This window comes from Streptomyces sp. NPDC002577, assembly GCF_053594815.1.
This window is the reverse complement of the sequence record NZ_JBSFWK010000025.1, coordinates 56381-112460: the sequence shown is the minus strand read 5'-3', so window position 1 is coordinate 112460 and position 56080 is coordinate 56381. Positions and strand designations below refer to the sequence as shown.

The 56080-nt window shown below is 70.3% G+C and carries 53 protein-coding genes and 2 tRNA genes (2 of these 55 cut by a window edge); 27 read left to right on the top strand and 28 right to left on the bottom strand.

Features of this window, described 5'->3' with window-relative positions:
- The 3 genes in view from ACWD4J_RS27270 to ACWD4J_RS27260 are tightly spaced (at most 39 nt apart) and all read right to left on the bottom strand, a layout consistent with a single transcriptional unit that may run on beyond the window.
- Positions 1-551: the 5' end (the start) of a metallophosphoesterase gene (locus ACWD4J_RS27270; protein ID WP_451398054.1), read on the bottom strand. 685 nt of this gene lie to the left of the window's left edge; only the first 551 of its 1236 coding nucleotides appear in the window; its start codon is at positions 549-551; the stop codon falls past the left edge of the window.
- On the bottom strand, positions 548-1831 hold the full coding sequence (locus ACWD4J_RS27265) for a UDP-N-acetylglucosamine 1-carboxyvinyltransferase (RefSeq protein WP_451398067.1): 1284 nt from the start codon (positions 1829-1831) through the stop codon (positions 548-550). The genes ACWD4J_RS27270 and ACWD4J_RS27265 overlap by 4 nt, the downstream gene beginning before the upstream one ends.
- 39 nt (positions 1832-1870) lie before the next feature.
- A complete protein-coding gene (locus ACWD4J_RS27260) occupies positions 1871-2302 on the bottom strand; it encodes an ATP-binding protein (RefSeq protein WP_451398053.1) in 432 nt (143 codons plus the stop codon).
- 166 nt (positions 2303-2468) lie between these two features.
- Between ACWD4J_RS27260 and ACWD4J_RS27255 the strand changes: the two genes are divergently transcribed.
- Positions 2469-3749, top strand: a complete 1281-nt coding sequence (locus ACWD4J_RS27255; protein WP_451398052.1) for a helix-turn-helix domain-containing protein — start codon at positions 2469-2471, stop codon at positions 3747-3749.
- Entirely contained in the window at positions 3746-4291 is a 546-nt protein-coding gene (locus ACWD4J_RS27250) for a flavoprotein (protein WP_451398051.1), read from the top strand. The genes ACWD4J_RS27255 and ACWD4J_RS27250 overlap by 4 nt, the downstream gene beginning before the upstream one ends.
- Here the strand turns inward: ACWD4J_RS27250 and ACWD4J_RS27245 are convergent, their stop codons facing one another.
- The 4 genes from ACWD4J_RS27245 to ACWD4J_RS27230 form a co-directional block, all read right to left on the bottom strand.
- On the bottom strand, positions 4292-5989 hold the full coding sequence (locus tag ACWD4J_RS27245; protein WP_451398050.1) for a mobilization protein: 1698 nt from the start codon (positions 5987-5989) through the stop codon (positions 4292-4294).
- Entirely contained in the window at positions 5986-6435 is a 450-nt protein-coding gene (locus ACWD4J_RS27240; protein WP_451398049.1) for a plasmid mobilization protein, read from the bottom strand. The genes ACWD4J_RS27245 and ACWD4J_RS27240 overlap by 4 nt, the downstream gene beginning before the upstream one ends.
- 355 nt (positions 6436-6790) lie before the next feature.
- Positions 6791-7957 carry a DUF3631 domain-containing protein gene (locus tag ACWD4J_RS27235; RefSeq protein WP_451398048.1) on the bottom strand — a complete coding sequence of 389 codons (1167 nt, stop codon included), beginning with the start codon at positions 7955-7957 and terminating at the stop codon, positions 6791-6793.
- Positions 7958-8660: 703 nt separating this feature from the next.
- Positions 8661-8882: a helix-turn-helix transcriptional regulator gene (locus tag ACWD4J_RS27230; protein WP_240103720.1), complete on the bottom strand. Its 222-nt coding sequence runs from the start codon at positions 8880-8882 to the stop codon at positions 8661-8663.
- A 477-nt stretch (positions 8883-9359) separates the two neighbouring features.
- On the opposite strand from ACWD4J_RS27230, the gene ACWD4J_RS27225 reads away from it, so the two are divergent.
- Together ACWD4J_RS27225 and ACWD4J_RS27220 are read left to right on the top strand one after the other, a co-directional pair.
- Positions 9360-9641: a helix-turn-helix domain-containing protein gene (locus tag ACWD4J_RS27225; protein WP_266583058.1), complete on the top strand. Its 282-nt coding sequence runs from the start codon at positions 9360-9362 to the stop codon at positions 9639-9641.
- Positions 9642-10880 carry a tyrosine-type recombinase/integrase gene (locus tag ACWD4J_RS27220; protein ID WP_266583056.1) on the top strand — a complete coding sequence of 413 codons (1239 nt, stop codon included), beginning with the start codon at positions 9642-9644 and terminating at the stop codon, positions 10878-10880. It abuts the gene before it with no gap.
- A gap of 78 nt (positions 10881-10958) precedes the next feature.
- Here the strand turns inward: ACWD4J_RS27220 and ACWD4J_RS27215 are convergent, their stop codons facing one another.
- From ACWD4J_RS27215 to ACWD4J_RS27195, 5 genes are all read right to left on the bottom strand, one after another.
- A complete protein-coding gene (locus tag ACWD4J_RS27215) occupies positions 10959-11294 on the bottom strand; it encodes a deoxyxylulose-5-phosphate synthase (RefSeq protein ID WP_266583054.1) in 336 nt (111 codons plus the stop codon).
- Between the two features lie 104 nt (positions 11295-11398).
- Positions 11399-11731 (bottom strand): hypothetical protein, encoded by a 333-nt coding sequence (locus tag ACWD4J_RS27210; protein WP_451398047.1) that lies wholly within the window; start codon positions 11729-11731, stop codon positions 11399-11401.
- A 113-nt stretch (positions 11732-11844) separates the two neighbouring features.
- A tRNA-Arg gene (locus ACWD4J_RS27205) sits at positions 11845-11917 on the bottom strand.
- Between the two features lie 157 nt (positions 11918-12074).
- Positions 12075-13085, bottom strand: coding sequence for an ABC transporter permease (locus tag ACWD4J_RS27200; RefSeq protein WP_451398046.1), 1011 nt, complete (start codon positions 13083-13085; stop codon positions 12075-12077).
- Positions 13086-13146: 61 nt separating this feature from the next.
- Complete coding sequence (locus ACWD4J_RS27195) at positions 13147-14223, bottom strand: substrate-binding domain-containing protein (RefSeq protein ID WP_451398045.1); 1077 nt, start codon at positions 14221-14223, stop codon at positions 13147-13149.
- A gap of 297 nt (positions 14224-14520) precedes the next feature.
- On the opposite strand from ACWD4J_RS27195, the gene ACWD4J_RS27190 reads away from it, so the two are divergent.
- The gene (locus ACWD4J_RS27190; protein WP_451398044.1) at positions 14521-15282 is read left to right on the top strand and encodes an ATP-binding cassette domain-containing protein; all 762 of its coding nucleotides are present in this window, start codon (positions 14521-14523) and stop codon (positions 15280-15282) included.
- A 66-nt stretch (positions 15283-15348) separates the two neighbouring features.
- On the opposite strand, the gene ACWD4J_RS27185 is transcribed toward ACWD4J_RS27190, so the two are convergent.
- Positions 15349-16632: a M6 family metalloprotease domain-containing protein gene (locus ACWD4J_RS27185; RefSeq protein WP_451398043.1), complete on the bottom strand. Its 1284-nt coding sequence runs from the start codon at positions 16630-16632 to the stop codon at positions 15349-15351.
- A gap of 352 nt (positions 16633-16984) precedes the next feature.
- Between ACWD4J_RS27185 and ACWD4J_RS27180 the strand changes: the two genes are divergently transcribed.
- A complete protein-coding gene (locus tag ACWD4J_RS27180) occupies positions 16985-17632 on the top strand; it encodes a TetR/AcrR family transcriptional regulator (RefSeq protein WP_451398066.1) in 648 nt (215 codons plus the stop codon).
- A 295-nt stretch (positions 17633-17927) separates the two neighbouring features.
- Positions 17928-19484, top strand: a complete 1557-nt coding sequence (locus tag ACWD4J_RS27175; protein ID WP_451398042.1) for an MFS transporter — start codon at positions 17928-17930, stop codon at positions 19482-19484.
- Between the two features lie 97 nt (positions 19485-19581).
- On the opposite strand, the gene ACWD4J_RS27170 is transcribed toward ACWD4J_RS27175, so the two are convergent.
- Positions 19582-20085, bottom strand: a complete 504-nt coding sequence (locus ACWD4J_RS27170; RefSeq protein ID WP_451398041.1) for a MarR family winged helix-turn-helix transcriptional regulator — start codon at positions 20083-20085, stop codon at positions 19582-19584.
- Between the two features lie 109 nt (positions 20086-20194).
- Between ACWD4J_RS27170 and ACWD4J_RS27165 the strand changes: the two genes are divergently transcribed.
- A complete protein-coding gene (locus tag ACWD4J_RS27165) occupies positions 20195-20980 on the top strand; it encodes a dioxygenase family protein (protein WP_451398040.1) in 786 nt (261 codons plus the stop codon).
- Between the two features lie 40 nt (positions 20981-21020).
- Here ACWD4J_RS27165 and ACWD4J_RS27160 read toward each other — a convergent pair whose 3' ends face one another.
- Positions 21021-21539 (bottom strand): N-acetyltransferase family protein, encoded by a 519-nt coding sequence (locus ACWD4J_RS27160; protein WP_451398039.1) that lies wholly within the window; start codon positions 21537-21539, stop codon positions 21021-21023.
- A 169-nt stretch (positions 21540-21708) separates the two neighbouring features.
- Here ACWD4J_RS27160 and ACWD4J_RS27155 point away from each other — a divergent pair, with 169 nt between their 5' ends.
- The 4 genes from ACWD4J_RS27155 (at position 21709) to ACWD4J_RS27140 (ending at position 27206) form a co-directional block, all read left to right on the top strand.
- Complete coding sequence (locus ACWD4J_RS27155; RefSeq protein ID WP_451398038.1) at positions 21709-22716, top strand: sigma-70 family RNA polymerase sigma factor; 1008 nt, start codon at positions 21709-21711, stop codon at positions 22714-22716.
- A 302-nt stretch (positions 22717-23018) separates the two neighbouring features.
- Positions 23019-23780 (top strand): DeoR/GlpR family DNA-binding transcription regulator, encoded by a 762-nt coding sequence (locus ACWD4J_RS27150; RefSeq protein WP_451398037.1) that lies wholly within the window; start codon positions 23019-23021, stop codon positions 23778-23780.
- On the top strand, positions 23777-24724 hold the full coding sequence (pfkB, locus tag ACWD4J_RS27145; RefSeq protein WP_451398036.1) for a 1-phosphofructokinase: 948 nt from the start codon (positions 23777-23779) through the stop codon (positions 24722-24724). The genes ACWD4J_RS27150 and pfkB overlap by 4 nt, the downstream gene beginning before the upstream one ends.
- A gap of 394 nt (positions 24725-25118) precedes the next feature.
- Positions 25119-27206, top strand: a complete 2088-nt coding sequence (locus tag ACWD4J_RS27140) for a PTS fructose transporter subunit IIABC (protein WP_451398035.1) — start codon at positions 25119-25121, stop codon at positions 27204-27206.
- Between the two features lie 244 nt (positions 27207-27450).
- On the opposite strand, the gene ACWD4J_RS27135 is transcribed toward ACWD4J_RS27140, so the two are convergent.
- Entirely contained in the window at positions 27451-28215 is a 765-nt protein-coding gene (locus ACWD4J_RS27135) for a DUF6227 family protein (protein WP_451398034.1), read from the bottom strand.
- A gap of 139 nt (positions 28216-28354) precedes the next feature.
- Positions 28355-29389: a P1 family peptidase gene (locus ACWD4J_RS27130; RefSeq protein WP_451398033.1), complete on the bottom strand. Its 1035-nt coding sequence runs from the start codon at positions 29387-29389 to the stop codon at positions 28355-28357.
- A gap of 226 nt (positions 29390-29615) precedes the next feature.
- Here ACWD4J_RS27130 and pflB point away from each other — a divergent pair, with 226 nt between their 5' ends.
- The 3 genes from pflB (at position 29616) to ACWD4J_RS27115 (ending at position 32988) form a co-directional block, all read left to right on the top strand.
- Positions 29616-31859, top strand: coding sequence for a formate C-acetyltransferase (gene pflB, locus ACWD4J_RS27125; protein WP_451398065.1), 2244 nt, complete (start codon positions 29616-29618; stop codon positions 31857-31859).
- Positions 31860-31943: 84 nt separating this feature from the next.
- Positions 31944-32774 carry a pyruvate formate-lyase-activating protein gene (gene pflA / locus ACWD4J_RS27120; RefSeq protein ID WP_451398032.1) on the top strand — a complete coding sequence of 277 codons (831 nt, stop codon included), beginning with the start codon at positions 31944-31946 and terminating at the stop codon, positions 32772-32774.
- Positions 32775-32805: 31 nt separating this feature from the next.
- On the top strand, positions 32806-32988 hold the full coding sequence (locus ACWD4J_RS27115; RefSeq protein WP_451398031.1) for a hypothetical protein: 183 nt from the start codon (positions 32806-32808) through the stop codon (positions 32986-32988).
- A gap of 16 nt (positions 32989-33004) precedes the next feature.
- Here ACWD4J_RS27115 and mscL read toward each other — a convergent pair whose 3' ends face one another.
- The 6 genes from mscL to ACWD4J_RS27085 all read right to left on the bottom strand — a co-directional run bounded on the left by mscL (position 33005) and on the right by ACWD4J_RS27085 (position 39074).
- Entirely contained in the window at positions 33005-33508 is a 504-nt protein-coding gene (gene mscL, locus ACWD4J_RS27110) for a large conductance mechanosensitive channel protein MscL (RefSeq protein WP_451398030.1), read from the bottom strand.
- A gap of 81 nt (positions 33509-33589) precedes the next feature.
- Positions 33590-34228 carry a hypothetical protein gene (locus tag ACWD4J_RS27105; RefSeq protein WP_451398064.1) on the bottom strand — a complete coding sequence of 213 codons (639 nt, stop codon included), beginning with the start codon at positions 34226-34228 and terminating at the stop codon, positions 33590-33592.
- Between the two features lie 261 nt (positions 34229-34489).
- Positions 34490-35380, bottom strand: a complete 891-nt coding sequence (locus tag ACWD4J_RS27100; RefSeq protein WP_451398029.1) for an S-methyl-5'-thioadenosine phosphorylase — start codon at positions 35378-35380, stop codon at positions 34490-34492.
- A gap of 85 nt (positions 35381-35465) precedes the next feature.
- Positions 35466-35804, bottom strand: coding sequence for an FmdB family zinc ribbon protein (locus ACWD4J_RS27095; RefSeq protein WP_451398028.1), 339 nt, complete (start codon positions 35802-35804; stop codon positions 35466-35468).
- 67 nt (positions 35805-35871) lie between these two features.
- Positions 35872-37299 (bottom strand): MFS transporter, encoded by a 1428-nt coding sequence (locus tag ACWD4J_RS27090; RefSeq protein ID WP_451398027.1) that lies wholly within the window; start codon positions 37297-37299, stop codon positions 35872-35874.
- 278 nt (positions 37300-37577) lie between these two features.
- Entirely contained in the window at positions 37578-39074 is a 1497-nt protein-coding gene (locus tag ACWD4J_RS27085; RefSeq protein ID WP_451398063.1) for a potassium/proton antiporter, read from the bottom strand.
- Between the two features lie 267 nt (positions 39075-39341).
- Here ACWD4J_RS27085 and ACWD4J_RS27080 point away from each other — a divergent pair, with 267 nt between their 5' ends.
- On the top strand, positions 39342-42110 hold the full coding sequence (locus tag ACWD4J_RS27080) for a penicillin acylase family protein (protein WP_451398026.1): 2769 nt from the start codon (positions 39342-39344) through the stop codon (positions 42108-42110).
- A 71-nt stretch (positions 42111-42181) separates the two neighbouring features.
- Here ACWD4J_RS27080 and ACWD4J_RS27075 read toward each other — a convergent pair whose 3' ends face one another.
- Positions 42182-42796 carry a 5-formyltetrahydrofolate cyclo-ligase gene (locus tag ACWD4J_RS27075; protein WP_451398025.1) on the bottom strand — a complete coding sequence of 205 codons (615 nt, stop codon included), beginning with the start codon at positions 42794-42796 and terminating at the stop codon, positions 42182-42184.
- A gap of 93 nt (positions 42797-42889) precedes the next feature.
- Between ACWD4J_RS27075 and galU the strand changes: the two genes are divergently transcribed.
- The 7 genes from galU (at position 42890) to ACWD4J_RS27040 (ending at position 48907) form a co-directional block, all read left to right on the top strand.
- Positions 42890-43813 carry a UTP--glucose-1-phosphate uridylyltransferase GalU gene (gene galU / locus ACWD4J_RS27070; RefSeq protein WP_451398024.1) on the top strand — a complete coding sequence of 308 codons (924 nt, stop codon included), beginning with the start codon at positions 42890-42892 and terminating at the stop codon, positions 43811-43813.
- 4 nt (positions 43814-43817) lie between these two features.
- A complete protein-coding gene (gene glp, locus ACWD4J_RS27065; RefSeq protein WP_451398023.1) occupies positions 43818-45146 on the top strand; it encodes a molybdotransferase-like divisome protein Glp in 1329 nt (442 codons plus the stop codon).
- 86 nt (positions 45147-45232) lie between these two features.
- Entirely contained in the window at positions 45233-45757 is a 525-nt protein-coding gene (gene moaC / locus ACWD4J_RS27060; RefSeq protein ID WP_451398022.1) for a cyclic pyranopterin monophosphate synthase MoaC, read from the top strand.
- Entirely contained in the window at positions 45754-46353 is a 600-nt protein-coding gene (locus ACWD4J_RS27055) for a MogA/MoaB family molybdenum cofactor biosynthesis protein (protein ID WP_451398021.1), read from the top strand. Before moaC ends, ACWD4J_RS27055 begins: the two co-directional genes overlap by 4 nt.
- Positions 46350-46985 (top strand): GNAT family N-acetyltransferase, encoded by a 636-nt coding sequence (locus ACWD4J_RS27050; RefSeq protein WP_451398062.1) that lies wholly within the window; start codon positions 46350-46352, stop codon positions 46983-46985. The genes ACWD4J_RS27055 and ACWD4J_RS27050 overlap by 4 nt, the downstream gene beginning before the upstream one ends.
- A 198-nt stretch (positions 46986-47183) precedes the next feature.
- Positions 47184-48698: a divisome protein SepX/GlpR gene (gene sepX, locus ACWD4J_RS27045; RefSeq protein ID WP_451398020.1), complete on the top strand. Its 1515-nt coding sequence runs from the start codon at positions 47184-47186 to the stop codon at positions 48696-48698.
- 135 nt (positions 48699-48833) lie between these two features.
- Positions 48834-48907: transfer RNA gene (locus ACWD4J_RS27040), tRNA-Ala, on the top strand.
- A 58-nt stretch (positions 48908-48965) separates the two neighbouring features.
- Here the strand turns inward: ACWD4J_RS27040 and ACWD4J_RS27035 are convergent.
- The 3 genes from ACWD4J_RS27035 to ACWD4J_RS27025 all read right to left on the bottom strand — a co-directional run bounded on the left by ACWD4J_RS27035 (position 48966) and on the right by ACWD4J_RS27025 (position 51037).
- Positions 48966-49583 carry a hypothetical protein gene (locus ACWD4J_RS27035; protein WP_451398019.1) on the bottom strand — a complete coding sequence of 206 codons (618 nt, stop codon included), beginning with the start codon at positions 49581-49583 and terminating at the stop codon, positions 48966-48968.
- 274 nt (positions 49584-49857) lie between these two features.
- A complete protein-coding gene (locus ACWD4J_RS27030) occupies positions 49858-50409 on the bottom strand; it encodes an NADPH-dependent F420 reductase (protein ID WP_451398018.1) in 552 nt (183 codons plus the stop codon).
- Positions 50410-50554: 145 nt separating this feature from the next.
- Positions 50555-51037 carry a GNAT family N-acetyltransferase gene (locus ACWD4J_RS27025; RefSeq protein ID WP_451398017.1) on the bottom strand — a complete coding sequence of 161 codons (483 nt, stop codon included), beginning with the start codon at positions 51035-51037 and terminating at the stop codon, positions 50555-50557.
- Between the two features lie 77 nt (positions 51038-51114).
- Between ACWD4J_RS27025 and ACWD4J_RS27020 the strand changes: the two genes are divergently transcribed.
- Positions 51115-51903 carry an exodeoxyribonuclease III gene (locus tag ACWD4J_RS27020; RefSeq protein ID WP_451398061.1) on the top strand — a complete coding sequence of 263 codons (789 nt, stop codon included), beginning with the start codon at positions 51115-51117 and terminating at the stop codon, positions 51901-51903.
- 20 nt (positions 51904-51923) lie between these two features.
- On the opposite strand, the gene ACWD4J_RS27015 is transcribed toward ACWD4J_RS27020, so the two are convergent.
- The gene (locus ACWD4J_RS27015) at positions 51924-52613 is read right to left on the bottom strand and encodes a MerR family transcriptional regulator (RefSeq protein WP_451398060.1); all 690 of its coding nucleotides are present in this window, start codon (positions 52611-52613) and stop codon (positions 51924-51926) included.
- A 164-nt stretch (positions 52614-52777) separates the two neighbouring features.
- Here ACWD4J_RS27015 and ACWD4J_RS27010 point away from each other — a divergent pair, with 164 nt between their 5' ends.
- The 3 genes in view from ACWD4J_RS27010 to ACWD4J_RS27000 are tightly spaced (each overlapping or abutting the next) and all read left to right on the top strand, a layout consistent with a single transcriptional unit that may run on beyond the window.
- On the top strand, positions 52778-54316 hold the full coding sequence (locus ACWD4J_RS27010; protein ID WP_451398016.1) for a flavin-containing monooxygenase: 1539 nt from the start codon (positions 52778-52780) through the stop codon (positions 54314-54316).
- Positions 54313-55245, top strand: a complete 933-nt coding sequence (locus ACWD4J_RS27005) for an alpha/beta fold hydrolase (RefSeq protein WP_451398015.1) — start codon at positions 54313-54315, stop codon at positions 55243-55245. Before ACWD4J_RS27010 ends, ACWD4J_RS27005 begins: the two co-directional genes overlap by 4 nt.
- Positions 55242-56080 carry the 5' portion of an SDR family oxidoreductase gene (locus ACWD4J_RS27000; protein WP_451398014.1) on the top strand. 55 nt of this gene lie beyond the right edge of the window, so only the first 839 of its 894 coding nucleotides appear in the window; the start codon lies at positions 55242-55244; its stop codon lies off the right edge, out of view. The genes ACWD4J_RS27005 and ACWD4J_RS27000 overlap by 4 nt, the downstream gene beginning before the upstream one ends.

Sequence of the window (56080 nt, the reverse complement as noted above, 5' to 3'; positions counted from 1 at the left end):
ATGACGTCCGTGAACGGGCAGGCAGCGGCCAGCTTCAGGTCCTCCTCGAAGCCCGAGTGGGACAGCACCATCCAGGCGTCGGCACGGTGATGGTGCTCCAGCATCACCTCGCGCAGGGCCTGGGCCGGGTCGGTGACGTGGTGGCCCGTGCGCTGGTTGGCAGGGGTCGCGTTGAAGGCTTGCAGGCCGATTACCGCGGTGACGGCAACTCGCCGGCCACCGATGTGCTCGATGCGCACGCGGTCGAAGAGCGGCCTGCCGCTGCCGTCGGCTGCGTTCGCGCACACGGTCATTTCGTGCAGCTGCGGTTCGAAGTAGTGCGGCCAGCCGTGGTTTCCGGGGGCGAGCAGGTCGTACAGGCTGGTGAGGACCTCGCGCTCGATCTGCCCTTGGCCGAAGCGGTAGAAGCCGGTGCCTTCGAAGAAGTCGCCGCAGTCCACGATCAGGCTCTCGGCCCTGGCGGCGTGGAGGTAGGCGAGCATTGATGTGGCCTGGGCGAAGGAGGAGTGGACGTCGGTCGTGGCGGTGATTCGCTGGAGTTGCCGGGTCATGGAGTGACCTCGCAGATGTCGGCGCCCAAGGCATGCAGTTTGGTGGGCAGGTCGGCGTGGCCGCGCCGGAGCTGTTCGAGGCCGCCGAGGGTGGTGACGCCGCTCGCTGTGAGGCCGGCGATGAGCAGGGCCGAGCCCGTGCGGATGTCGGTGGCCTCCACGCCGGCGCCGGTCAGCTGCTGCGGTCCGGTGAGGCGGCATTCGGTGGGCGAGAGCTCGTGGATCTCGGCGCCGAGGCGCGCGAGCTGGGGGAGCAGGTTGCCGTGACGGCCGGGGTTGATGGTGTCGGCGAACAGGTGAGTGCCGGGCAGTCCGAGGGCGAGGGCCATCAGCGATGGTTCGAAGTCGGCATCCAATCCGTCGGGGGAGAGGGAGGCGATGGCACGCAGCGATCGCCCGGTCGGTTCGGCGTCGTGGGCCTGGATGATGAGGGCATCGCCCTCGACGTCGGCAGGCACTCCGAGCCAGTTCAAGGCGGAGACCAGGGGAGCGACGTCGTCGCCGCGCACGCCACAGATGCGTGCCTCCCCGCCGGTCGCCGCGACCGCACAGGCCAGAGTCCCGGCTTCGACCTTGTCGCCGGGCACCGACCAGACGGTGGTCTCCGTCGGGACGGAAGTGGGTGGTGACAGCGTCAGGACCGACTCACTGACCCGGCACTCCCATCCCGCTACTTGCAACGCCTCTACGACGCTGATCACTTCAGGCGAGAGATTGGGATGGCCAAGGCGCAGGGGCCGGTCGGCTACGACCGCGCGCAGGAGGGCAGCGACGCTCGCCCCACGAGAGCGGAATGGCAGCACCACGGACACGGTTCCGGTCCCACCAGTGGCTGCTTCCACGAGGTAGCCGCGTCCATCGACCGTTGTGCGGTCACCGAAGCGCTCGTAGACGTTGAAGTGCTGCTCCATCCCGCGTTCCCCGATCCGGCAGCCTCCCGGCCAGGGCAGCCGGGCTCGCCCGGACGCGCCGAGCAGGGCCGGTACGAGGTAGTACGAGGCCCGGATGCGGGCGGCGACCTCGGGATCGGGGCCTGGCTGGGGCTTGTCGCTCGGCAGGATCACGATGGTGTGCGGATCGCTGACCGGACGGGCCGTGTGCCAGCCGGCCTGTTGGAGCAGGGTGAGCATGGTCTCGACGTCCGTGTTCGACGGGACGTTGCTCAGATGCACCGGGCGGTGCAGGGCCGCGGCGGCGGCCAGCAGGGGCAGGGCCGCGTTCTTGGAGCCGTCGACGGTGATGGAGCCGGCGAGTGGGCTGCCGGGTCGCACGGCGACCACTTCTGCGGCGACGGGGGGAATCCGTACGGCTGTCAACGGTCAACTCCTCTGCAGGGGCAGGTGTGATGCGGTGGGTAGTGGGGTGCTGACCTTGAACTCGGCCCAGCAGCGTTTGCCGGGCGGCAGCGGATCGAAGCCGTAGCGGTCCGCGAGTGCTGCGACGAGGAACAGCCCGCGTCCGCCTTCCTCGTCCACATCCGACAGGCCGACCTGTGGGACGGCGGGGTTGGCGTCGTTCACCTCGATCCGCAGTCCCTTGTCGCTCAGGCATGCGCCGGCCGTGATCGGGCCGCCGTTTGCGTGCCTGACCGCGTTCGCGATGAGCTCTGCGGCGACCAGCTCTGCCGCGTCCAGGAGTTCGGGGCCGAGGAAGGCGCCGAAAGTCCGTATCCCGTCCGCGAGCTGCTGGCGCGCGGACGCTGCGGCAGCTGGCGTGCCGGAGACGGGAATCCGGATGTGATGCGCTTCCATGAGCGGCCTCCTGGTCGGTTCGGCCACTCCACGCAACCGCTCCGGAGGTAAGCGGAACCAGTCGGTGTGCCGGGGCTGCATCACTTATGCAGGAGCTGCATCACTGCCAAATGCCGCTCGGTTACTCTCGGTTGAGCAGGCAGGATCGGCGACGGCAGAAGGGGCCGTGGCACAGGTGGCCGAGGCACAGAGTGAAGCGAGACGGATCGGCGAAGTGATCCGTCAGGCACGCGTGTTACAGCGGCGCTCGCAGAGGGACGTTGCCGCCGCGCTTGGGTATCACCAGTCGAAGGTGAGCCGCCTGGAGAGCGGCAGGGGTACCGAGGATGTGCGAGTGCTGCGCGAGATCGCGCAGGCGCTGGAGATTCCGCCGCAACGTCTCGGCCTCGCCGCCGCTTCTGATGCCAGCCCCGCCGAGCCCGGAACAGAGGACATGCACCGCCGTACCTTCCTTGCCGCGAGCGTCGCCGCGCTCGCGGCTCCGCCGTCGTCGAGCGCGGCACATCACGACCTGATCCAAGTCCTGTTGCCAGGCGCGAGCCCCGCGGCCACCGGGCAAGCCCTGGGCCTCGACAAGCTGCGGGGCCGGGCACGGGCCGTACGCCGGATGTTCTGCACGTGCGACTACGCGGAACTGGAGCAGACCTTGCCGGGTCTGATCGCCGACCTGCGGCAGGCCGCCGGAGGCTCATCCGGCTTGGCGGAGGTGTCCGGGCTGCTCGCGACCGCCTACCAGACGTCGGTGAGCCTGTTGCTCAAGCGGGCCGACCAGGGCAACGCCTGGCTCGCGGCCGGTCGGGCCATGGCCGAGGCGGAACGGTCCGGGGATCCTGTCGTCCTCGCCGCCAGTGTCCGCGTCCACGCTCACGTCCTCGTGCGGGAGAAGCACACGGCCCAGGCCGTGAACATGGTCCGCCACACTGCCGACCAGCTCACCGGCTCCTACGACCAGCGCTCGCCCCGGTACCTGGCAGCGGTTGGTCTGCTGTTGCTCCGCGGGGCGACCGCCGCCAGCAGAAACGGCGACCGCGACACCACCCGGGACTTCCTCACCGAAGCCAAGGAAGTCGCTCGCTACGTCTCCATCGACCGGCCGGACGCCTGGGCGAACTTCAGCCCCACCAACGTCGCACTCCACGAGATCAGCGCAGCCGTCTCCTTCGGTGACGCCGGCATCGCCCTGGAAACCGCACGGCCGCTCATGCGGCGGCACATTCCTGTCCCCGAGCGCCGGGCCGCGCTGTGGGTGGAGACCGCCCGCGCCTACAGTCAGCAGGGCAGGCTCGCCGACGGCTACCAGGCCCTGCGTATCGCCGAGAGCTGCGCGGCACAGGACATCCGCCGCCCGGCCGTACGCGAACTGGTCGCCGACATGGCAGCCCGCGACCGCCGCCGGGCACTGCCCGAGCTGCACCACTTCAGCCGCCAACTGGGAGTGCCCGCGTGAGTGATCAGCCCGACAAGCCGTTCCTACAGATCGTCGTCTGCGCGGCCGGGGTCGCCGCCGACGTCGGCAAGCTGATCACCGCAGCACAGGAACGGCACTGGGACGTCGGCGTCATTGCCACCCCACAAGGACTCGGCTTCCTCGACGCGGAGGCGGTCGAGACCCAGACCGGCCGCCCCATCCGCTCGGCCTGGCGATCACCGGGCGAACCGCGCCCGACCCGGCCCGCGGACGCGATCGCGGTCGCCCCGGCCAGCTTCAACACCATCAACAAGTGGGCCGCCGGAATCTCCGACAATCTCGCCCTGGGCGTCCTGTGCGAAGCACCCGCCATGGACATTCCGGTCGCCGTGCTGCCGTACCTGAACTCAGCCCAGGCCGCCCACCCCGCGTACCGCCAGAGTCTGGAACGGCTACGCGAGATGGGCGTTCTGATCGGCTCGTACGAACCACACCGGCCAAAGGCCGGCGGCGGGGCCGACCGCTACCGCTGGGAGGAAGCCCTGGAGCTGCTCGCGCCCAGGCTGTCCGCCCCGGCCTGATCAGCGCCGCTGTGTCGGTGACCCCTGCGGTAGCCGAGCAATGGTTGCCGCAGGGTGGACCGGCACGCTGGGCCGTTGCACGGCACTGTGGGCCCTGGCTGCCTGGGCCCAAGGACCGGGAACGTGGCGCTCGCCGAGGCGGCGGATACGCCAGGTCAGCGCGCGGGCGGGACTGCGGGCGTCGTCCAGGGAACGTTGGTGCAGCGCTTGGCCGAGGACGGTGGCTGCGTTGTGTCCTGCTGCCTCTGCCTCGGCGAGCACGGTGGCGAGTGCGTCCCAAGCGGGGTCGTTGAGGATGCGCTCAACGTGCTCCGGAACCACATCCTGAAGGTGGTGGGCGAAGCGGCGCTTGGTCTGCGGGCCGGGTGCCCGGCTGGCGAGGCTCACCAGGACGGGCTCGGCGGTCTGCGCGTACGCGGTCTGCAGGTGGAGGAGGGCCTGTTCGGCTGCCGCCTCCTGCTGGGCGTGGTGGCGGGTGCGGTGCCAGTGCAGCGCGAAGGCGACCGCGGTGAGTGCGGCGTCCAGGAGCATGGTGAGCCCGGTGCCGTCACTGTCCTGTGGCCTCTCGCGCCAGATGGTCTGGATGCTGCGGCGCAGGGCGCGGGTGCTGTGGAGGTCGGCGGCGATGCGGGAGCGGGTGGCGCGCTCGAAGGCAGCGGCGGCTTGTTCGAGTTCGGCCCGCGCCGCGGTCGGTGCCATGACGGGTAGCAGGTCCAGCGTCGCGCCGAGCGCGACGAGTTGGCCCTGGGCCGTCTGCTCGTCGCCCTTCGTGAGGTGGTGGGGGATGCGTTCGGTGGCGGAGGTGGCCTGGTGCCACGGGTTGCCAGGCTGGATGGTGGCCGGCTCGGGGCTGGTGGTGGCGAGGCGTTCGCGGATCTTGGGCAGGGAGAGGTCAGGGGCGAGGGTGGAGCCCGCGAACCACACCGGGTCGCCTTCCTCGGTCACGTTGCCGGGCAGGGCGAAGTTGCAGCCGAGCGCGTCGCCGGAGGGAGCGAGCTTGAGGCGTACGTCCACGCCGGTCGCCTCCAGCAGCGAGAAGAACTCGGCCTCGTCGGCCGCGGCGGCGACCGCGCGGCGCACACGCATGCGCACGACCTCGCGGGCGGTGGCGTCCTGGCCCTGGCGTTTGGCCTTGAAGTGTTCCTTGCTGGTGGGGCGTTTGGCGGCGGTGCCGTCGCCCGGCTTCAACCGCTGCAGTCCGTAGTCGACTTCGATCTGGCGGGCCTCGCGCTGGACGGCCCGGATGTCGTAGTCGCGCTTGGGGCGTCGGCCGTCCTGGCGGACGAGGGTGGCGGCGATGTGGATGTGGTCGTCGGCATGCCGTACGGCCACCCAGCGGCAGGCTTCGGCGTCTCCCGCGCGGGCGATGCCGGCGGCGGCCACGATCCGACGGGCGATCTCCGCCCACTGGGCATCCGACAGGATCGGGTCCTCCGGGGCGGCGCGGACCGGGCAGTGCCAGACCGTGGTCTGGGGAGCCTGGCGGCCGAGCATGGCCACCGGATGGTCGAGCTGGGTGTAGAGCTGCTTTTCCACCTCCTTGGGGTTGCGGTGGGGGCTGCGGCCGGGGTCGGGGGCGAAGTCGTTCCAGGACGCGACCAGGTGCGGGTCGACGTGCTCGTTGGCGTCGCCCTCGCCGAAGAGGTAGGCGATCAGACGGCGGGTGCTGCCCTTGCCGGTGATGATCTTTGGTATCACCGGCCCTGCCTTCCCTCGATGACCTGGGCGATGGCGGTGTCCACGGCGCCGATCGACGCTTCGACGCGGGCCAGCAGCCGGTGGACGACGTCGGGCTCCGGCCAGGCGCCGTCCTTGTGGAGGTGCCAGGTGAGCTGGTTGAGGTTGTTGCCGAGGCCGCCGAGCTGCCGATTGGCGGCCAACAGCGCCTTCACCATGGCGCGGTAGTCGGCGATCGCGGCCGTGGGGTCTTCAGCGCGGGCCGCGGCGAGCGACGCCTCGGCAACGTAGCCGCCGATCTGCATACGGCTGAGCGCGGCGGCGTGGGCGAGATCGGTGAACTCGCTGTCGCTGTAACGCGGATGGACGCGGCGCTCGCGCAGGCGCGGCTGACGCAGGCGGCGCTGCGGTTTCGGCGTCCGCGCGGCTTGGGGCGACGGTCTGGCGTCTCCCGTATCGGTCGGCACCCCCGGGCCGCCCGACCCCGGTGCCCCCTCGGCGCCGGGTGCCTCCGCCACCCCAGGGGCGGCGGCCGGGTAAGGACTCCTTACCCGACAACTTGCTGCGCTGTCTGGGGCTGAGGTGGTGTGCATCTGCTCCTGAGGCATGGGCAGTTCGTGGTGCTGTTCGTGCATGGTGGTGCTCCGGTACTGAGGGGGCGGGAGGCGTGTCACGTGCGTCGCATCCGTCCCATGCCTGGTCGGCACAGGTACGGACACTCGGGCAGGTACGGAGAAGTCCGTCCCGGCGAGGACATCCGTCCCCGCGCTGACCTGCGCGGGGACGGATGCGACGCAGTGATACGGACCCGGTGGAGATGGGTCAGCGGGCGCGTTTGGGGCCGGCGGGGCCGCTGGGCGGGCCGATGGGCAGCTGGCCCGCCGGGGCGGCGGGCGGTTTGCCCTGGGCCGGGGGCGCGGGTGTGGCGTCGTGCGTGGGGGCGGGCGCCGTCTCGGTGAGGTCGGGGCAGTGTCGGGCCCAGCTGTCGAGGAACCGGTTACGGGTGTACCCCTTGGCCTGCCTGCCCTTGTCGAACCGGTAGTTGGCCGGGCGGATGTCGAAGTCCCGGAGCATTCTGCCCAGGTGGTAGGCGTTGAGCCCGTTGGTGCCGTGCTCTGCCCAGGGGGCGTCGGGGTCCTGGAGCAGGGCGGTGACCAGATCCAGGGAGGACAGGGCCTCGGGGCTGCCGTGTGCCTCGAAGACGCGGTGGATGTCGCGCAGCAACCTTGTCTTCAGGTTGGTCTGCTCGTCCTGGACGGCCTCGTACCGGGTCATCGCGACACAGGCCGCACGGGCGCTGGCTGGCCACTGGCCGCCGGCTAGGTCGGCGATGATGACCAGCGGTTCCCAGGTGTCTGCTGCCCGGTCCTCCACCGGCATGGTCGGCGCCATGCGGCCTGCCGTGCCGCGCAGCGGGCCCAGCCAGGCGGCCAGCTTGTCCCGCAGCGCGTTCAGTTCCGGTGTGGCGTAGCGCGAGCGGAACGGGGTCACCTTCTCTCCCGGCTTGCGCTTTTGCATGCGGAGCACGACCGCCCGGTCTGTGATCGTGTCGGGCAGGTCGCCGATCGAGGCCAGCGCGGCCATGGCGAAGGTCGGATACGGGGTCGGCTTGTGCTCCGGACCGGAGATGCGCCAGGCGGGCCGGTTTCGCTGGTGTCCGGCGTTCAGCAGGCCGCGCAGTTCCTCGTTGTCGCCGGCCTTGCTGAAGATGGTGTCGGCCTCGTCCACCAGGATCGTGCGCGGGTTCTTGCCGATGACGCGGAAGAGCACCGCCGTGGACATGTTCACCGTCATGATCGGCTGGTGGACGGTCTCGTGGAGCACGTCCAGAACCCGGGACTTGCCGCAGCCCTTCGTCGGACCTACGACCGCCAGACGCGGCGCGTGCTGCAGAACGGTCTGGATGTGCGTGGCCGCCACCCACAGGGTGACCGCTGTCAGTGCCTCGTCACTGGGCAGCACGACGTACTTGCCGATCACCGCCCGCAACTCATCCAGCAGTTCCGTACCCTCACCAGAACCCCTTTCCCCAGGGTCTGCCGGTCCCCGAGGAGGCCGGGAGCCGGTCCCGTGATCCGGTCCCCGTGTGTCGACGGGACCGGTCCCCTCCTGCTGGGCGGCTCCCGCCACGGGGTTGTCAGACCCTGGCGACTGGCGGGGACCGTGATCACGGTCCCCATTGCGGTCCCCTGGTGCAACTGCAGCCCCTTGGGGACCGGTCCCCGATTTCCCGCCGCTGACCTGCGAGTTTGCACTGGATGTCGATACGGGGACCGGGACGTGCGGGGAACGAGTACCGGGCACGTCGTGGGGACGGTCCCCAAGCACGTCGCGGGGACGGTCCCCAACAACCGCATCGACAGACGGCCGGGGACGGTCCCCGTATGCTTCCGCCTCCGCCGGGTGTTCGACGGTCCCCGACGTGGGGGACCGTGTGTCCTCCTGATCCTGGCGGCGCCAGGGGATGCCTTCGCCGGGGACCGCGGGAGTGGGCCAGCCGGGCGGGGAGGTGTTCGTGGAGCTGGGGGACGTAGGGTCCTCCATAGGCGTTCCTCTCCGGTGAGGGGCAGGACGGGCAAGGTCCCGCCCCTCACCAGCTCGTTCGTTCAGCGATGGGCGATCAGTCGGGAAGTCTTCGGCCCTCGGCGTTGGCGCGCCGGGGGCCGCTTCGTTGTCCGCGCCAGACGCGGGGTCAGGCCGTGAGGTCGTACGACGTCTGGGCATCCAGCCACGCGTCCACCTCCCGCCAGCGGTAGCGCAGGTGACGGCCGACCTTGTGGACGCTGGGGCCGATGCCCCGGTACTTCCACTGGTAGAGGGTCTTGACCGGTACCCCGAGGTACGCGGCCACGTCGGCGGGAGTGGCGAGCTGGTCACGCTCGGCGCCGGCAAGGCGCGGGGAGTGGTTCGGCAATGAGGTCTCCATATCGGAATCAGGGTTTTTGATGGCAGGCGTGGGCGACACAGCCACACCACCTTGGAAGCGTCCAGAGTGAATTCTTAAACTCCCGGTTGCTTCCCTCGGCGTCGCCGGGGAAGACCAAAACTGTAAGGGCGGATCGCCGGTTGCCGAAATAGCTCCCGCGGAAGCCGAAATTTTCTGCGGCGAAGCAACCGGTCGAGGTGCCGGAATCCGGTACCTCGGCAGCTCAGAAGCGGTGTCCAGCAGTCAGGAGTGACGCGGCCAGCCCGCCGGACACCTCATCCGATAGATGCTCAAATCGCCCAATTCTTTGACGCGGAGGGAAGGTAGCACAACCTCCTCGCTGAAACGGCTCGTGATGTACCGGAATTCGACGAGACGAACACCACTTCGCCCCCGAGCGACTTTTGGAGAGTTTAAGAACTAACTCTTGTCATAACGGTCGGCTGCAAGTTACAGCTATCTGTCATGCCCAACCGACCTGTCGAAATAGGCCCCGCCGGCCTTCACGCCGCCCGCGCCATCGAGCACCTACGCCTCGTGCGCGGGCTGACCCAGCACCAGCTCGGCGCCCGCTGCACCGCACTGGGCCGCCCGATGGCCAACACCGCCCTCAGCCGCACCGAACGCGCCCGCCGCCGCTGCGACATCGACGACCTCGTCGCCATCGCCACCGCGCTCGGCGTTCCTCCCGCGACCTTGCTCCTGCCACTCCCGTCAGGGCCCAGTGATGACCGGAGGGGGTGCTAGTTGGCGCGGGTCTGGATTGAGGACCGCATAGGGCACGCGGCGTACGTTCGCGCTGCGGCGGAAGCCAAGCGGGCGGGCCGTACGCCACCGGGGCGCTACCGCGTGCGCTGGTACGACCCTGACGGCAAGCCGAAGATGAAGACCTTCACCCGCAAGGTCGATGCCGAGGCGGAGCGGACGAAGATGGAGTCCCGCCTCAGCGACGGCTCCTACCGTGATCCAGCCGCCGCGCGGGCGAAGTTCGCAGAGATAGCGGAGTCCTGGCTGGCTGCGCAGCTCCATCTCAAGCGTTCAACCCGAGGTCGCTACCGCGGTGTTCTCGACGTCCACGTGATCCCCAAGTGGGGCACCACGCCATTGGACCGCATCCACTTCGAGGACATCGCCGAGTGGCTCGCGGACCTGCTGTCCGGCGAGGCGACCGGCGGCAGGAAGCTGAGCCCTCGGTCGGTCCGCAAGGCGTACGTCGTTCTCAGCCGTGTTCTCGGCTACGCGGTCAAGGCCCGTCGTCTGGCGGTCAACCCGGCTGTCGGCGTGCCCTTGCCGAAGGTGATGCCCGCTGACCACGTGTACCTCGACGACATGCAGGTCGACGGGCTGGCCAACGCGGCAGGCGCCTACCGGGTGTTCATCCTGCTGCTGGCCTACACGGGTCTGCGCTGGGGTGAGGCGTCCGCGCTGAAGGTGGGACGTGTCGACCTGGACGCCTGCCGGGCGCACATCGTCGAGGCGTACGTCGAGGACAACGGCAAGCTCTACCTCGACACCCCCAAGAACCACGAGCGTCGCTCCGTACCGATCCCGCGGTTCCTGGCCGAGGAGCTGAAGCCTCACGTCCAGGGGCGGGGAGATGAGGAACTGCTCTTCACCGCCCCGCAGCGCGGGCCTCTGCGGGCCCGCAACTTCCGTCAGCGGTTCTTCGCGCCGGCGGTCGTGAAGGCCGGACTGGGGCACCTCAAGGTCACCCCGCACAAGCTGAGGCACACGGCAGCCTCGCTCGCCATCGCCAGCGGCGCGGACGTCAACGTCGTCCAGACGATGCTGGGCCACAAGTCGGCGACGCTGACCCTGGACACGTACGGGCATCTCTTCCCGGACCGCCTGGACGAGGTCTCGAAGAAGATGCACAAGCGCCGCTCCAAGCAACTGGCCAAGGCGAAGGCCAAGCTGGAGAAAGCGGAGAAGAAAGCCCGCAAGGCTGCCGAGGCCGTGGCCGTCCTGGAGGATCCCGCGGCGTGATGTGTGCCAAATCCGTGCTGTCTTTGACAGCAGGGGTCGTTTCGGCGGCGTGGCGGAACGCCCCCTGCTGTCGGGCTGCTAGGGCAGGTCGCGGCGGACCAACGCCCGAGCGAATGGTTCTCCGGTGGCCTGGGCGTAGGCCATCCGCTCGCGCACCTCGCTGAGGGTGCGCGGGCGGTAGCCGGGGCCGCCGCAGCAGCTCTTGTGGAAGCGCACACCGGCGTGCAGCAGCACTGAGAGAGTGCGCCAGGCGGCGGTGTCCCGCCTCTTGGGTGCCGCGAAGGCGGAGCCGACGTGGATCAGTGGTTCGGCGCAGCGTGGACAGACCCGGTCGTGGTCGTGGTAGCCGGGGTAGGGCTGCTTGTACGAGGCCCGGCAGGGCAGGCAAACGTACGAGGTCTTGGCATGGGCCATGCGGGAAGGGTAGAGCCACCACAGGGTCGGGCTCGACAGATTTCCGGCAGCCTGCGCAGGCCCTTCAGTAAAGGTGGGGCGGCGATGGCCGACCGTACTTGCTTCTACTCGCCCCTTCGGAGTGCTGCGTCGACGGCGGCAGCAGCATCCCTCGCGGCCAGCTCGCTGATCTCTCTGGGGACCTCACGGTCGTCGTACACGAAGAGTCTTGCGTCGACGATGTGGGTCTTCGGTTGCCAGCCGAGACGACGGCCCGCCTCGCGTGCAGCACGACGGACGTCCTTGAGTTCGCCCATCTCCTCAAGATCGCCGCCGCTCAGGATCAGCTGCCCGTGGTAGCCCCGGTAGCGAGGCTTCAGTGAAGCCCGCATCAGGCTCTCCAAGCGGTCGACCAGCTTGTCGTGCCGGCGCCGGGCCAACTCGTCCTTCGCGGGCATCTCACACAGCTCCCCACCTCTGCCCACAGCTGCATGTGTGCCATATGTGTGCTGCGAGTACGAAGGCCCTCCCGTCCGTCGGACGAAAGGGCCTCTGACCAGGTGTTTCTCTGTGCCCCCGGCAGGATTCGAACCTGCGACACCCGCTTTAGGAGAGCGGTGCTCTATCCCCTGAGCTACGAAGGCGAAGGCGAGGTCGGGCTTGCGCGTGAGTCCCGGGGGGAACCTGACGATCAGTTCGTGCCGGGGCTCGCGGCGAAGCCACGCTCGGTCCACAGCGTACCGGATGGTGGCGCCGGTGGGTGGGGAGGTTTCGCTGCCCGGGCGCGGTGCGGGGACGCGGTCATCGTGCCGGGGTTCGTTGGAGGATCTTGTCGATGGCTACGGCCACGATCACGAGGGTGCCGGTTGCCACGTCCTGGTAGAGGCTGTCGATGCCGGCCTGGGTGAGGCCGGAGCGGAGCACGGTGACGATGAGGGTTCCGATGAGGGTTCCGACGACGCCTCCGCGGCCACCGAAGAGGCTTGTTCCGCCGATGACGACGGCGGTGATGCTCTCGAGGTTCGCCGTCTGGTAGGCGTTCGGGTCGGCGTTGGGGATGCGGCCGAGGGCCTGCCAGGCCGCGAAGCCGTAGAGCAGCCCGGCGGTGACGTAGACGGAAAGGACCGTGCGCTCGACGTTGATGCCCGTGAGGCGGGCCGACTGGGGTGCGCTGCCGACGGCGTAGACGTGTCTGCCCCATGCCGTCTTGGCGAGCAGATACCAGAAGAACGCATACAGGGCCACCAGCAGCAACGTTCCCCAGGTGATGAGTGCTCCGCCGGAGCGGACACCGTTTCCCCAGAAGCGGAGCAGGTCGTTTGTCACCGGGTAGCTGCGGGACTGCGAGTACAGCCTGCTGATCGCGTAGACGACGGTGAGGATCCCGAGGGTCACGATGAACGGGGGCAGGCCGAGGCGGGTCACCAGCAGCCCGCTCACCAGTCCTATGGCCGTCGTCGCGACGAGGCCCAGCAGCACTGCTGCCGCGGGATCGCCGCCTTCGAAGACGAGCCTGGCCATCACGACGGTGCCGAGGACCGCGATGGCGCCGTTGGCGAGGTCGATGCCCGCGGTGAGGATGATCAAGGACTGGCCCAGGGCCAGGGTGCCGATCACGATGGACTGCTGCAGGACGAGGGACACGTTGGCGGGTGTCAGGAACGTCTCCGTCGTGAGGGAGAAGACCACCACGGCGATGATCAGAGCGGCGAGCGGGCCGGCGGTCGGCGTGCGCAGGGAGTACCGGAGCAGTTCCCAGCGCGAGATGGCCGGTTCGCTCTCGGGGGCGGGCGCGGTGGCAGGCGATTTCATGGGGTGCGATGGTCCCTTCGGACCGCGGCACGCCGGGATGTCATCCCCGCACGCCGGGATGTCATCCCCAGCATCGTTCGAGTCCCCAGGCCGTGTTCCGGGACGTCAGTCCGGCCACCGGCTTGTCGGTGATGAGCACCGTGCCCGTGTCCGTGAAGCCGGACGGCTTCTTGCCGTTCTTCGCGTACTCGGCGACCGCGGCGACGCCGTCGTCGGCCATCCTGACCGGGAACTGCATGACCGTGGCCGCGTACTTGCCGGCCTTGACGTCGCGTACGCCTGTGCATGCGCCGTCGATGGAACCGATGGACGCCTGCTGGGTGAGTCCGCGCTCGGCGACCGCCGCGTAGGCGCCTGCGGCCACCGGTTCGTTGATGGTGTAGATGGTGTTCACGTCGCTTGCCCGCTCCAGCAGGTTCTCGAGCGCGGCCTGCGCCGTGTTCGAGTCGGCGTAGGTGTCCGCGCGCCCGACGATTGCCGGTGAGTCGTCGGTGAGCTTGAAGCCCTTGAGGAAGCCGTCGTGGCGCTCGCGGCTGACCGAGGAGCCCTCCGTACCGTCGAGCATGATCACCTTGGGGTCCCGGTTGCCGAGCACCGCCCTGAGGTAGGCGCCCTGCAGCCGCCCGGCCTCGAAGTTGTCGGTCGCGAACGTGGCGTCCACCGCGTTCTCCGGATCGGTCGCGGTGTCGAGCGCGATCACCAGTACGCCCTGTTGGCGGGCCTCCGCGATGGCGTTGAGGATGCCCGTCGTGTTCGACGGGGTGACGAGGATGCCCTTCGCGCCGCGGGAGACGAGGCTCTCGATCGCGGCGACCTGGCCTTCGTTGTCACCGTCGAACTTGCCCGACAGGGCGATGAGCTTTGCGTCGTGCTTCGCCGCCGCGGCTGTGGCGGCCTCGCGCATCGTGACGAAGAAGGGGTTGGTCTCGGTCTTGGTCACGAGGCCGATCGTGATCTTCTCGCCCTTGTGGCCGCCTGTGCCGCCCTGGCCTCCGCCGCACGCGACGCCGCCGAGCAGCAGTGCCACGATGGCGAGGAGCGCGGAGACCGGGTACCGGCGCCGCTGCCGGATACGTTCGCGGCTCGTGCGGTACTCGCGGCTCGTGCGGTGCTCAAGGCCTGTCCGGTCGTGGCCCATGGATGACACCTCCTCCAGCCGGCGGCAGCGTCATGCGAGCTGTCATGCGTACGTCGTAGCGAGCTCTGTGGCATTCCTCGTGTGTTCGTCGCGCGTTCGTCGTGCGCTGTGTCTACATCATGTGTCCAGAATCTTCCGCTATGCCGACTTGCGCGCCCTGGCTGCTGGCAGACGGACGCGCCATGGATTGCGGGCCGCCCCAGGATTGCGGCCGTGGCCGCTGCGGCGAAGGATGGTAAAGGGCCTGATGGCGGCACCCCGTCGAGCCCGTCGGTGACCGGAGAAGGTGAGGTTCCCGTGACCGGCCCGCCCCTGCTGGCGCTGCGTGGAATCTCCAAGCGGTTCGGCGCTGTCCAGGCCCTCATGGACGTGGAGCTGGAGATCCACAGCGGCGAGGTCGTCGCGCTGCTGGGCGACAACGGCGCCGGGAAGTCCACCCTCGTCAAGGTCATCGCGGGCGTCGTCCTGGCGGACAGGGGCGTCATCGAGTGGGAGGGCCGGGTGGTGCAGGTCCGGTCACCGCAGGATGCGCAGCGCCTGGGCATCGCGACCGTGCACCAGAACCTGGCGCTGTGCGACAACCTCGACGTCGCCGAGAACCTCTTCCTCGGACGGGAGCGGCGGCGCCCCGGCCTGCTTGGCGGTCTGTGCCGGCTGGTCGACGGCAGCGGTATGCGGCGGGAGGCCCGCCGGCAGCTCGACGAGCTGGGCATCCGCATCCCTGACGTGCGTGTCCCGGTCGCGTTCCTGTCCGCAGGGCAACGCCAGAGCGTCGCGATCTCCCGCGCGCACCTCGGCGAGCCCAAGGCCGTACTCCTGGACGAGCCCACCGCCGCTCTGGGCGTCCAGCAGACCAGCCACGTCCTCGACCTCGTCGACAAGCTTCGCGAGCGCGGTGTCGGGGTGCTCCTCATCAGCCACAACATGGGGGACGTCAAGGCCGTCGCGGACCGGGCGGCGGTGCTGCGGCTCGGCCGCAACAACGGCTTCTTCGATGTGCCGACCACCGCTCACGACCAGATCATCTCCTCGATCACCGGCGCCACGAGCAGCGCCTGAGCCGCCGGTCCGATACGCCGGCGGTACGGAGTGCGGGTCCTTGGAGATCGTGTGAGTGCCGGTCCGTCACGACCGCGTGACCCGTACCCGGTAGTCGCCGTCCCGTTCCGCTTCCGTGACGGTGATCCGGATGTGTCTCTTGGCGTCCGTGAAAGTGCTGCCCGCTGCGTACGTCGCGTCGCTGAGTTCCGCCTGGACGTTGGGGCTGCGGGTGCAGCCGCCGCTGTGGGGCGTCGAGTCCATGACCGAGATCGGGCCGTGGCCCGTGTCCACGTCCGCGTCGACGCGGTAGATGAGGACGCCCGGCTTGCAGACGGCCTCGTCGTTGCCTGCCTTGGTGCGTACCTCGACGGCGTAGCCGGTCGTTGCGGTCAGGGGTACGAAGAGGAGCTTCGGGCCGCCGCGCCGGGCGAGGGGGGTCAGGAGATGTTCCGATACGCCGCGCGTGGACGCGCAGGATATCTGGCTGTTGTCGAGCCAGCCGAGCTTCCACTTGTGCCAGGCGAGCATGTCGTTGTCGGCGCCCCAGTCCTCGCTCATGATGTCCCAGTGGCCGACGTCGCTGCCGCCGTCCTGGGTGTAGAGGTCGGGCAGTCCGAAGGTGTGGCCGTTCTCGTGGGGGAGGACCCGGTAACCGGTCTCGGCGTAGCTGCCGGAGCCGTCGTCCTGCCGGCTGTAGATGAAGGACGCGTTGGAGATCGGGACGCCGTCCGCCATCGGGGCGTCGTGGTTGCCCGCGAAGGTGACGGAGAGGACCGTGTCGAGGGCGGACGGGCCGGCGTTCGGGGTTATCAGGATGTTGATCAGGTCGTACTTGCGGAAGTCCACCTTCGGGTCGGCCGCGGCGACGATGTCGTCCACGAGCCGGCGGTAGCCGGGGTCGAAGGGGGCGCCTCGCTGTATGTCGTAGTCCGTGAATTTCTTGGGCATGCGCAGCCAGTGCCGGATGGGGGCCTCGGGGCGGTAGTCGAGACGGCCGTACGAGCTGGTGCGGAACCAGTCGCGGGTCTGCGGGAAGAACTCCGCCAGGCGGTCCATCGCGCTGCCCTCGCCGGGCACGTCGGGGAAGTCGACCATCAGGTTGAGGGCCCGGACCGTGCCCGTGGAGCGGGCGTAGCCAGCCGCCGTGGGCAGGCCCTCCGACATCTGGACGCCTATCACGCCGTTGATCATGCAGGGTACGAGCGCCGCGTCGCGGGCTCGAGCCAGGCCTCCTGCGACGGTCGACGAGCCGTTCATGAGTCCGCCGGTGCTGGCCGACATCGTCATCGCCAGGGTCAGGACGGTGAGCGACGCGAGGACGGTGCTGCGGCGCGGGCCGCGTATCCGACGACGGCTGGTCGGCTGCATGCAGTGGCCTTCCGCTCCGCGGCAGCCGGGTCGTTCTGGCTGCTCCCTCTCGCTCACCCTCTGCCGAGGGGTGCGCGGGCGCCTGCTGGGTGCGCCGATCGTGGGTTCCTGGCCCGCGGAGGGGGTGAATCGGTCCCGCGGAGGGGGTGACTCGGTCCGCGGAGGGGGGTGACTCGGCCCGCGGAGAGGAGCGACTTCCGCCCCCCGCAGAGGGGTGTGAGTGGGATCCGCAGGGAGCGTGACGCGGCTCACATGGAGGGCGGGAAATAACCGGGGATGGTCTCCCCGTTTAGTCCAGTGTCCGAGCGAATCGGGGACGGAATCCCCGGATAGGAGTGCACACGTGAACGCCGTGGACACCGCCACCGCCGCGCAGCGCCGTACGTCCCGCCCGCGGGCCGACGCCCTGCGCAACCGGGAGCGGATCGTCATCGCCGCGCGCGAGATGTTCGTCGAGTTCGGTGCCGAGGTGCCGTTCGACGAGATCGCGCGTCGCGCCGGCGTCGGAAACGCCACGCTGTACCGGCACTTCCCCGACCGCGAGGCGCTCGTACGCGAGGTCGTCTGCTCGGTCATCGACCGCACGTCGGAGCTGGCCGAGGAGGCACTGGCCGAGGAGGACGACGCCTTCGCCGCCCTGCGCCGCTTCGTGCACGCCGCCGCGGACGAGCGGATCGGCGCCCTGTGCCCGATGCTCTCCGGCAGCTTCGACAAGCACCACCCGGATCTGCTGGCGGCACGCGACCGGATCGAGGCTCTCGTCGAGTCGCTCATGGAGCGGGCCCGGGCGGCCGGGCAGCTGCGCTCCGACGTCGCCGTCGGCGATCTGATGGTCGCGCTCAGCCAGCTCACCAGGCCGCTGCCCGGAACCGGATGCCAGGGCATCGACCGCTTCGCCCACCGCCATCTGCAGCTGTTCCTGGACGGTCTGCAGGCTCCCGCCCGTTCCGAACTGCCGGGAGCGGCAGCCACTTTGGAGGATCTCAGGCAGCCGGTCTGACGCACGCTTGACCGGCGCGCGCCGGGCCGGACGCCACCGTTTCGACGAACGAGCTCGGACAAGTTCCCAGCGCGGCCGATGAGTTCTGCACGCTCCGCCCGTCAACGCTGACGAGGCCTACGCCCTACGCCGCCTACGCCCTACGCCTCCTGCGCCTCCCAGATCGCCTACGTCTTCCCGCCCCGAGCGTCACAACGTTCCTGTTCCGACTGCTCGCGTTCTTCCTTTTCCGACTCCTGTCACATCCACGTTCTTCCTCTTCCGACTCCTGCCACGTCCCGAAGTGGGTACCTCCATGCCTGAAACCGCCAAGGCTGCTCCGCCGGCAGCAGCTCCCGCCCCCGACTCCAACCGCTGGAAAGCGCTCGTCTTCATCGCGCTCGCCCAGCTGATGGTCGTGCTCGACGCGACCATCGTGAACATCGCACTGCCCTCCGCCCAGCAGGACCTGGGCATATCCGACGGCAACCGGCAGTGGGTCATCACGGCCTACGCCCTCGCCTTCGGCGGCCTGCTGCTGTTCGGCGGCCGTATCTCCGACCTCTGGGGCCGTAAGCGCACCTTCGTGACCGGTCTGCTCGGTTTCGCCGCGGCCTCCGCGCTCGGCGGTGCCGCGCAGGGCGAGGCGATGATGCTCGGCGCCCGCGCCCTGCAGGGTGTGTTCGGCGCGCTGCTGGCGCCCGCCGCGCTGTCCCTGCTCGCGGTGACGTTCACCGAGGCGAAGGAGCGCGCCAAGGCGTTCGGCATCTACGGTGCGATCGCCGGTGGCGGCGGCGCCGTCGGCCTGATCCTCGGCGGCTTCCTCACCGAGTACCTGGACTGGCGCTGGACGTTCTTCGTGAACATCCCGTTCGCCGTGGTCGCGGCCGCCGGTGCGTACTTCGTCGTCCGTGAGCCCGCAGGCTCACGCAACCGTTCGGCGCTCGACATCCCGGGCGTGGTCCTGTCGACGCTCGGCCTGGTCTCCCTGGTGTACGGCTTCACGCGCGCCGAGTCCGACGGCTGGTCGGACTCCGTGACCATCGGCCTGTTCGTCGCGTCCGTCGTGCTGCTGGCCGGGTTCGTCCTGGTCGAGTCCAGGGTCAAGGCGCCGCTGCTGCCCCTGCGCGTGCCGACCGACCGCAACCGCGGCGGTGTCTACCTGTCGCTGGGCCTCGCCGTGATCGCGATGTTCGGCCTGTTCCTCTTCCTCACCTACTACCTGCAGGTCGTGAAGGGCTACTCCCCGGTCAAGACCGGCTTTGCGTTCCTGCCCATGATCGCGGGCATGATCACGGGCTCGACGCAGATCGGCGCCCGGCTGATGACCAGGGTCCCGCCCCGGCTGCTCATGGGCCCGGGCTTCCTGGTCGCCGCGATCGGCATGCTGCTGCTGACGCAGATGGAGATCGGCTCGTCGTACGCGGGTCTGCTGCTGCCGGCGCAGCTGCTGCTGGGTCTCGGCATGGGTACGGCGTTCATGCCCGCGATGTCGCTGGCGACCCTCGGTGTGGAGCCGCGGGACGCCGGTGTCGCCTCCGCGATGGTCAACACCTCGCAGCAGGTGGGCGGCGCGATCGGCACGGCGCTGCTGAACACCATCGCCGCGTCCGCGACCACCGCGTACATCAAGGACCACATCGCCACGGCCGCCTCCAGGCCGCAGCAGCAACTGGTGCAGCTGCAGGGCATGGTGCACGGCTACACGAACGCGATCTGGTTCGCCGTCGGCATCCTGGTCGTGTCCTCCGCGATCGCCCTGACCTTCATCAACACGGGTCGTCCTGGCGCGACTCCGGCCTCTGGACGGGCCGGCAGCGGGGACGCGCAGGGCGAGCAGGACGAGGTGCACGTGCCGGTCGTCGCGCACTGATACGGCGTACGTCCTGATAGGGCGTACGTCCTGATAGGGCGTACGTTCTGACGCGGCGGACGTCCGGGTGAGGCCTGAGGCCCCCGTACCCGTGTGCTCAGCGGAGCCAGGGCAGGTCCGCTGACGCGTCATTCGGCTCGAGTCCCTCGGCGAGGATCTGCATGATCTCGCCGAGGGACTCCTGCTGTTCGGGCGTGAGCCGGCCGAAGAACGCCTGGCGGACCGCCGACACATGGCCGGGTGCCGTCTGCTGCAGCACGTTTTGGCCCGCGTCGGTCAGCACGGCGAACTGGCCGCGCTTGTCCGACGGGCAGTCCTCACGGCGCACCCAGCCGTTCTTCTCCAGTCGCGCGATCGCGTGCGAGAGGCGCGAGCGCGTGATCTTGGCGCTCATCGCCAGCTCCGTCATCCGCAGCCTGCGCCGCGGGGCCCCGGAGAGTCGTGCGAGCAGCCCGTAGTAGACGTGCGGCATGCCCGCGTCGCGCTGGAGCTGTCGGTCGAGATGGTCCTCAAGCAGCATCGTGGCGTGCAGATATGCCTGCCAGACGCGCTGTTCCTCGCTGCTCAGCCAGCGCGCCTCTCGGTTGGGTGCCGTCGTCATGGCACCCACTGTACGCCCCCTCCTTGAATGTTAAACAAAACGGAGGTAGGGTGTGAAAAAGGAAAGCTTGAGGATTCAAATAATCCAGGAGCAGCAGGGAGTACCCGCCATGACCGTCACCGCGCCGGAGCGCATGCCTGCCCTCTATCTCAGCCATGGCGCCCCGCCGCTCGCCGACGACCCCATATGGCCCGGTCAGCTCGCTGCCTGGTCCGCGGACGTGCCGCGCCCCAAGGCGATCCTGATGGTCTCCGCCCACTGGGAGGAGGCCCCGCTCGCGCTCGGTGCCACCGAGGTCGTACCCCTTGTGTACGACTTCTGGGGCTTTCCTGAGCACTACTACCAGGTGCGGTACGCCGCTCCGGGGGCTCCCGAACTCGCCGAGTCCGTACGGAAGTTGCTGCGCGGCCCCGGTGTCCCGGTGCAGGACATCCCGGACCGTGGGCTCGACCACGGCGCATACGTGCCGCTCGTCGAGATGTACCCGGACGCCGACATCCCCGTCCTGCAGATCTCGATGCCGACCCTCGACCCGCAGAAGCTGATGGACATCGGCCGCAAGCTCGCTCCGCTGCGCGACGAGGGCGTGCTGATCGTCGGCAGCGGCTTCTTCACGCACAACCTGGCCGCGCTGCGGCAGAGCGACATCCCCGCCTGGTCGGTGGAGTTCGACGACTGGGGTCACCGCGCGCTGGAGTCGGGCGACGTGGACGCACTCCTGGACTTCACGCACAAGTCCCCGGCCGGGCGGCTCGCCCACCCACGCACCGAACACTTCGCGCCGCTCTTCGTGACCATGGGCGCGGCGGACGCGGCCGGCGAGCTGGGCGGGCAGCGGAGCGTGATCGACGGGTTCTGGATGGGCCTGGCGAAGAGGTCGGTGCAGTTCGGATAGCGGATCGAGCCGCATTCCTCGGAGCTGTAGCCCTTCCGGGTTACAGCTCTTTCTCGTACCAGGCCACGTCCCAGTACCGGCCGAATTTCCGGCCGACCTCGCGGTACGTGCCGACGTGGCGGAAGCCGAAGCGCTCGTGTATGCGGTTCGAGGCCTCGTTCGGCTGCGCGATGCCCGCGTAGGCGCGGTGCAGGTCCTCACCCGCCAGGGCCTCGAAGAGTGCCTTGTAGAGGAGTGTGCCGATGCCGCGCCGGCCCGCGTCCGGTGCCAGGTAGATGCTGACCTCGACGGAAGTGCTATATGCCGGTTTTTTCCGGAAAGGGCTTGATGTGGCGTATCCCAAGATGCGACCGTTGTGCTGCTCCTGGGCAACCATGAGGCGGTAAGGGCCGTCTTCCGGGTGGGAGAGCAGCCAAGCGCGGCGCTCCTCGGGGGTGAAGGCGGCCGTGTCGAAGGTGATGGCGGTCTCGCGGACGTAGTGGTTGTAGATGTCTGTGAGGGCCCTGAGATCACCCTCGGTGCCTGTTCTGACCTGCACCTCTGTGTGCTCTGACGGCATCCGTCCTCCCTTGTGGCGGCACAGGGTACTGCATGATCAGCAAAATTGATGAGCGGCTTGGGAATTCTGTCCGGATTGCAATCGTTGATTCCATCGGATGCTGGGCACCCGGCTGGGGTGCCGACCACTCCAAGGACCCGCTCGAATCCACCATCGCAAGGGAGCACGCATGGCAACCCGTGCCGTCGCCAGTCGTCAGTCCGCCGTGGGCGGGACCGACGCGGCAAGCAGTGTTCGCGCCGGAGGCGGCGAGATCGCCGATCGCGACCTGGTCGGCATGTATCTCGACGAGATCGCGCGGACACCGCTGCTCGACGCCGCAAAGGAGGTCGAGCTGTCCCAGATCATCGAGGCGGGTGTGTATGCCCGGCAGATCCTCGACGACGATGTGGAGCAGGAGAGCGAGGTTGCGAAGAAGGCGACCCGCGAGGAGCTCGAGGCGCTGGTCGAGGCTAGCGACCGGGCCAAGGACGTCTTCATCCGGTCCAACCTCCGTCTGGTCGTCGCGGTCGCCCGCCGCTATCCGCGCAGCGGTCTGCCCCTGCTGGACCTGATCCAGGAGGGCAACGCGGGCCTGGTGCGAGCGGTCGAGAAGTTCGACTACCGCAAGGGCTTCAAGTTCTCCACGTATGCGACCTGGTGGATCCGTCAGGCGATCACCCGCTCGATAGCCGACCAGTCACGCACGATCCGCCTCCCCGTCCACCTCGTGGAGGAGCTGGGCCGGATCCGTCGTGTGCAGCGCGAGTTCGCCCGTGAGCACGGTCGCGAGCCGGAGCCCGCGGAGATCGCCGCCGAGCTGGGCTCGAACGCGGAGCGCGTCGGGGACGTCCTGGACTGGGCGCGCGACCCGGTCTCGCTCAACATGTCGGTCGACGACGAGGGCGAGACGCAGTTCGGCGACCTGCTCGAGGACACCTCGGCGATCACTCCCGAGCAGTCCGTGATGACGCTGCTGCGCAGCGAGGAGCTCGACGGCCTCATCGGGCGCCTCGACCAGCGCACCGCATCGATCATCAAGATGCGGTACGGCATCGAGGACGGCCGCGAGCGCACGCTCACGGAGGTCGGCAAGGAGCACGGACTCACGCGCGAGCGCATCCGCCAGATCGAGAAGCACGCACTGCTGGAGCTGAAGAAGCTTGCGCGGGACACGGGGTTCGACGCAGCCGCGTAACCGCCTGTCCGGTGGCGTGACCTGCCCGCGCGCGGCAGGCCGCCGAACCCCCCTGAAAGCTGAGCCCCGGCGCCTACCCCCCAAGGCGCCGGGGCTCACCCATGCCGTGCCTCCTGCCGTGCCTTCCGCCGTGTCTTCGGTCGTGCCTTCTGTCGTGTCTCCGCGCTGCCTCGGTGGCTTCCTCGCCCGCGTGGGTGCCCGTTTATGTCTGTTGCGTGCCCGAACCTGTTTACTTTCCGGAAATCCAGTCGTACGCTCAAGCGAAACCACAGGTTCGGGCATTGAACGGAGATAAACGGGCCATGTACGCACCGGAGCGTCAGCAGGAGATCCTCCGCCTCGCGCGCGATGGCGGACGGGTGGACGTGCTGTCGCTGGCCGAGGAGTTCCAGGTCACGGCCGAGACGATCCGGCGGGACCTGAAGGCCCTGGACCGCGCCGGTCTCGTACGCCGCGTGCACGGTGGAGCCATCCCGGCCGGGCGGCTCGACTTCGAGCCCGACCTCGCCGAGCGCGAGAGCACGGCCGCCGACGAGAAGGACCGCATCGCGCGGGCCGCGCTCGCCGAACTGCCGAGCGAGGGCAGCGTGATCCTCGACGCCGGTACGACCGTGGCGCGGCTCGCCGCGGCGCTGCCGCTGGAGTCCACGCTGACGGTCGTGACGCACAGCCTGCCCACCGCGGCCCGGCTGGCCGACCACCCCGGCATCCAGCTGCACCTCATCGGCGGCCGGGTCCGGCACCGTACCCGCGCGGCGGTCGACGCCTGGGCACTGCGCGCGTACGGCGAGATCCGCGCCGATGTCCTCTTCCTCGCCGCCAACGGCTTCTCCGCGGAGCACGGGCTGACCACTCCCGACCTCGCCGAGGCCGCCGTGAAGCGGGCGGCCGTCGCCGCCGCGCGCCGCGTCGTCCTGCTCGCCGACTCCGGCAAGCACGGCGAGGAGCACTTCGCGCGCTTCGCGGACCTCGGCGACGTGGACCTGTTGATCACCGACAGCGGGCTGAGCCCCGACGACGCGAGCGCCATCGAGCGCGGTGGCACGGAAGTAGTACGCGCATGATCCTCACCGTCACCCCGAATCCGAGCCTCGACCGCACCTACGAGGTCCCGTCGCTCGACCGCGGCGAGGTCGTCCGGGCCACCGGCGACCGCATGGACCCGGGCGGCAAGGGCGTCAACGTGTCGCGGGCCGTCGCCGCTGCCGGGCAGCGGACCGTCGCCGTGCTGCCGCTCGGCGGGGCACCGGGCCGGTTCGTGGCACAGCTCCTCGACGATCAGGGGATCGAGGTCGCCCCGGTGCCGGTCGCCGGCCAGACGCGCTCCAACATCTCGATCGCCGAACCCGACGGCACGCTCACGAAGATCAACGCCCCCGGGCCCGAGCTCTCCCCGGAGGAGCAGGAGCTGCTCCTCGAGACCGTGCGCCGGCAGTCCGCGGGCGCCGACTGGATCGCGTGCTGCGGCAGCCTGCCGCGCGGGCTCGCGCCCTCGTGGTACGCCGAGCTGGTCGCCCGTGCGCACGCGGCCGGCGCCCGGATCGCGCTGGACACCTCGGGCCCGGCGCTGCTCGCCGCACTCCGCGAGCGGCCGGACGTCGTGAAGCCGAACGCGGAGGAACTCGCCGAGGCCGTCGGCCGCCCGCTCGCGACCGTCGGTGACGCGGTGAAGGCGGCCGAGGAGCTGCGCGAGCTCGGAGCGCGGGCGGTGCTCGCGAGCCTGGGCGCGGACGGCCAGCTGCTCGTCGACGACTCCGGCGCATACTTCGGCAGCGCCCCCGTCGACGTCGTACGCAGCAACGTCGGCGCGGGCGACTCCTCGCTCGCCGGATTCCTGATCGCGGGCGGCCGCGGACCCGAGGCCCTCGCTTCCGCCGTCGCCCACGGTGCCGCCGCGGTCCAGCTGCCCGGCAGCGTGATGCCGACCCCCGCCGACCTGGAACCGGACGCGGTGACCGTCACCCCGGTCATCCCCGAGGACCAGGCCCTGACGGAGGCGGTGTCATGACTGCGGGCCGTGCGGTCCGCCTGGACCTGGCGGTCCGACCGCTCCATGTGGTCCACTCGTCGGCGGCATGCCCGAAATATCACCTACGTCCAGTGGGTCGCCGCTGCCCCCCGGCTCGCCTGAACCCCGCGGGCAGGCCCTCCCCGGAGGCCCGCTCCCCGTCGGCGACCGGCTTCCAGTCGGCGTACCGCCCGTCCCCGATTCCGGCGGTACGCAGGCCACGGAACGCGTCGCGGTCGGCCATGGTGCCGGCCGTCCGCCCGTGGCCGTCCGCGAGGCGCGGGGGCCACCGCTCTCTCCCCATGGCCCCCGTCCCCGCTCCTCTTCCCCTCTCTTCTCCGCTCCCCGTCCCCACCCTCGCCCGCAAGGCGATACGCGCGCAAAGGAGCCCGCGATGAGCGACATGATCACCGCGGACCTGGTCGACCTCGACCTGTCCGCCGACACCAAAGAGGCGGCGGCCCGTGCCCTCGCCGAGCGGATGGCGGCCCGAGGCCGCGTGACCGACCTCGAAGGCTTCCTCGCCGACGTCGCGGCCCGCGAGGCGCAGATGCCGACCGGCCTCGACGGCGGCATCGGCATCCCGCACTGCCGAAGCGAACACGTCACCGAGCCCACGCTGGCCTTCGGACGCAGCGCCCAGGGCATCGACTTCGGCGCCCCCGACGGCCCCGCCGACCTGATCTTCCTGATCGCGGCCCCGGCCGGCGCGGACGACGCTCATCTGACGATCCTGTCGTCGCTGGCCCGCCAGCTCATGGACGCCGACTTCACGTCCGCGCTCCGGGGTGTCGGCGACGCCGCCGCTGCCGCGGCCCTGATCCGCGGGGACGAGGCTCCGGCGGCTGCCGCCGGGACACAGAGCGCCCAGGACTCCGCGCCGGTCGCCTCGGCGGCCTCCGAGGCCGGCGCGGACCGCACGGCCCCGGCACCGGGTGCCCCCGTCGAGGACGGTGCGGCCCCGGGGCCGGGCGCCACGGACGCCGACGCGCCGCGGCCTTTCCGTATCGTCGCGGTCACCTCCTGCCCGACCGGCATCGCGCACACCTACATGGCCGCCGAGTCGCTGGAGAACGCGGGACGCGACGCGGGCGTCGAGGTCGCCGTCGAGACCCAGGGATCGGCCGGATTCACCCGGCTCGACCCGGCCGTCATCGCCGCGGCCGACGGCGTGATCTTCGCGCACGACGTTCCCGTACGCGAGAAGGAACGCTTCGCCGGTAAGCCGACCGTCGACGTGGGCGTCAAGGCCGGCATCAACCGCGCCGCCGACCTCATCACCGAGGTACGCGAGAAGGCCGCCCGGGGCGAGACGACGTCCGCGGGCGCGCCCGCCAGCCCGGTCGAGAGCGCAGGCGAGGCCGGCGACGGCTACGGCACCAAGCTGCGCAAGTGGCTGATGTCGGGCGTCAGCTACATGGTTCCGTTCGTCGCCGCGGGCGGCCTGCTCATAGCCCTCGGCTTCGCGATCGGCGGCTACTCGATCAACAAGGCGCCGTCCGTCGCCGAACACTTCGTCTGGACCGACCACAGCAGCTGGGCCGCCCTGATGTTCCAGATCGGCGGCCTTGCCTTCAGCTTCCTGATCCCGGTCCTCGCCGGCTACATCGCCTACGGCATGGCCGACCGCCCGGGTCTCGTCCCCGGCTTCGTCGGCGGCTCCGTCGCGGTCACGATCAACGCGGGCTTCCTCGGCGGCCTCGCCGCCGGTCTGATCGCGGGCGCGGTCGTGATGAGCATCCAGCGGGTCAGGATCCCCGCACCGCTGCGCGGCATCATGCCGGTGGTCGTGATCCCGCTGATCTCGTCGATCGTCGTCGGCTTCCTGATGTTCCTGGTCATCGGCAAGCCCATCGCCGAGCTGCAGAGCGCGCTGACCGACTGGCTGAAGGGCCTGAGCGGCGCCAACGCCATCATCCTCGGCGTCATCCTCGGCCTGATGATGTGCTTCGACCTCGGCGGCCCGGTGAACAAGGTCGCGTACGCCTTCGCGGTCGGCGGCCTCGCCAACCCGACCGAGGGCTCGCTCAAGGTGATGGCCGCGGTCATGGCGGCCGGCATGGTCCCGCCGCTGGCGATGGCGCTCGCCACCACGGTGCGCGGGAAGCTCTTCACCAAGGCCGAACGTGAGAACGGCAAGGCGGCCTGGATCCTCGGTGCCTCCTTCATCTCGGAGGGCGCGATCCCGTTCGCCGCGGCCGACCCGCTGCGGGTCATCCCCGCCTCGATGGTGGGCGGCGCGGTCACCGGTGCCCTGTCGATGGCCTTCGGGTGCACGCTGCGCGCTCCGCACGGTGGCATCTTCGTGGTCCCGCTGATCGGGCAGCCGCTGCTGTACCTGATCGCCATCGCCGCGGGTGTGTGCGTGTCCACTGCGCTGGTCGTGGTGCTGAAGGGGGCTCGCAAGGTGTCCGGCGCCGCGGCCCCCGCGGCGGCGGCCGGGGCGGCTGCCGCCGAGGCGAAGACGCCGGTGGCGGCGTAACGCCTTGCGGCGGGCTTGATGTGTCGGTGGGGGCACCCTGGAATTCCGTCCGGGGTGCCCCCGCCGCTGTTACGTGCTGTACATGCAAAGCGCGCCGTACGTCGTGGGTTGTGCCCACCCTCCCCCACTCTCGGCTTCGCTCGAGCGGGGGACCCCCATCGCCCTGCGGAACGATTGCCCACAACGGTCAGGAACGACTGCCCACAACGGTCACGGTCAGGAACGACTGCCCACAACGGTCGGGCTAAGGTGCGCCGCCTGAGATCGCTGCCGCCCGTCGGTCCATCGCCTCTCGGGCCGATGCCTCCGTGGAGTAGACCTCGCACATGTGCCGGCCGTCCGGTGTCGCCGTGTGCTCGACCTCCCACAGGCTGATCTCGAGGCCGTCGCGCAGCAGGAACGCATGCTCGTACAGGGCGAAGCCGGCTCCCGACCCGCCGCCCGTCGGGCACGGGCGGCCGAAGGCCTGCGTGATCTGGTGGGCGCACGCCCTGTGCAGCAGGTGCGCGGTGTCGGCACCCGGCCGGTCCGGGTTCTCGGCGCGCCGGAGCAGCCGGCGGGCGTGGTCCGCGGAGTCACCCGGCTCGTACACGTGCAGGGGCAGGTGCGGCACGGGCGGCAGATGCACGGTCACGGGCAGCTCGAAGTCCGGCGCGTCCGGTGGCAGCGGCAGCCGCGCGGTCGCCTCGCGGAGCTCCTCCTCGTCCGCGTAGAGCTCGTACTGCGTGCGGCCGTCCGGACCCGTGTTGTGCACGAGTTCCCAGAGGGTGACCGCCGAGCCGTCCGCGAGCAGCCACGTGTGGCGGTACGTCTCGCGGTGCCGGCCCGCGCTGTGGTGTGCCGAGTACAGCGAAGTGTCGTACGCGAGGGCGCAGTCGAGCCTGCACAGCGTCTCGTCGGGCAGCTCGAAGGAGTTCAGGGCACGCCCGAGCAGACGCTCGAGCTGCTCCTCCGGAGACTCGGGCGGCTCGACTGGTTCGTACGCGGCTGAGTCGTACGGAACGCTCAAGGATTCTCCCGGCATCGCTGCATGTCACCCAGTGGGTGCATACCGTAGCCCCTTGGCCCGACATCATGTCCTGCAAACCGGAAAAACGCACGGCCTGTCCCCGGAGTTCCCGCCCCCCGGTGGTGTCGGCGCGGCTTCCTCAACTCCCGTACAGCTCGCGGTACGACGGGTAGCTGCCGCCCGGCCCGTCCACGGATTCGGCCGACAGGACCGCCCGCACGATGGCACGGGTCACCATGTCCGCACCGGCCGCGAGGATCTCGTTCAGCGCAAGGGGATTTCCGGCCGTGAGCGGGTGGTTGCCGGTCGCCAGGGCGAAGACGGTGTCGCCGTCGTTGAGGAGATGGACCGGGCGCACAGCGCGTGCGATGCCGTCGTGCGCCGTCCCCGCGAGCTTCTGCGCCTGCGCGCGCGTCAGCCCGGCGTCGGTGGCCACGACCGCGAGCGTGGTGTTCAGCGGTGCCGGACCGTTCTTCTGGTTCTTCGCGACGCACTCCGCCAGCCGGAGCCGCGCCGCCTCGTGGACCTCGTCCGAGGGATACGCCAGGCGCCCCTCGAAGAACTGGCCGTACAGCACGCCCGTCAGCGGATCGACTGCCGAGCCCGCGGCATTGGCCACCACCAGCGCGGCGACCGTCACCCCCGAGTCGAGCCGGATGCTCGCCGTGCCGACCCCGCCCTTGATGCCGCCGACCACCGCCCCCGTACCGGCGCCCACACCGCCCTCCTGCACCGGCGCGCCCAGCTCCGTGCGTGCCGCGGCCTCCACAGCGGCGCGGCCCGTCGACGCGTCCGGCCTGGCCCGGAAGTCACCGCCCCGGCCCAGGTCGAAGACGCACGCGGCCGGCACGACCGGCACGACGTGCGAAGGGTCCGCACCGACCCGTACGCCTCGCCGCCGCTCCTCCAGCCAGGCCATCACCCCGGACGCCGAGTCCAGTCCGTATGCGCTGCCTCCGGTGAGGACGACGGCCTCGACGCGCTGCACCAGATTGCGCGGGTCGAGCGCGTCCGTCTCCTTGGTGCCGGGGCCGCCGCCGCGCACATCCACGGCCGCGATCGCCCCGCCCTCCGGCGCGAGCACGACCGTGGTGCCGGTGAGCCAGCCGTCCCCGGCGCGGGTGGCGTGCCCCACGCGCAGTCCGGACACATCACTCAGCGCGTCAACCGTCATGTCTGCGTCTCCTGCCCGTCGTCCGGCCCCATCGGAGACCGTATGCCCATGAGCCCGGGCCATACAGCGAGGGCGAACCCCGGCACCGGCCGAAGGAAGGACCTTCGTCCCGCAGATCGAGGACCAACGCATCGCCCCTCACGGCTGCGCCAGGCGTGCAATGGACAGGACGCGACGAAGGGACTCGGACGTGAGCACGACGACGACTGGCACTCCTGCGGAACAGATGGAGCAGGCACACCGCAGCGGAGCCTGGGACGGCTTCAAGGGCGGTCTGTGGCGTGACGCCATCGACGCCCGCGACTTCGTCCAGCAGAACTACACGCCGTACGAGGGCGACGGCTCCTTCCTGGCCGGGCCCACCGAGCGGACCACGCAGGTGTGGGAGAGGCTCCTGTCGATGTTCCCGGCCGAGAGGGAGCGCGGCATCCACGACGTGGACGTGCACACCCCGTCCCGGATCGACGCCTTCGCGCCCGGCTATGTCGATCCCGACCTCGACCTCGTCGTCGGTCTCCAGACAGACGCCCCGCTCAAGCGCGCGATCATGCCGGCGGGCGGCTGGCGCATGGTCGAGACCGCCCTGAGCGCCTACGGCTATGAGCCGGACCCCGCGGTCAAGGACATCTACACCCATCTGCGCAAGACCCACAACGATGGTGTCTTCGACGCCTACACCCCGGAGATCCGGGCCTGCCGCTCCGCCGGGATCATCACCGGACTGCCGGACGCCTATGGCCGCGGCCGCATCATCGGCGACTACCGCCGGGTCGCCCTCTACGGCGTCGACCGGCTCATCGAGGCCAAGCAGGCCGACAAGGAGCAGCTGAACGCCCAGTGGCCCACCGAGCACGTCATCCGTGACCGCGAGGAGATCGCCGAACAGATCAAGGCGCTGGGCGAGCTCAAGGCGATGGCCCGGTCCTACGGCTACGACATCTCCCGTCCGGCGGCCACCGGCCGCGAGGCCGTCCAGTGGCTGTACTTCGCCTATCTGGCGGCCGTGAAGGAGCAGAACGGCGCGGCCATGTCGATCGGCCGCATCGACACGTTCCTCGACATCTATCTGCAGCGCGACATCGAGCGCGGTCTGCTCACCGAGTCCCGGGCGCAGGAGCTCATCGACGACTTCGTCATCAAGCTGCGCATCGTCCGCTTCCTGCGCACCCCCGAGTACAACGAGCTCTACTCCGGCGACCCCACCTGGGTCACCTGGACCATGGCGGGCATCGGTGAGGACGGCCGCCCGCTCGTCTCCCGCACCACCTTCCGCGCCCTGCAGACGCTCTACAACCTCGGCCCCGCCCCGGAGCCGAACCTCACGGTCCTCTGGTCCCGGCGACTGCCCGAGGCCTTCAAGGAGTTCGCCTCCCAGGTCGCCATCGACACCAGCGCCCTGCAGTTCGAGTCCGACGAGCTGATGCGCCCCAAGTACGGCGACGACACGGCCATCGCCTGCTGCGTCTCCGCCATGGCCATGGGCAAGCAGATGCAGTTCTTCGGCGCGCGCGTCAACGTCGCCAAGGCACTGCTCTACGCGATCAACGGCGGCCGCGACGAAGTGAACGGCAAGACCGTCGTCGAGGGCTTCGAGCCGGTCACCGGTGACTACCTGGACTACGAGGACGTCGCCCGCAGGTACGACGCGATGCTCGACTGGCTGGCCAAGACGTACGTCCACGCGCTCAACGTCATCCACTACATGCACGACAAGCACGCCTACGAGCGCATCGAGATGGCCCTGCACGACCAGGAGATCCTGCGCACCATGGCCTGCGGCATCGCGGGCCTGTCCGTGGCCGCCGACTCGCTCTCGGCCATCAAGCACGCACGCGTGAGGGTCATCCGCGACGAGACGGGCCTGGTCGTCGACTACGAGACCGAGGGCGGCTATCCCGCGTACGGCAACAACGACGACCGCGCCGACTCGCTGGCCCAGCAGATCGTCCACGACTTCATGGAGAAGGTGCGCAAGCACCCCACCTACCGCGACGCGGTGCACACCCAGTCGGTACTGACCATCACCTCGAACGTGGTCTACGGCAAGAAGACCGGCAACACCCCCGACGGGCGCCGCGCCGGCACCCCGTTCGCCCCGGGCGCCAACCCGATGAACGGCCGCGACGCGCACGGCTACATCGCCTCCGCCCTGTCGGTCGCCAAGCTGTCGTACGACGACGCCGAGGACGGCATCTCGCTGACCAACAGCGTCACGCCGGACGCCCTCGGCCGTACCCCTCAGGAGCGGATCGCCAATCTGTCCGGTGTACTGGACGGTTTCATGGCGAGCGGCGGCTTCCACATGAACGTCAACGTGCTCGACAAGGCGACGCTCGAGGACGCCATGGAACACCCCGAGAAGCACCCGCAGTTGACCATCCGTGTCTCCGGCTATGCCGTGAACTTCGTCCGCCTGACGCGTGAGCAGCAGCTCGACGTCATCAACCGCACCTTTCACGGCTCGCTGTAAGCCCACAGTCCCTCGCTGCAAAGCCACGGCCGGCCGTGCACCGGCCGGCCGTGGCCCCGGCTTCGGCAATTCGGGAGTACCACCATGTCTCTGCTGCTCGGTCAGAACCCGGCGCTCGGTCAGAACCCGGCACAGCCCGACACTTCGGCGGCCACCACACCGGCCGCCGCCGCAACCCGTCGGCCTGTCGAGGGTTCCGTCCACTCCTGGGACCTGTCGACGGGAGTCGACGGCCCCGGCACACGCTTCGTGACCTTCCTCTCCGGATGCCCACTGACGTGCCTGTACTGCCAGAACCCCGACACCTGGCGGATCCGCGACGGCAGGCGCACGTCCGCCGACGACATGATCGCCGAAACCGCCAAGTACACCTCGTTCATCGCGGCCGCAGGCGGCGGTGCCACCCTCAGCGGCGGCGAGCCCCTGCTGCAGCCCGTCTTCGCGGGCGAGCTGCTGCACCGCTTCAAGCACGAACTGGGTCTGCACACCGCGCTCGACACCTCCGGGTTCCTCGGCACCCGTGCCACGGACTCCCTGCTGCGCGACGTCGACCTCGTGCTGCTCGACATCAAGTCCTGGGACCGCGAGACGTACAAGAAGGTCACCGGCCGTCCGCTGGAGCCGACGCTCGACTTCGGCCGCCGCCTCGCCCGGCTCGGCAAGGACGTCTGGGTCCGCTTCGTCCTGGTCCCCGGCCTGACCGACGACCCGGCGAACATCGAGGGCGTCGCCGCGTTCGCGGCCTCGCTCGGCAATGTCTCCCGGGTCGATGTGCTGCCCTTCCACAAACTGGGCGAGAGCAAGTGGCGGGAACTCGGCAGGGCCTTCCCCCTGCATGACACCCCGTCCCCGGCCCCGGAGCAGGTGGCCGCGGCCAGGCAGATCTTCGAGGCCCACGGGCTCAGGGCCGTCTGAGGCCTTTCCCGCCCGGACGTACCCTGGATGCATGAGCATTGCCCCCGGCCCCGAACCGCGCGATCCGAAGGACGCGCTGGTCTTCGACGACCCGCTGACGCAGCAGTCCTCCGACGACACCGACCGGGGGTGGGGCGAGGGGCCGGCATCCACCGGCGACAGCGCCGCCGACCTCGCGCGCTTCCTGGACGAGAAGCCGCCCCACCACCTCTGAAGCCGCCGAGCCGCCGCTACCGCTGCCGCGCAGTGTCCTCGGAACCGCGCTGCGCCACCAGCGCGTCCCGGATCTCCCTCAGTAGTTCCAGCTCGGTCACCTCGATCTTCTCCTGGACGCCCTCCCTGGCGGCCTTCCGCTCCGCCATCTTCGCCAGGTACTTCGCCATGGGCAGCACCATCAGGAAGTAGACCACCGCGGCGGTGATCAGGAAGCTGAGCGTCGCACTGAGCACCGAGCCCCACATGATGGGGATGCCCTTCACGACCGTGCCGGTCTTCTCGTTGAACTTGCACGGCGCCTGCAGACACGAGCTGTACTTGTCGAGATCCTTCGTCCCGAACGCGCCGACCACCGGGTTGATGATGCCCTTCACCAGCGAGTTCACGATGTTGGTGAACGCGGTGCCGATGACCACCGCGACCGCCAGGTCGATCACATTGCCGCGCATCAGGAAGGTCTTGAAGCCCTCCCAGACGCTGGGCGTCTTCTTCACGCTCACCGCGAGGCCTTTCTTCATATCTGCAGCTTGTGGAGCAAACAGCTCCGCAACCTACGGCAGAAGAGGCCCGGCTTGTCCACTGAGGTTCTCCCGGTGAGGTCAGCACAATGTCACCGCCAGCCGTGACGTCGCCCCTGCCCCCGCCAGCAGCGCTGCCGTGGTCCGTGGCACGGAGAGCACGATGAGGGCCCCGCTCTCCGCCGTGCTGTCCTGTGCGGCCTCGGGGACCTTCGTCACCCGTGCACCCCGCGCCACCACGCGCGGCATCCCTCCGGCCGTCGCCGCTCCGCCCGTCGCGACGCCGTCCGCCGCGACGACGTCGACGCGGTCGCCCGGGCGCAGCAGCCGCACCGTCGCAGCGTCCGCGATGCGCACGGGCGCCGCCACCAACTCCACGGCCCGCCGCTCCTTCCGGGGCCCGGGTGCCGGGTGGGCCTGCACGGGGTCCGCCTGAGCCCTCTGCATGTCACGCGGGCCCGTCGCCACGAGCGCCGCCGCCGTCACGGCGAGACCCACCGCCACGGCACGCCGTCTGTGCCGTACGAGTCGGCCCAGACGGTGTCGCCCGCCGCGCACCCGTACCGGCGAGAAGTGCGGGACCTCGCACGTCGGCGGAGCGTCCCCGCCCGGCGGACGATGCGGCTGCGCGTGCGTCTGTGTGGCCGGAGCCGGCTGCGGCTGCGTGAAGGACTCCGACGTAGGACGCGAAAGCGTTGCGTGACGAGGAGACGGAGACATGTAGCGCGGAGACGGGGACGGGTGGTGCGGAGACGGGGACGCGGAGCGCGGAGACGAGAGCTGGGAGAGGAACTGCGACACGGTGACCACCACCTGCGGTGAGGAGTTCGGCTTGCGCATCCACGATGCAGCTCCGCACCGAGGCCCGCTGAACCCCGTGGACTACCGGCCGGTTGTGGACAACTCCCACACCCGAACGTGAAGTTCCGCCCCAGCCCGCACGAGCGGCCGCGACCCAGCCCCGCTCAAGCGGCCGCGAACCTACGGCAGCGCGATGCCCGGATCCATGCCGCCCAGCGCCCGCGTGCACAGGCAGTCCCGCTCCTCGTTCGCCGGCAGGTCGGCCACCGCGTCGAAGAGCACCGTCCGCAGCCTGTCCACATTGGCGGCGAAGACCTCGAGCACGTCCTCGTGCGAGACGCCCTCGCCCGTCTCGGCACCCGCATCGAGGTCGGTGACCAGGGTCAGCGACGTGTAGCAGAGCTCCAGCTCACGGGCCAGTGCGGCCTCGGGATGGCCCGTCATGCCCACCACCGACCAGCCCTGCGCCGCGTGCCACAGCGACTCGGCGCGGGTCGAGAAACGGGGCCCCTCGACCACCACGAGCGTGCCGCCGTCCACCGGCTCCCAGTCCTGCCCGCGCGCCGCCTTCACCGCGATCTTGCGGCCGACTGGGCAGTACGGGTCGGCCAGCGAGACGTGCACCACGTTCGGCACGGGGCCTCCGCCGGGCAGCGGAAGCCCGTCGAAGTACGTCTGCACACGCCCCTTCGTGCGGTCCACGAACTGGTCCGGGATCAGCAGAGTGCCGGGCCCGTACTCCGCCCGCAGCCCGCCCACCGCGCACGGTCCCAGCACTTGGCGCACGCCCAGGGAGCGCAGCGCCCACATGTTCGCGCGGTAGTTGATCCGGTGCGGTGGAAGGTGGTGGCTGCGGCCGTGGCGGGGGAGGAAGGCGACCCGCCGGCCGGCCAGTACGCCGACGAAGAGCGAGTCGCTCGGCGCCCCGTAAGGGGTGTCGACCTGCACCTCGGTCACGTCGTCGAGGAAGGAGTAGAAGCCGGAACCGCCGATGACGCCGATCTCCGCGGTCGGCATCGTGCCCGCCCCGCCCGTGATCTCCGCGTCTGCCTTGTTCGCCAGGGTCGCCATGGTCAGCACAGTAGCCGGGGCCCGCAAACGCCGAAGGCCCCGCCGTCGAAAAACGGCAGGGCCCTACGCGGCGGCCATGGCGGCCTTACGCAGCCGAAGAGCTGGAGGAGCCGGCGGAACCGGTGGAGCTGGAAGATCCCGCAGTGCTCGAAGCGCCGGACGAGCTGGTGGAGGACGTGGAGTCCGAGGACGAGGTCTTGGAGTCCGACGACTTCGTCGACGAGGCAGGCGAGCTGCTCGAGGACGAGCCGCGGCTGTCGTTGCGGTAGAAGCCCGACCCCTTGAAGACGATGCCGACCGCGGAGAACACCTTCTTCAGGCGGCCGTCGCAGTTGGGGCACACGGTCAGGGCGTCGTCCGTGAACTTCTGCACCGCCTCGAGGCCCTCGCCGCACTCGGTGCACTGGTACTGATAGGTCGGCACTTGCTTCCTCCTGGCACTCTCACTCGATGAGTGCTAACGACGGTCCATAGTGACGTATTCCCGGGGATCAGTCCACTGTGAGCGGCACGCGGTGACCGACGCCACGCGCCACCGTCCGCCCCTTGGACGGCGGCACGAGCCGTGCACGCAGCGCTACGACGGTCGCCAGGGCCAGCGCCGTCCCGGCCAGCGGGACCAGGAACCCGGCACGGTCCCAGAGACGGTCCTCGAGCTGCCCGGCGAGCGTGACCGCCGCCGCCTGCCCCAGCGCCACCGCGCCCGACAGCCAGGTGAAGGCCTCGGTACGCGCGGTGGGTGCCACCAGACGGTCGACGAGTGTGTAACCGGTGATCAGCGAAGGGGCTATGCACGCGCCGACGAGCAGCCCGAGACCGGCCAGCAGCAGCACGGAGTGCGCCGTCCACAGTCCGGAGGCCGCCAGCGCCAGTGCCGCGTACCCGACGACGAGCCGCCGGTGAGGGGCCGCCTTCCAGGCGATCGCTCCGCAGACGATGCCGGAGAGCATGTTGCCCGCGGCGAAGACGCCGTAGAGGACGCCGTTCAGCCCCGGCTCGCCGATCGACCGGGTGAACGCGGCCAGCGAGACCTGCATGCCGCCGAAGACGGAGCCGATGCCCAGGAAGGCCACGGCCAGCACTCGCACGCCGGGCACCCCGAGGGCGGAAACGCGCTCCACGCGCGCGTGCCCGTCACGCACGACACCGGACGGCTCCCCGTACCCGTCGTCACGCACATCGCCGGACGACCGCGGAGGCGTGCCGCGCGACGGCCGCCGCTGCGCCCCCGTCTGGCCCGCCTGTGACGTCAGTCCCGTCAGTCCCGTCCGTCCCGCCTGTGCCGCGAAAAGCAGCCCACCGCCCAGCGTCAGCACCGCCTCGGTCACCAGCCCGGCCGCCGGGTCCACGGCCGTGCACAGCGCGGTCGCGAGCAGTGGGCCGAGGACGAACGTCAGCTCGTCCGTGACGGACTCGAACGCGGCGGCCGTCGTCAGCAGCGGTGGCGTGTCCCGCAGGGCGACGCCCCAGCGGGCCCGCACCATCGGCCCGATCTGCGGTACGGAGGCGCCGGTCGGCACGGCGGCCGCGAACAGTGCCCACAGGGGTGCATGCGACAACGCCAGCACCGTCAGCGTCAGCGCGGCCGCCGAGTGCACCAGGACGCCGGGCAGCAGCACGGCGCGCTGTCCGAACCGGTCGGCACAGGTGCCGGTCAGGGGCGCGCACAGCGCCATCGAGACGCCCGTGACGGCGGCGACGGCGCCCGCGGCACCGTAGGAGCCGGTGGTGTGCTGCACCAGCAGCACGATGGAGACGGTCAGCATCGCGAACGGCTGGCGCGCGGCGAACCCGGGGAGCAGGAACGTCCAGGCGCCGCGCGTGCGCAGCAGTTGTCCGTAACCCGGGCGGGAGGACCCGGGGTGAGATGCCCCAGGGCGGGCAGGGCGGGATGACTTCGAGGTGACCGTGGATGCCACGGCCCGTGCCTTTCTGCCGCCTGGTAGCGCGACCCCTTTGACTGGGCTCGGGGGCGCCGAGAGCTGTCCTCTTGCGCTGGACTGCGGTAGATACCGGGCGGTCCCCTGCGGGGGCGCCGCGGCCGCCATACGGTCGCGCCAGCTCTGCGTCAGGCAGAGTTGGTCCGATCAGATCGCCTCATGTTACAGGGCCGGACTCCACGATCAACCTGCGAATCAGAGCGGTCGCAGTCCGTTCACCTGCGATTGCCTTGCCGGTCGGTTTCGATCGGCGCGGCTCACGCGCCCCGGCCCGTCCCCAGCCAGCCGGCCAGCTTGCCCCCCTGCCCGACAGCGCGCAGACGCGCCTCGGCGGCGTCCCGTACCGGATCGGTGGCCACCACGAGCAGTTCGTCGCCGCGCCGCAGCACTGTCGTCGGAAGCGGCACGAACGACTTCCCTTCGCGGACCACGAGCGTGACCGCGGCGCCCGCAGGCAGCCGCAGTTCGCTGACCTCGACGCCGTGCATCTTGGATCCCCTGGGGATCGCCACGGACAGCAGATGCCCGCCGAGGCGCTCCAGGGGCGCGGACTCGATGCCCAGATCGGAGGCCTCGGCGGTCTCGGCGAGGCGCATCTTCCGGGCCAGCCAGGGCAGCGTCGGCCCCTGGACGAGGGTGTAGACGACGACGAGTACGAAGACGATGTTGAAGATCCGGCGGCTGTTCTCGACGTCGTGCACCATCGGGATGGTGGCGAGGATGATGGGCACGGCGCCGCGCAGCCCGGCCCACGACATGAGGGCCTTCTCCCGCCACGGCACCCGGAACGGCAGCAGGCTGAACACCACCGACAGCGGCCGCGCCACCATGGTCAGGACCAGGCCGATGACGACGGCGGGCCAGATGTCGTCCTGCAGGTCGTGCGGCGTGACGAGCAGGCCGAGCAGGACGAACATGCCGATCTGGGCGATCCAGCCGACTCCCTCGGCGAAGCCGCGCGTGGCGGGCCAGTGCGGCAGCCGCGCGTTGCCGAGGACCATCGCGGCGAGGTACACGGCGAGGAAGCCGCTGCCGTGCGCGAGCGCTCCGGCCGCGTAGGCGCTGACGGCGATCGCCATGACCGCGATCGGGTAGAGGCCGGAGGCGGGCAGCGCCACGTGGCGCAGGCCGAAGGCGCCGAGCCAGCCCATCGCGAGCCCGATCGCCGCACCGATCGCCAGCTCCAGCGCGATCTCGCCCACGAGCATGTACCAGTGCTCCACCGGGCCGGCCGTGGAGAACGCCACGACGAGGATCACCACAGGGGCGTCGTTGAAGCCCGACTCGGCCTCGAGCGTGCCCGTCAGGCGCGCGGGCAGGGGCACTCGCCGCAGCACCGAGAACACCGCTGCCGCGTCGGTCGACGACACCACCGCGCCGATGATGAGCGACTGCCGCCATTCCAGCCCGATCAGGTAGTGCGCACCCGCCGCGGTGACGCCGACGCTCACGGCGACGCCGACGGTCGCCAGCGCCGCAGCTGCCGGAAGCGCCGGTTTGATCTCCTTCCACTTCGTGCCCAGGCCGCCTTCCGCGAGGATCACGACGAGCGCGGCGTAGCCGATCACCTGGGTGAGCTGGGCGTTGCTGAAGGAGACATGGCCGATGCCGTCCTGCCCCATGGCGATGCCTATCCCCAGGTAGATGAGCAGGCTGGGGAGTCCGCTGCGCGAGGAGATGCGGACCGCTGCCACGGCGATGAGCAGAACGAGCGAGCAGACGAGCAGGAGCTGGTTGAGGTGGTGGACAGTCAGCGGCCGTTCCTTCCCCTGATGGAGCTGTGTGCTCTTGTACCGGCAGCGGGCGCCTTGCGCGAGAAGCCGGATTACTTCGTTACCTTACCTAATCGTTGACGCTTTCTTGACGCTTCGAAGGTGCACTTCGAACGTATGTCGACAGCGGACTGCCGCCGCTTCCTGACCTTGCGTCCAGAGCGGAAGTGTCCTGCGCCTATGGTTGCTCCAGCGCTCACACATCTGCACAGCCCGTTCTGCCGCTCGCGAAGGACAGCAAGGACAGCGATGCCCTCGAATCACACCGCCTCTTCCGGTCAGGAGTCCGGCAAGTCCGGCAGGAAGAAGGGGCGCCGCGCCCGATTGATCGTGATCGTCCTGGTTCTGGCCGTCATCGCGGGCGTGAGTGGCGGCGCGTACTGGAGCGTCAGTACGGTGCGTGCCTCTCTCCCGCAGACCAAGGGATCGATCAAGCTCGACGGGCTCTCCGGACCGGTCGACGTGAAGCGCGACAGCTACGGGATCCCGCAGATCTACGCCTCGTCCGACGCGGACCTCTTCATGGCCCAGGGCTATGTGCAGGCGCAGGACCGGTTCTGGGAGATGGACGTACGCCGTCACATGACCTCCGGCCGGCTGTCGGAGATGTTCGGCAAGAGCCAGATCAAGACCGACGAATTCCTGCGCACCCTCGGCTGGCGGCGGGTGGCGCAGCAGGAGTACGACACCAAGCTCTCGGCGGCGACCAAGAAGTACCTCCAGGCGTACGCCAAGGGCGTCAACGCCTTCCTCGCGGGCAAGGACGGCAAGAGCCTCTCCGTCGAGTACGCGGCGCTCGGCTTCACCAACGACTACAAGCCGGAGAAGTGGTCGCCGGTCGACTCGGTGGCCTGGCTCAAGGCGATGGCCTGGGACCTGCGCGGCAACATGCAGGACGAGATCGACCGCTCCCTGATGACCAGCCGCCTCGGCCCGTCCCAGATCAAGGACCTGTACCCCGACTACCCGTACTCCCGCAACGAGCCGATCGTGCAGTCGGGCGCGTACGACGCCGCCACCAAGACGTACGGGCCGGCGAGCTCGACGAGCACGCAGACGCAGACCCAGTCCGCCACCGCTGCCGGCACGGGCCTCGCGGGCAACACCGCCGCGCCGTCGGGTCTGCAGAGCCAGCTGTCGGCGGTCTCCGACGTTCTGGACGAGGTGCCCTCGGTCTTCGGGCCGAACGGCAACGGCATCGGGTCCAACTCCTGGGTGGTCTCCGGCGCCCACACCATCACCGGCAAGCCGCTGCTCGCCAACGACCCCCACCTGGCGCCCCAGCTGCCGTCGGTCTGGTACCAGATGGGCCTGCACTGCCGGAGCGTCTCCGCCACCTGCCAGTACGACGTCTCCGGCTACACGTTCTCCGGCATGCCCGGCGTGGTCATCGGCCACAACCAGGACATCGCGTGGGGCATGACCAACCTGGGCGCGGACGTCACCGACCTCTACCTGGAGAAGTTCGCCGGCGACGGCTACCAGTACGACGGCAAGGTGCTGCCCTTCACGACCCGCAAGGAGACCATCAAGGTCGCGGGCGGCAAGAGCAAGACGATCACCGTCCGGGAGACCAACAACGGCCCGCTGCTGTCCGACCGTGACAACGAGCTGGTCAAGGTCGGCCAGAAGGCCACCGTCGACGCGGCGGCGCCCGACCGCGGCGACGGCTACGGCGTCTCCCTGCGCTGGACCGCGCTGGAGCCCGGCAACTCCATGGACGCCGTCTTCGAGCTGAACAAGGCGGAGAACTGGACCCAGTTCCGCAAGGCCGCCGCCGACTTCGAGGTGCCCTCGCAGAACCTGATCTACGCGGACACCGCGGGCAACATCGGCTACCAGGCGCCCGGGAAGATCCCGACGCGCGGCGGCGGATACGACGGTTCGCTGCCCGCGCCGGGCTGGGACTCCAAGTACCGCTGGACGGGTTACATCCCGCCGTCGGCCCTGCCGTACGAGTACAACCCGGAGCGCGGCTACATCGTGACCGCCAACCAGGCCGTCATAAACCCGGACAAGTACCCGTACACGCTCACGACGGACTGGGGCTACGGCACGCGCAGCCAGCGGATCACCGACCTCATCGAGTCGAAGATCAAGAACGGCGGCAAGATCTCGACCGAGGACATGCGCCAGATGCAGACGGACGACAGCAGCGAGATCGCCAGGCTGCTCGTGCCCAAGCTGCTCAAGATCGACGTCTCCGATCCGTACGTCCGCGAGGCGCAGAAGCTGCTGGAGGGCTGGGACTACACCCAGGACTCGGACTCGGCGGCGGCCGCGTACTTCAACGCGGTCTGGCGCAACATCCTCAAGCTCGCCTTCGGCAACAAGCTCCCCAAGGAGCTGCGCGTCGAGGGCCAGTGCCTGAGCGTCGAGCCGGCGGGCAACACCGGCCCGGTCGACGAGGAGCGCAAGGTGCGCGAGTGCGGTGAGCGCGACGCGGACTCGGCGCAGCCCGACGGCGGCGACCGCTGGTACGAGGTGGTCCGCAAGATCCTCGAGGACGAGGACAACGACTGGTGGACGGCGCCGAAGACGCGGACCGAGCCGGCGGCCACGAACCGCGACGAGCTGTTCGCGCGGGCCCTGCAGGACGCCCGCTGGGAGCTGACCGCCAAGCTCGGCAAGGACATCGACACCTGGAGCTGGGGCCGCCTGCACCGGCTGTTCCTGAAGAACCAGACGCTCGGCACCGACGGCCCGAGCTTCCTGCAGTACGTGCTGAACCGCGGCCCGTGGAAGCTCAGCGGCGGCGAGGCGGCGGTCGACGCGACCGGCTGGAACGCGGCGGGCGGTTACGGAGTGATCTGGGTGCCGTCGATGCGGATGGTGGTGAACCTCGCGGACCTCGACAAGTCCAAGTGGATCAACCTCACCGGCGCTTCGGGGCACGCCTACAGCGCGCACTACACCGACCAGACCGACAAGTGGGCCGACGGTGAACTCCTGACGTGGGCCTACTCCGAGAAGGCGGTCGACGCCGCCACGCAGGACACCCTGGTGCTGCGGCCTTGACGGTCCGGCTCTCACCGAAGTAGCCCCGCACGCGTGCGTGCGGGGCTACTTCGAGTGCCGAGGGGCCGGGGTCAGCGGAAGCGGCGTACCCCCGAAGGTGTCACCACTGCGCGCACCGGCCGGTCGTGCGGCTCCTCGGGGACGTGGTCGACGACCTCGCTGTCGTACAGCAGCACCACCAGCGCCGGATCCACGCCCGCCCGCTCCAGGCGCGCGAGCACCCGGTCGTACGAGCCGCCGCCGCGTCCCAGCCGCATCCCACGCGCGTCCACGGCGAGCCCCGGCAGCAGGACGGCGTCCGCTTCCAGGACGGCGTCCGGGCCGAGCCGCGCGCCCGCCGGCTCCAGCAGTTCGATCTTCCCCGGGTGTCGGACACCGACGAGCGAGCCCTCACCCTCGTACACCGCCCAGTCGAGGTCGTTGTCGGCCAGCAGCACCGGCAGCAGGACGCGCACCCCGCGTGCGTGGAGTGCGTCCAGCAACGCGCGCGTGCCCGGCTCGCTGCCCACCGAGACGTAGGCCGCGACAGTGCGGGCCCCGGCGAGCTCGGGCAACTCCAGTGCCCGGCCCGCGAGAGCCGCTGCCGCCTCGCGCAGGTCATCCGCTGTCAACCCGCTTCTCACCGTGACGAATCCCCGCCGCAACATTCGCTTGTCAGGCTCGGTGCCGCTCCTGGCGTGATTCATGGCGTTCTCACAACTCCTCACAAGTGGCTCATATGAGAGCGAATTAACCGGATCCACAGATTCCGCACAATGGCACCGGATAGGGTTGCCGGTATGACTGAGTCGTCGCATCCCAGGATCAGCAAGGCTGTCATCCCCGCAGCAGGCCTCGGCACCCGGTTCCTCCCGGCGACCAAGGCCACTCCCAAGGAGATGCTGCCGGTCGTCGACAAGCCGGCGATCCAGTACGTGGTCGAGGAGGCCGTGTCCGCCGGCCTCGACGACGTCCTCATGATCACGGGCCGCAACAAGCGCCCCCTCGAGGACCACTTCGACCGCAACTACGAGCTGGAATCCGCCCTGCAGAAGAAGGGCGACGCGGACCGGCTCGCGAAGGTCCAGGAGTCCAGCGACCTCGCGACGATGCACTACGTACGCCAGGGCGACCCCAAGGGTCTCGGTCACGCCATCCTCTGTGCCGCACCCCACGTCGGCCACGAGCCCTTCGCCGTCCTCCTCGGCGACGACCTGATCGACCCGCGCGACCCTCTGCTTGCGCGCATGATCGAGGTCCAGGAGCAGCGCGGCGGCAGCGTGATCGCGCTCATGGAGGTCGACCCGGCCCAGATCCACCTCTACGGCTGCGCGGCCGTGGAGCCCACCGAGGACAGCGATGTCGTCGAGGTCACCGGCCTGGTCGAGAAGCCCGACGAGGCGGACGCGCCCAGCAACTACGCGATCATCGGACGCTACGTTCTGGACCCGCACATCTTCGACATACTCCGCAGGACCGAGCCGGGCCGCGGCGGCGAGATCCAGATCACCGACGCGCTGCAGAAGCTCGCCGAGGAGCACCGGGACACCGACGGCGGCGGGACCGGCGGCCCCGTGCACGGCGTGGTCTTCAAGGGCCGCCGCTATGACACCGGCGATCGTGGCGACTACCTGCGTGCCATTGTCAGACTCGCGTGCGAACGTGAAGACCTGGGCCCGGAGTTCCGGTCCTGGCTTCGCCGTTACGTCACCGAGGAGATGTAGCAATTTGAGCAACGCCGCGACCCGCGTCACCGGCCAGGACCACATCTGGTCGGTGACCGAGCACCTGGAGGACATCCTCGAAACCGTCCGGCCCTTGGAGCCCATCGAGCTGAACCTGCTCGACGCCCAGGGCTGCGTCCTCGTCGAGGACGTCACGGTGCCGGTGTCCCTGCCGCCCTTCGACAACAGCTCGATGGACGGGTACGCGGTCCGGGTCGCCGATGTGTCGGGCGCGAGCGAGGAGTTCCCCGCCGTGCTGACGGTCGTCGGCGACGTCGCCGCGGGCCAGGCCGCGCAGCCCGCGGTCGGGCCCGGGCAGGCCGCCCGCATCATGACCGGCGCCCCGCTGCCGCCCGGCGCCGAGGCCGTGGTCCCCGTCGAGTGGACCGACGGCGGGCTGGGCGAGGGCCCCGTCTCCGGGATGCGCGCCCACAGTGCGGCCCCGGAGGGCGCCTACGGCCGGGTCCATGTGTACCGCCCGGCCGAGGCACGCGCGCACGTGCGCGCGAAGGGCAGCGACGTGAAGGCCGGGGAGCGCGCGCTGGAGGCCGGCACGGTCCTCGGCCCGCCGCAGATCGCCCTGCTCGCCGCCATCGGCCGCGGCACCGTCCGGGTACGCCCGCGCCCGCGCGTCGTCGTCCTGTCCACCGGCAGCGAACTCGTCCAGCCCGGCGAGCAGTTGGACGACGGCCAGATCTACGACTCCAACAGCTTCGCGCTCACCGCGGCCGCCCGCGACGCCGGAGCGATCGCCTACCGCGTCGGCGCCGTGGCGGACGACGCCGACACCCTGCGCGCCACCATCGAGGACCAGCTGATCCGCGCGGACCTGATCGTCACCACGGGCGGCGTCAGCGTCGGCGCGTACGACGTCGTCAAGGAGGCCCTGTCCTACGTCGGCGACGAGGACGAGGCCGGCAGCGGCATCGAGTTCCGCAAGCTCGCCATGCAGCCCGGAAAGCCCCAGGGCTTCGGCTCCATCGGCCCCGACCACACCCCGCTGCTCGCCCTGCCCGGCAACCCCGTCTCGTCGTACGTCTCCTTCGAGCTGTTCGTACGCCCCGCGATCCGCACTCTGATGGGCCTCACGGACGTCCACCGGCCGACCGTGCGGGCGATCCTGGAGGCCGGCAAGGCGCTCTCCTCGCCCGCCGCCCGGCGCCAGTTCCTGCGCGGGCGGTACGACGCGGGCGCGGGCACCGTCACACCCGTCGGCGGCGCCGGGTCGCATCTCATCGCCGCCCTGGCGCACGCGGACGCACTGATCGTCGTCCCGGAGGACACCACTTCGGTCGAATCGGGCGCGGAGGTCGAAGTGGTCCTGCTTGCTTGAGCATCGGCCAGTCGGGCGGGGGTAACCTGTCGCGCACACCAGGCCCGCGCGCACGGCGTCGGCCCTGATCAGGAGCGCGACAGCGAATGACCGTGTTTTCCCGGGGGGAGACCCCCGGACCGCCTGAGCCGGAACGGCTGACGCACATCGACGACGCGGGCGCCGCCCGCATGGTCGACGTGTCCGGGAAGGACGTGACGGCGCGCACCGCCCGTGCCAGCGGCCGTGTTCTGGTCGCGCCCCGCGTGGTGGAGCTGCTGCGCGGCGAGGGGGTCCCCAAGGGCGATGCCCTCGCGACCGCCCGTATCGCGGGGATCATGGGTGCCAAGCGCACCCCGGATCTGATCCCGCTGTGCCACCCCCTGGCCGTCTCGGGCGTGAAGGTCGATCTGTCGGTCGCCGACGACGCCGTCGAGATCACGGCCACGGTGAAGACGACGGACCGCACGGGCGTCGAGATGGAGGCCCTCACCGCCGTCACCGTTGCGGCGCTCACGGTGATCGACATGGTCAAGGCCGTGGACAAGGGGGCCGTCATCACGGACGTACGGGTGGAGGAGAAGACGGGCGGGAAGTCGGGGGACTGGACCCGGACGGGAGGCGCGGTATGAGTGCCGCCGGCTCGCACCAGCACCAGCACTCACCCTCGGCTGCGCACGCGCACGGCGATGCGCCGGCACCGCGTCGCGCTCTCGTGGTCACCGCGTCGAACCGCGCGGCCGCCGGGGTCTACGCCGACAGGGGCGGGCCCCTGATCGCCGAGGCGCTGACCGCGCTCGGTTTCACCGTCGACGGCCCGCAGGTGGTCCCCGACGGCGACCCCGTCGAGCAGGCGCTGCGGGCGGGGGTCGCTGCCGGGTACGACGTCATCCTCACCACCGGCGGAACCGGCATCTCGCCCACCGACCGCACGCCGGAGGCCACCCGGCGCGTCATCGACTACGAGGTGCCGGGCATTCCTGAGGCCATTCGCTCGTTCGGACAGGTGAAGGTGCCCACGGCGGTGCTCTCCCGGGGTCTTGCCGGGGTCGGCGGGCGGACGCTGATCGTCAACCTGCCCGGCTCCACCGGCGGCGTCCGGGACGGACTCGCCGTCCTCGAGCCCCTCCTGGCGCACGCCGTCGACCAGATCCGCGGCGGCGACCACCCCACACCCTCCCCCAGTGCCTCAACGGCCTGGGAGGTATCCCCAGGGGGTGCGAGCTGAACAGCCCATCCTGGCCCGTCGAGCTCCGGGACGGCGACGTCGCTCTCCGCCCCATAAAGCTGCGCGACCAACGGGCGTGGCGCGAGGTGAACCGGCGCAACCGCGACTGGCTGCGGCCCTGGGAGGCGACCATTCCGCCGCCCACGCCCAGCGGCCCCGTCACACATCGCCCGACCTACCGTCAGATGGTCCGCCACCTGCGCGCCGAGGCCAATGCGGGCCGGATGCTGCCGTTCGTCATCGAGTACCAGGGCCACCTCGTCGGACAGTTGACAGTCGCCGGCATCACGTGGGGCTCGATGTGCTCGGGCCATATCGGCTACTGGGTCGACGAGGCGGTCGCGGGCCGCGGGGTGATGCCGACGGCCGTCGCGCTGGCCGTCGACCACTGCTTCCGCACGGTCGGCCTGCACCGCATCGAAGTCTGCATTCGCCCCGAGAACGGGCCCAGCCGTAGGGTCGTGGAGAAACTCGGATTCCGCGAGGAGGGGCTTCGCCCACGGTATCTTCACATCGACGGTGCCTGGCGTGATCATCTCGTCTTCGCGCTCACCGCCGAGGAAGTGCCCGAGGGACTGCTCCGACGCTGGCACCAGGCCCGTTCCAGGAACAGCGGGCAGAACACCGCCTGAGGGTCGCTCACCGGATACGAAATAAAATAAGTGTTCGAAAATGATCGGCAGCTGATCGTCCTGGGCAATGAATTTCCCGCCGCTGTGGCTCCGCTGATCGTACGAGTCGCAAAAAAAGCTCGGAATATCAGCCAGATCGTGCGACACACCGGCGGAATTGGCAGATGGCCTCACGCAAACCCCTCTACGGTGTGAGGCGTGAGCAGCAGCGGCCTCATCTACGCAGTCATCGTCGGGGCCTGGGCCGCCTACTTGGTGCCGATGTGGCTCCGTAGGCAGGACGAGCTGAACGAAGCCCGTCCGACGGAACGCTTCAGCACCGCCATCCGGCTGCTGTCCGGACGGGCGGGGATGGAGCGCCGATACGCCAAGGACCTGGAAGCGCGCTCGGCCGGAGAGCCCGATCCGCGCGCCGACCCGGACGGCGTCACCGACTCGGTGGACGTCCGGGCATTCGCCGTGTCTCCGTCGTCTCCGTCGCGCAAGGACGTGCCTGGGGCGCGCAGGGAGATGCGCGACACGGCTGACGGTGCACGGCGTGACGAGGGCCGGGAGGCAGGACTGCGCGAAGGCCGGAGCGTGCGCAGAGACGACCGCGCAGACGCGCGGCGGGACGCCCGCGGGGACGCGGTGCGTCCCGAGGCGGGAGCCCAGTCCACAGGCCGCTCCCAGGCGCACGCCGCGGCCCGGACCCAGCCGCCGAAGGTGCACGCCCAGGCCGACCCCGCGGACCGCTCGCCCGCCCGGCAGGCATCCCGGCAGCAGCAGTCGCCCGCACGCCCCGGGGTTACGCGGGACGCCGGAGCGCGTGCCCGGCGCTCGCAGGTGCTCGCGCGCCGGCGCCGCACGACGGTGGTCCTGTTCTTCGCCTTCACGCTCGGCGCGATCGTCGCCGCGGTCGGGGGGCTCGCGTTTCTGTGGGCGCCCGCGGTGCCGGCCCTGCTGCTCAGCGGCTATATCGCGCATCTGCGTTCCCAGGAGCGGCGCCGCTTCACGTTCGTCATGGACCGGCGCCGGGCCGAGGCCGCCGCGCAGAGCCTGCGTGAGCGAGAGCGGCAGCCGCGTCGTCGCCCGTCCGCCGACGGGCCGGCCGGCGACGAAACGGAGGAGGAATCGGCGCCCGGCACCGGCACCGATCTCTCGTCACTCGCCGCCGACCGCCGCGCCATCGTCGAGCAGACCGACCACGCGGAGTGGCTCGACCAGCAGCGCGAGCGGCCGGGCGGGCCGGGTCAGAGCGACAGCTGGGAGCCGGTGCCCGTGCCGCTGCCGACGTATGTGACCGCGCCGGTCGCCCCGCGCGCCACCGGCGGTGTCGACCTGGGCGCACCCGACGTGTGGAGCTCCGCGCGGTCGAGCGCGGCGGAGCCGACGGACGGCGGCGCCACCGAGCGCGCCGACCACCCGGGCCGCGCGGACGGTGCCGACCGCTCCGGCCGGGTGCCGGCTCCCGCGTCCGGTGCGGACCGTGATCACGTCTCCGGAGACGCCCTGGACACGACGGGCGGCGCCGGCTCGGGCGCGCGGGAGCGCACCGCGGCGGGCTCGGCGGCGGAGGGGCAGGACGACGGGGCGGACCCGCAGGAGACCGCCGCGGGCGACCGGAGCGACGCCCGCCGCGCGGCGTCCGCACGGCGTTCCCGCGAGCGCGGCCGTACCCCGCTGTTCGACCAGTACGAGGACGGGGACCGGCCGAGGGCCGCCAACGAGTGAGACGCGGCCGCCCGGGACAGGACCCGCGAGCCGGCCAGGCCACCTCCGTCGCTCCCGGTCGCCGCCTCGGCTGACCAGCCAGGGAACGGATTTCCAAGCACCCGGACCGGGATGCTAGAGTTTCACTCGTTGCAAGGGCCTGTGGCGCAGTCCGGTAGCGCACCTCGTTCGCATCGAGGGGGCCAGGGGTTCAAATCCCCTCAGGTCCACGCAGCTCAGAGCCCCGGTTGGTGATTACCAACCGGGGCTCTGACGTGTCGTACGGCGTCAGTCCGAGCAGGGCGTGCCGAGCCCTGGCCGGTGGCCCTCAGCCGAACCGATGGTGACCGGCCCGAAGCGGACACCGCACACGCACGGTGTGATGGTGGCCGTGAACGACCCGCTGTTGTCGGAGTTGAAGTTGTCGTTCACCGCGAGGTAGAGCTCTCCGCTGCCCACCAGGGTCGTCGGGCCCGCCCCGATGTAGTGCCATGGTCCGTTGCCGATCCGGGCAATGAGCGACCAGGCCGGCACATCCGGCAGCGGGAAGTCCGAGCCCGCGAGCTCCGTGCTGTCGCCCCACGGACTCTCGGTCGTACCGCCGTTGCGCACCGCGATCGTTCCGGTAGCCGTGATCTTCACGGCACTGCGCACGCACACGCCCGTGTCGATCACGCCCGTGGCGCCGGGGATCCCGGTTGGGCCGGCCGTGGCCGGGACCTGGGCGGTGGTGCTCGGGGCGGGGAACTGCGTGATGGGGCATACGGCCACGCCAGCGCGGTGCTCGGCCGCCACGGCGGAGCCCGGGCCCACCGCCAGCGCGAGCGCCATCGCGGCAGGGGCACAGAGCCATCCGCGGTGGGCCGCGGCCCGCGTGACGGTCTTGAGAAGGGTTCTTGCGTTCATCCGCCAAGACTCCTGAGGGGTGAGGGGATGCATCAGCGACCCCAGTAGCGCATGGCACAGGGCCAGGGACGTGACAGGGCTCGACGCAACGGGCGGCAACCAGCCCAACGGCTGAGTCACCGGATGCCGTTCGTCCGCACCCGCTGCCGGTCACAGCCCATGAGGGCCAGGGGTTCGAATCGCCTCAGGTCTACTGCAAAAAGATCCCGGTCCGACGGTCATCGTCGGGCCGGGATCTCGGCGTTTCAGGGTCGTGGTTTCAGGGCCGTGCGGCTCACAGCCGATCCGGTTGCGCCATGCGGTAGACGAAGGGCCCCAGGCCGCCTTCCACGATGGCGAAGAACAGCGTGCTGGCGCTCTCCTGCACCGCCGCCTTGTCCAGAGCGCCCATGCTGACGGGCTCGTAACCCGCGTCGCGGCTGAGTTGTTCGACGACTTCGCGCGCCTCGGCGTCTCCGCACCAGAGGTTGGAGGGCCGTTCCCGGGTCTCGCCGAGCCGGCCGTACAGCGCGGCGAAGTTGAGGTTGAACGACTTCGCCGTCGGGCCGTTGGTCCTGGACTTCAGGTACTCGGCGTTGGAGGAGAAGCCGGCCGGCGGCTCCGCGCCGAGCAGGTTCGTCGCGTCGATCGCGGTCCTGCCCTCGATGCCGCGGACCTTGTCGAGGGCGTCGGCGACGGCGTCGCCCGGTACGGCGACCACCACGGCCTCGGCGTCGGAGACATCACCGCCGTCCCGTCCGAGGCGCGCCACCGTATGGCCCGCGCGCTCCCACAGATCCGCGAGCCCGCCGCCCACGTCGCCTCTGCCGATGACCGCGATCCTCATCCGCTGCTCCCTGCCCTGTCGGCCCCCTCGACGGTCCTGCTCCAGGAATCAGAATCGCCTTGATCGGGCAGGTCCGCGAGACGGGCCGGCCGGGCGTCGCTCGCGGTCGGCGGGGGCGTGGACCCTCATGGCGTCACGTGGACCCTCATGGCCTCAGCGGCTTGGCGAAGCAGCGGCTCAGCTCGTCGAAGCGGTAGTGTCCGAACTTGGAGCACGGCTCGTAGCCGCTCGACGTGTACAGGCCGATCGCCTCCGGCTGCTTGATGCCGGTCTCCAGGACCATGCGGACGCGGCCGGCCGCGCGGGCGTCGTCCTCCAGGGCCGCGAGGATGCGGCGCGCGAGGCCCAGGCCACGGGCCTCCGGGACGACGTACATGCGCTTGAGCTCCGCGTCGCCGTCCGAGTAGCCCTCGCCGTTCTCGTCCTGCGTGCGCCAGCCGCCGGTCGCGACAGGGGTGCCGAGTCCGTCGTACGCGATGAGGTACAGCCCGATCGGCGGCCGGAACATCGTGGCGTCGAGGGGGGTGACGTCGCCCTCGTCCTGGTAGCGCTCGGCGTACTCCAGCTGGACGCGGTCGTTCAGCTTGACGGCGTCGGGGTGGTCGAAGGAGACCGGGCGGATATCCATGCGGAATATCGTACATCTATGCAGATGCTGGGTGTCTGCTTTTACCAGTGTGCCGGTATCGTGCCGGGGTGCTCACTGTGACAAGCGTGAATGTGAACGGGCTCCGCGCGGCCGCCAAGAAGGGCTTCGTGGAGTGGCTCGCGGACACCTCCGCCGATGTGCTGTGCCTGCAGGAGGTACGGGCCGAGCCGCAGCAGCTCCCCGACGAGGTGCGTGAGCCGGACGGTTGGCATGTCGTGCACGCACCGGCCGCCGCGAAGGGGCGCGCGGGTGTGTCCCTGCTCACGCGCCGTGAGCCGGAGCGTGTGCAGGTCGGCTTCGGATCGAGTGAGTTCGACGGCAGCGGGCGGTACGTCGAGGTGGATCTGCCGGGGGTCACGGTCGCCAGCCTCTATCTGCCGTCCGGCGAGGTGGGCACGGAGCGGCAGGACGAGAAGTACCGCTTCATGGGCGAGTTCCGGGCCTATCTGAAGGAGCTGCGGGTGCGCGCCGCTGCCGACGGGCGCGAGGTCCTCGTGTGCGGCGACTGGAACATCGCGCACCGCGAGGCCGACCTCAAGAACTGGAAGGCCAACCACAAGAACTCCGGCTTCCTGCCGGAGGAACGGGAGTGGCTGGGCCAGATCTTCGGCGAGGTCGGGTACGTGGACGTCGTACGGGCGCTGCATCCGGATGTCGAGGGGCCGTACTCGTGGTGGTCGTACCGCGGCAAGGCTTTCGACAACGACAGCGGATGGCGCATCGACTACCACGTCTCGACGCCGGGGCTTGCCGGGCGGGCGGTGAAGGCCCTCGTGGAGCGCGCGGCGAGCTACGACCTGCGGTGGTCGGACCATGCGCCGGTGACCGCGGTGTACGAGATGTGAGCAGGGAGAGTGAGTGCGGCCTAGCCGGGGCCGGGCTGCTTCTCCTCGTCCGGCTCCGGTTCCGGCTTCCGGTCGGCCGCCAGCCTGCGGTCCAGCGCCAGCGACAGCTCCGCCTCCACCACGCTCTTCGCCAGTGGGCGCATCCGCTCGACGTCCTCCGGTGAGGCGTGGGTGACGATGAGTTCGGTGAAGATCTCGGCCAGTGCGTCCGCGTGTTCGCGGACGCGGCGGCCCGTCTCCAGGACGGCAGCCAGCGGGATGCCCTCGCGGACCACCGCCGACGAGACCTCCAGCAGGCGGCGGCTGACGTGCACGATCTCGCCGCCGTCCGTACCGAGATAGCCGAGGTCGAGGGCGGCGGTGAAGTTCTCGGGGGTGACCTCGCCCGCGAAGCGGTCGGCCAGTTCCTCGGGGGTGAGGCGGACCGGGGTCTCCTCCGACGGGGCGCCCAAGCCCAGGAGTTCGACGACGTCGCGGCCGTGGTCGTAGGCCTCGGTGAGTTCGGCGATGCCGTTGAGCGTGTGGCCGCGCTCCAGCAGGGCGGAGATGGTCCGCAAGCGGGCCAGGTGGTGTTCGCCGTACCAGGCGATGCGGCCCTCGCGGCGCGGTGGCGGGAGGAGCTTGCGTTCGCGGTAGAAGCGCAGGGTGCGCACCGTGATGCCGGCCTCCTCGGCCAGCTCCGTCATGCGGTACTCGCGTCCCTCTGTCACGTCGTGTCCCTCTGCCACGCCAGCAGACTATGTCGTACCGATCGGTGATACCGCCGGTAACTTTCCTGCTCCGCCCCCTACCCCTCAGTACGCCACTGCTCTAACCTCCCCACTGCGCCAGTGTTCACTGGCACAGTCGCGGGATCGATCGGGGAGGCACAGGCATGGCCGAGCACGAACATGTCCGCGTGGCGGTGATCGGGTCCGGGTTCGGCGGGCTCGGTGCCGCCGTCCGGTTGCGTCGGGAGGGCATCACCGACTTCGTCGTACTGGAGCGGGCCGGTTCGGTCGGCGGGACCTGGCGGGACAACAGTTATCCGGGATGCGCGTGCGATGTGCCGTCGCACCTGTACTCGTTCTCGTTCGCGCCCAATCCCGACTGGCCGCGCGTCTTCTCGGGGCAGGAGCACATCCGCGAGTACCTGGAGCATGTCGCGGACGTGTTCCGGCTGCGGCCGCACATCCGCCTCGACTCCGAGGTGAAGACGATGCGGTGGGACACCGGGAAGCTGCACTGGGAGGTGGAGACCAGCAGCGGCACCCTCACCGCGGACGTCGTCGTCTCCGCCACCGGACCGCTCTCCGACCCCAAGATGCCGGACATCCCGGGGCTCGACACCTTCCCCGGCAAGGTGTTCCACTCCGCCCGCTGGGACCACGACTACGACCTGCGCGGCAAGCGCGTCGCGATGGTCGGTACCGGGGCCTCCGCCATCCAGATCGTGCCGGCCGTCCAGCCCGACGTCGCGCGCCTGACGCTGTTCCAGCGGACCCCGCCCTGGGTGATGCCGCGCATGGACCGGGCCATCGGCGGCGTCGAGCGGTGGCTGCACCGGCAGTTGCCGTTCACCACGCAGGTGCGTCGCGGACTGCTGTGGGGCATGCGGGAGTTGCAGGTCCAGGCGTTCACCAAGCGGCCGAGCGAGCTGGGAATCGTCGAGCAGATCGCGAAGCGCAACATCGCCCGTGCCGTCAAGGACCCGGAGCTGCGGGCCAAGCTCACGCCCTCGTACCGCATCGGCTGCAAGCGCATCCTGCTGTCCAGCTCGTACTATCCGGCGCTCGCGCAGCCCAATGTGGACGTCGTCGCGAGCGGGCTCGCCGAGGTGCGCGGATCGACCGTCGTCGCCGCGGACGGGAGCGAGGCCGAGGTCGACGCGATCATCTTCGGTACGGGATTCCACGTCACCGACATGCCGATCGCGGAGCGGGTCGTCGGCGCCGAGAGGAAGACGCTGGCGGAGAGCTGGAGCGTGTCCGGTATGGCCGCGCTGCGCGGGGCGACCGCGCCCGGGTTCCCCAACTGGATGACGATCATCGGCCCGAACACCGGCCTCGGGAACTCCTCGATGATCCTGATGATCGAGTCCCAGCTGAACTACATGGCGGACTTCGTGCGGCAGCTCGACGTCCTGGGCGGCCGGGTCGCGCTCGCCGCGCGGCCGAGCGCCGTGGACGACTGGAACGACCGGGTCCAGGAGCGCATGAAGCGCACCGTGTGGAACACCGGTGGCTGCACCAGCTGGTACCTGGATGCGAACGGGCGCAATACGACGGTCTGGCCCGGTACGACCACCGAGTTCCGCAACGCCACGCGCCGCGTTGACCTCTCCGAGTACGAGGTGATCAGGCTGCCGAAGTCCCCGAAGCAGACTGCCTCCCAGGTCACGGCTCGCGCCGAGAAGGCGGAGGCCGGAGCGTGAGCCGACTCATGCATGTGGTCTCCGGACCCTACGCGCCGCCCGCCCCTGCCCGTGAGCTGACCGCCGTGTCCGCCGACGGAGCCCGCCTGCACGTCGAGACGCACGGACCGGACGGCGCGCCCGCCGTGGTGCTGGCGCACGGCTGGACCTGCTCGACCGCGTTCTGGGCCGCGCAGGTCCGCTCCCTCGCCGCCGATCACCGCGTGATCACCTACGACCAGCGGGGGCACGGGCGCAGTCCCGCCGCGGCCACGCCGGACGGGTACAGCACGCGTGCGCTGGCGGACGATCTGGAAGCCGTGCTGGCCGCGACCCTCGAACCCGGTGAGAAGGCCGTGCTCGCGGGGCACTCGATGGGCGGGATGACGATGATGGCGGCGGCCGGGCGGGCCGCGTTCCGTGAGCACGCGGCCGCGGTGCTGCTGTGCAGTACGGGCAGCTCCCGGCTGGTCGCCGAATCGCTGGTGCTGCCGATGCGCGCGGGGGCGCTGCGCACCCGTGCCACCCGGTCGATCCTCGGCTCACGGGCGCCGCTCGGGCCCGTCTCCGCTCCGGCCAAGCGCGTCCTGCGGTACGCGACGATGGGGCCGGGATCGTCGCCCGAGATGGTCGAGGCGTGTGCGCGGATCGTGCACGCGTGCCCGAGCGCGGTGCGGCACGGATGGTCGCACGTGCTCAACGAACTCGATCTGGACGCGGGGGTACGGCAGTTGACGATGCCCACCGCGGTCGTCGCGGGGACGGCCGACCGGCTCACCCCGGTCGTGCACGCTCGCACCATCGCGGCGGCGCTGCCCGACTGCGCCGGGCTGACCGAACTTCCCGGCCTCGGCCACATGACGCCGGTGGAGGCGCCGGAGGCGGTCACCGGCCGGATCCGTGAACTCGTCGCGACGTACGCACAGGTGAAGGGGACAACATCGTCATGAGCAGCAGGGGCAAGGCGGGGCTCGAGGGGCAGGTCGTCGTCGTCACCGGTGCCGCGCGGGGCGTCGGCGAGCTGCTGGCGCGCAAGCTGTCGGCGCGCGGTGCCAGGATCGCGCTCGTCGGACTGGAGCCGGACGCGCTGAAGCAGGTGTCCGAGCGGCTGCACTCCGACAGCGACCACTGGCACGCCGACGTCACCGACCACGAGGCGATGGCGCGGGTCGCGCAGGAGGTCAAGGAGCGGTTCGGGAAGGTCGACGTCGTCGTCGCCAACGCGGGCGTCGCGTCGGGCGGGCCGTTCGTGGACTCCGACCCGGTGGCCTGGCGGCGGGTGATCGAGGTCAATCTGATCGGATCCGCCGTCACCGCGCGGGCATTCCTGCCGGCGCTGGAGGAGAGCCGGGGCTATCTCCTGCAGATCGCGTCGCTGGCCGCCGTCACTCCGGCACCGATGATGACCGCCTACTGCGCGTCCAAGTCCGGTGTGGAGGCGTATGCGCACAGCCTGCGTGCCGAGGTCGGGTACAAGGGGGTGCGGGTCGGGGTCGGGTATCTGTCGTGGACCGACACGGACATGGTGCGGGGCGCCGATCAGGACGACGTGATGCGGGAGTTGCGGCAGCGGCTGCCGTGGCCGTCGAACAAGACGTATCCGCTCGGCCCTGCGGTCGACCGTATCGTCGCGGGGATCGAACGGCGGTCCAGTCATGTGTACGGGCAGTGGTGGCTGCGCGGGATGCAGTCGGTGCGCGGGTATCTGCCCGGAATCATCGGCACGGTGGGGCAGCGCGAGGTGCGGCGGTTCGCGGACCGGCTGGGGAGTGTGTCGAAGGGCCT

What these genes read in the sequence shown, in the direction of transcription:
- ACWD4J_RS27260 (WP_451398053.1), bottom strand. Translation starts at nt 2,302, where the DNA reads ATGGAAGCGCATCACATCCGGATTCCCGTCTCCGGCACGCCAGCTGCC.
- ACWD4J_RS27225 (WP_266583058.1), top strand. Translation starts at nt 9,360, where the DNA reads ATGCCCAACCGACCTGTCGAAATAGGCCCCGCCGGCCTTCACGCCGCC.
- ACWD4J_RS27215 (WP_266583054.1), bottom strand. Translation starts at nt 11,294, where the DNA reads ATGGCCCATGCCAAGACCTCGTACGTTTGCCTGCCCTGCCGGGCCTCG.
- ACWD4J_RS27210 (WP_451398047.1), bottom strand. Translation starts at nt 11,731, where the DNA reads ATGCCCGCGAAGGACGAGTTGGCCCGGCGCCGGCACGACAAGCTGGTC.
- ACWD4J_RS27200 (WP_451398046.1), bottom strand. Translation starts at nt 13,085, where the DNA reads ATGAAATCGCCTGCCACCGCGCCCGCCCCCGAGAGCGAACCGGCCATC.
- ACWD4J_RS27195 (WP_451398045.1), bottom strand. Translation starts at nt 14,223, where the DNA reads ATGGGCCACGACCGGACAGGCCTTGAGCACCGCACGAGCCGCGAGTAC.
- ACWD4J_RS27185 (WP_451398043.1), bottom strand. Translation starts at nt 16,632, where the DNA reads ATGCAGCCGACCAGCCGTCGTCGGATACGCGGCCCGCGCCGCAGCACC.
- ACWD4J_RS27175 (WP_451398042.1), top strand. Translation starts at nt 17,928, where the DNA reads ATGCCTGAAACCGCCAAGGCTGCTCCGCCGGCAGCAGCTCCCGCCCCC.
- ACWD4J_RS27170 (WP_451398041.1), bottom strand. Translation starts at nt 20,085, where the DNA reads ATGACGACGGCACCCAACCGAGAGGCGCGCTGGCTGAGCAGCGAGGAA.
- ACWD4J_RS27165 (WP_451398040.1), top strand. Translation starts at nt 20,195, where the DNA reads ATGACCGTCACCGCGCCGGAGCGCATGCCTGCCCTCTATCTCAGCCAT.
- ACWD4J_RS27160 (WP_451398039.1), bottom strand. Translation starts at nt 21,539, where the DNA reads ATGCCGTCAGAGCACACAGAGGTGCAGGTCAGAACAGGCACCGAGGGT.
- ACWD4J_RS27155 (WP_451398038.1), top strand. Translation starts at nt 21,709, where the DNA reads ATGGCAACCCGTGCCGTCGCCAGTCGTCAGTCCGCCGTGGGCGGGACC.
- ACWD4J_RS27150 (WP_451398037.1), top strand. Translation starts at nt 23,019, where the DNA reads ATGTACGCACCGGAGCGTCAGCAGGAGATCCTCCGCCTCGCGCGCGAT.
- pfkB (WP_451398036.1), top strand. Translation starts at nt 23,777, where the DNA reads ATGATCCTCACCGTCACCCCGAATCCGAGCCTCGACCGCACCTACGAG.
- ACWD4J_RS27140 (WP_451398035.1), top strand. Translation starts at nt 25,119, where the DNA reads ATGAGCGACATGATCACCGCGGACCTGGTCGACCTCGACCTGTCCGCC.
- ACWD4J_RS27130 (WP_451398033.1), bottom strand. Translation starts at nt 29,389, where the DNA reads ATGACGGTTGACGCGCTGAGTGATGTGTCCGGACTGCGCGTGGGGCAC.
- pflB (WP_451398065.1), top strand. Translation starts at nt 29,616, where the DNA reads ATGGAGCAGGCACACCGCAGCGGAGCCTGGGACGGCTTCAAGGGCGGT.
- pflA (WP_451398032.1), top strand. Translation starts at nt 31,944, where the DNA reads ATGTCTCTGCTGCTCGGTCAGAACCCGGCGCTCGGTCAGAACCCGGCA.
- ACWD4J_RS27115 (WP_451398031.1), top strand. Translation starts at nt 32,806, where the DNA reads ATGAGCATTGCCCCCGGCCCCGAACCGCGCGATCCGAAGGACGCGCTG.
- mscL (WP_451398030.1), bottom strand. Translation starts at nt 33,508, where the DNA reads ATGAAGAAAGGCCTCGCGGTGAGCGTGAAGAAGACGCCCAGCGTCTGG.
- ACWD4J_RS27105 (WP_451398064.1), bottom strand. Translation starts at nt 34,228, where the DNA reads ATGTCTCCGTCTCCTCGTCACGCAACGCTTTCGCGTCCTACGTCGGAG.
- ACWD4J_RS27100 (WP_451398029.1), bottom strand. Translation starts at nt 35,380, where the DNA reads ATGGCGACCCTGGCGAACAAGGCAGACGCGGAGATCACGGGCGGGGCG.
- ACWD4J_RS27080 (WP_451398026.1), top strand. Translation starts at nt 39,342, where the DNA reads ATGCCCTCGAATCACACCGCCTCTTCCGGTCAGGAGTCCGGCAAGTCC.
- ACWD4J_RS27075 (WP_451398025.1), bottom strand. Translation starts at nt 42,796, where the DNA reads ATGAATCACGCCAGGAGCGGCACCGAGCCTGACAAGCGAATGTTGCGG.
- galU (WP_451398024.1), top strand. Translation starts at nt 42,890, where the DNA reads ATGACTGAGTCGTCGCATCCCAGGATCAGCAAGGCTGTCATCCCCGCA.
- moaC (WP_451398022.1), top strand. Translation starts at nt 45,233, where the DNA reads ATGACCGTGTTTTCCCGGGGGGAGACCCCCGGACCGCCTGAGCCGGAA.
- ACWD4J_RS27055 (WP_451398021.1), top strand. Translation starts at nt 45,754, where the DNA reads ATGAGTGCCGCCGGCTCGCACCAGCACCAGCACTCACCCTCGGCTGCG.
- ACWD4J_RS27035 (WP_451398019.1), bottom strand. Translation starts at nt 49,583, where the DNA reads ATGAACGCAAGAACCCTTCTCAAGACCGTCACGCGGGCCGCGGCCCAC.
- ACWD4J_RS27030 (WP_451398018.1), bottom strand. Translation starts at nt 50,409, where the DNA reads ATGAGGATCGCGGTCATCGGCAGAGGCGACGTGGGCGGCGGGCTCGCG.
- ACWD4J_RS27025 (WP_451398017.1), bottom strand. Translation starts at nt 51,037, where the DNA reads ATGGATATCCGCCCGGTCTCCTTCGACCACCCCGACGCCGTCAAGCTG.
- ACWD4J_RS27010 (WP_451398016.1), top strand. Translation starts at nt 52,778, where the DNA reads ATGGCCGAGCACGAACATGTCCGCGTGGCGGTGATCGGGTCCGGGTTC.